The organism is Marinobacter piscis (assembly GCF_007671655.1).
Classification (GTDB): Bacteria; Pseudomonadota; Gammaproteobacteria; order Pseudomonadales; family Oleiphilaceae; genus Marinobacter; species Marinobacter piscensis.
The window spans coordinates 1-57,671 of the sequence record NZ_VCGX01000004.1; the positions used below are offsets into that span (position 1 = coordinate 1).

Consider the following 57,671-nt stretch of genomic DNA (forward strand, 5'->3'; position numbering starts at 1 on the left):
TTGTCGGTACTTCATCACTGCTTCACTTTGGTCGGTAAAGCCCGTGAGGGTACCGGCGACGGCCCTCCCGTCTCTACCTGGTTACGCCAAAGTGCTGCAGTTATTATCTGAATTCACGGTCAAAGAATGTTAAAGATTAGGGGCGAGGTTGGGCGTGCCTGTCCACGGTTTCGCCTGTCAGGTAAGAAGAGCTAGCACCTTTCTTCGTTAAATTAGTCCATTCTTTTTTGGCCGCCTCATAGATCCGCTCGCCATGCAGGTGCTTGATTAGCTCTAGTGCTTTTTCCGCTTCAGCTGGCTTTTCCTGAGCTGTTCGCAGCTGAGCTAATTTATACAGGGTAGCGGGGACCGGGTATCTTATAGCGACTTTCTCCAACAGCGCCTGCTCCTGGTCGTTCAAATCGTCAAATGTTTTCGTCCGGGAAACCCAGGTAAAGCCGCGCAGCTGATCAAAAACCCAAACATCCGGCGCTTTTTTGTCGGCTTTAATTGGCCCGATAGAGGCATTTTCAAAACGTAAAAGACGATGATCTTCTTCCAAAACACGGTAGTCTCTCCACGCGACCACTAGTGATACTGAAAATATCATAATGAGCACCACGGGAATATATTTAGGTATAACTACACTTTTGGTGAGCCACCGGTCTGTTGCAGATATCAACGCGGGTATTATAACGCGCCCCCGGCGGAAGGCTTTATGGTCGAGAGGGTCTGCTGCGGATATACCAATAAAAAAGCCCGCCAGTAACAAAAAGTAGCTGTATGCATGAGGGTACTCTAATAAAGAGTGCACCAGTAAAACGGTAAAGCAGCATAAACTGTAAAAACCTTTTACTGTATAAGCATAGGCGAAAACCCTCACCCACAGGTAACTGATCATTGCAAAAAACAACAGCCCGATGGGTATACCATTCCAGATCAGAAGATCCAGAAGCAGGTTGTGGCTATACTGGGCTAACCCAATCGCCGGGTGCATTTCAGCAGCGGCAACCTGTGCAATGGACACCTGCCCCCAGCCATAACCAAACCAGGGCTTTTGTGCAATTGCCTGAATAAAAGATAACCATAAGTCGGTGCGAACATCCGTGAATGATGCTCTAAGAGCTGCACTACCACCTTCCGCAAAAAACAGATAATCTTTTAGATCTGCCAAAACAACACTCAAATAATAAAACGACATCATGACCAGCACTGGCATTGCCAAGCGCTGCCAGCGCCATTTTCGGAGGAGGCCTTTATGTATAACAGCAACAACAATCAGTACTGCAAGCATCACCCAAGAGGTACGAGACTGGGACAGCGCGGCACCGGCGATTAGAAACAGACCGGCAATCAAAAGCCCCAGGCCACCAATACGCCTGCGTTCAAACAGATAATATAGTGAAAACACTGAGATCCAGATCAGTGATGAATAATTGTTTGTCTGAGCGAGGTTCGCAAACGGCCTGCCGCCGGCAGGCATACCGTAAACCCAATACGACTCTCCAAGCTGTAGCCATTGAACCAAAGCTATCCAGACAGAAACAGCCCCAATAGCGACCAGAGCAAATGCCACAGAATCTGTAACATGTTTTCTGGAATCCCTTGTGACATGCCGGTAAGAAACAACTAACGTTAAAGTAAATGCGCTTATATAAAATGCAGCCAAAATCGCATCTCCACGAAACAGTGTTATCCCTGCCAGGAGCTGAATAAGCGCTACCAGTACAAAGCCAATAAATAGTAAAAAAACTCTGGGTGTACGGCATTCTCCCTTCCATAGCTTTGGTTGCAGCATTGCTATGAGGAGTGTCAAAAATGCGGAAAACTCTAGATAAAAAGAGGGATAAGGATAGGAATGGACCGGAAGTAAAAACGCGATTGCAAAAGTACAAAAAAATAAAAAGGGGAATACCATACTTTGCAACTCTTAACTATGCGCACTGCCAGGTTATATTTTCTGGGGAGATTTGCTCACGTTGAACTGCAAAGGTCCAACTCCTGGCAGAGCTGGACCTTTTAAAACAGCTGACTGAAATATCGTAACAGTCAGCGAACTTAATATACCTAGCCTTATTAGTTAAAAGTCAGACTGACAAGACTCTGGAAGGTATTTTTTAGGAATACCGTCACCTTTAGAGCCGCACTCCCACTCCACCTTACCATTATCACTGACTGTGGCCTTCAACAATACCGCTTTTCCCGCAACACTGTCCGGAAGATTGGCACTTGTTGCGGTAATAGTAATAGTAGCGCTGCTCTTATCCTTATCTGTAACCTCAACCGATTCGACATAGGTAGAACTTTGATTATCAACCGAAACACTACTCAAGCTACTTCTAACCGCTGCGGCTTCAGTAACAGTCATTTTTGCAGCAGACCCTGCTAGAATTAACTCAGAAACCTTAGCCCGAGTCGTATAATCCTGATAAGCCGGAATAGCCACAGCCGCCAAAATCCCAATAATCGCCACCACAATCATCAGCTCAATCAGAGTAAAACCCTGCTGGCCTTTATTCATTTGCATGTTTTGCATTATTCAACCTCAGTTGTCGTTTCTGGTTCAAAAACAGCTCCGGGGCGGTGGAGCTTTACCCCGTATCCGCGTCGAGCCTAAGGTTCATCAAGCACTTAGCGTGCCACTTGTTAAATAATGTTAACAATCCGCCTGTTCTCAGACACCTACGCCACCTCTGTGATCTTTGTCACACTGCTTTTTTGCGCATTTTTGGCGCCGCTGCACGTCCGGATGTGACGTTTTTGGTCACATGTAGACAGTTGTGCGTCGGTACGTAAACACTCATCCCGTGAGTCCGCGCCTTCCAAAAGGCCGGTCGGGCCTCTAAACTCCTTGACCGGACACACACTTATTCAGTCACTCAGGCAGTTTGCGTTACCTCTTTTATGGCTACCAAAAACAGCAACATAAACCTCACCGGCCTGGCCCGGCGCTTTGTAGACGACGGGCTTCTGGACGAGGCCACCGCAAAGGATGCGTTTCTCAAGGCCTCCCAGAACCGTATTCCTCTGATCACTTACCTCACCCAGAACAAGCTGGCAGACAGCGCCAAACTGGCGTTTTCGGCGGCGATGGAGTTCGGGATTTCGGTACTGGATCTGTCGTCGTTTCTTCCGGAGATGATGCCCGAAGGCGTGGTGGATGAGCGGCTGATTCGCAAGCACAATGCCCTGCCCCTGTATAAGCGCGGCAACCGGCTATTTATTGCGGTGTCGGACCCCACCAATATTCAGGCGCTGGATGAGATCAAGTTCAACACCGGCCTTAGCACGGATGCGATCCTGGTGGACGACGCCAAGCTGCGGGTGGCCATTGATAAGTATCTGGAATCCCAGGACAGCACCCTGGGGGATCTGGACGACGGTGATCTGGAAGGCGTGGATACCGGGGGTGACGGCGACGAGCAGGATGACGATGCGGTAGTTCCCAGCGAGGTGGACGACGCGCCCATTGTGAAGTATGTGAACAAAATGCTGCTGGATGCCATTCGCGGCGGCGCGTCCGACGTTCACTTTGAGCCTTATGAGAAGACCTATCGGGTGCGTTACCGTACCGACGGTATTCTGAAGGAAGTCTCCCGCCCGTCCATCAAGCTGGCGCCGAAGATTTCTGCGCGGGTGAAGATTATGGCGCAGCTGGATATTTCCGAGCGGCGGGTGCCCCAGGATGGGCGCATCAAGATGAAGCTGTCGAAAACCAAGGCCATTGATTTTCGGGTCAACACCCTGCCCACCCTGTGGGGCGAGAAGATTGTGCTGCGAATTCTCGACCCCAGCCAGGCGAAGCTGGGCATTGATGTGCTGGGTTATGAAGAAGACCAGAAAAAGCTGTATATGGATGCGCTGCAGCAACCCCAGGGGATGATTCTGGTTACCGGGCCCACGGGCTCGGGTAAAACCGTGTCTCTGTATACCGGTCTGAACATTCTGAACACGGCGGACATCAACATTTCCACCGCAGAAGACCCGGCGGAGATCAACCTGGAGGGGATTAACCAGGTGAACGTGAACAACCGGGTGGGCCTGGGCTTTGCTGAGGCGCTGCGGGCGTTTCTGCGTCAGGACCCGGATGTGATCATGGTGGGTGAGATCCGGGATCTGGAAACCGCCAATATTGCCATCAAGGCGGCGCAGACCGGGCACCTGGTGCTGTCTACCCTGCACACCAACAGTGCCGCAGAAACCCTTACGCGGATGATGAACATGGGCGTGCCGGCGTTCAACATCGCCACTTCGGTAAGCCTGATTATTGCCCAGCGACTGGGCCGGCGGCTGTGTAATGCCTGTAAACAGCCCTGGGATGTGCCCGGCGATGTGCTATTGGCCGAGGGGTTCACACAGGAACAAATCGATACAGGGTTCACGTTGTACCACCCCAAGGGCTGTGATAAATGCAATGGTGGATATAAAGGCCGCGTCGGTATTTACGAGGTGGTGAAGATTACGGACGCGCTGGCCAACATGATTATGGAAGAGGCCAGCTCCATCAAAATTGCACATCAGGCTGAGGCCGAAGGCTTCCGGAACCTGCGCCAGTCGGCACTTATGAAAGTGATTGAGGGCGTAACCAGTCTTGAGGAAGCCAACCGCGTGACGAAGGATTAAGCATGGCAGAGAAAGCGCAAAAGCTGCAAACGTACATATGGGAAGGGAAGGATAAGCGAGGGCAAAAATCCAGAGGTGAACTCCACGGTTCCAGCCAGGCTCTGGTTAAGGCCCAGCTGCGTAAGCAGGGCATTGCTCCGGAAAAGGTCAAGAAAAAGCCGAAGCCTTTGTTTGGCGGCAGCAAGAAGATTACCCCGTTTGATATCGCCATGCTCACCCGCCAGCTGGCCACCATGATGAAGGCCGGCGTGCCGTTGGTGCAGAGTTTTGACATTGTGGCCGATGGCCTTGATAACAAAGGGCTGCAAGAGCTGGTGGTGGCTGTGCGTAACGACATTGCCTCGGGCACCAACTTTGCGGCGGCGCTGCGCAAGCACCCGCGGCATTTTGATGATCTGTACTGCAACCTGGTGGATTCCGGTGAGAAGGCCGGGGCACTGGAGCAGATGCTGGATCGCATCGCCACCTATCTCGAGAAAACCGAACTGCTGAAGAAGAAGGTTAAAAAGGCGATGACCTACCCGATTGCCGTGATTATTGTGGCAATCATTGTCACCGCCATTCTTCTGGTGAAAGTGGTGCCCCAGTTCGAAAGCCTGTTTCAGGGCTTTGGCGCGGAGCTGCCGGTGTTTACCCAGTTTGTGGTGAAGCTGTCTGAATGGATGCAGTCCTGGTGGTTTGTGGTGCTGCTGGGGATTGTTGGCACGGTGTTTCTGTTCCGTGAAGCCAAGCGACGTTCGCCGAAGTTCTCGGATTTTGTGGATAAATACGTGCTGAAACTGCCGATTGTCGGCGAGATCCTGGACAAGTCTGCCGTGGCCAAGTTTGGCCGGGTATTGTCGACCACGTTTGCGGCAGGTGTGCCTTTGGTTGACGCCCTGGATTCCGTGGCCGGCGCCACGGGGAACGCGGTGTACCGGGATGCGGTGGATCGCATCAAGAATGATGTCTCCAGCGGTACCCAGTTGCAGGCCTCCATGCGCCAGCAGGATATTTTCCCGGTGATGGCGGTGCAGCTGACGGCGATTGGTGAGGAGTCCGGTAATCTGGATGAAATGCTGGAGAAGGTGGCCGTGCACTATGAGGCTGTGGTGGATGACATGGTGGATAACCTCACGGCGCTGATGGAGCCGATGATTATGGCGGTTCTTGGGGTGCTGGTTGGCGGGTTGATTATTGCTATGTACCTGCCGATATTTCAGATGGGGCAGGTTGTTGGGTAGCCCCACCCGCCCCCTCTCCCCAACCCCTCCCCCGCCAGGGGGGAGGGGCTAACAATGCCTGAGACTGGGGAGTTATCTCCCCTCTCCCCTTGCGGGAGAGGGGTTGGGGGAGAGGGGTAAAATACTTACAATTAAATATTAATAACTTGAGCATTTGAATGGAAATATTAAACACCCTCTTTTCGACCCCCTGGCTACTTTACCTCTCCATAACGCTGGTCTCCCTCTGCATAGGCAGCTTTCTGAACGTAGTCATCCTCCGCCTCCCAAAGATGATGCATCAGGACTGGCGCAGTCAGTGCGAGGCGTTTCTGGAGATCCCCGAATCCCAGCACACGAAGGAAGCGCCGATTACCCTTTCCAGTCCCGCCTCTACCTGCCCTTCTTGCGGCCATAAGATCCGTGCCTGGGAGAATATCCCGGTGCTGAGTTGGTTGTTTCTCCGGGGTAAGTGCAGCGGCTGCAAGGCACCTATTTCCGCGCGCTATCCGGTTATTGAGGCCGTCACGGCACTGTTTTCGGTGCTTACGGTGGTGATTCTTGGCCCTTCGGCAACGGCTCTGTGGTCTCTGTTGCTGGTGTGGGCGCTGGTGGCTCTGGCGGTGATTGATTTTGATACGCAGTTGTTACCCGACAGCATTACCCTGCCGCTGATGTGGCTGGGGCTTATTCTGAGTTATTTCGGGTTTCTGGGGGAGTTTACTGCAGCCTTCTGGGGGGCGGTGATTGGGTATCTTGCCCTGTGGTCTGTGTACTGGTTGTTCAAGCTGGCAACCGGCAAGGAGGGTATGGGCCATGGGGATTTCAAGCTGCTGGCGGCTCTGGGGGCCTGGCTGGGCTGGGAGTTGTTGCCGGCGGTGATTCTGTTGTCTTCTTTTGTTGGCGCTGTGGTGGGCATTGCGCTGATGGTGTTCAGGCAGCACGGGCGGGAGGTGCCGATTCCTTTCGGGCCTTATCTTGCGGCTGCGGGGTTGCTGTGTTTGTGGTTTGGTGTTGAAATTCAGGCTTTCTGGTACGGGTTGCTTGGGGTTTGACGGTTTGACAGAGAACACAGTGATAATCGGGTTAACAGGCGGTATTGGTTCCGGCAAGTCGACGGTGGTTCGGCAGTTCGGCAATCTGGGCGTGCATTGGGTAGACGCAGATGATGTGGCCCGGGAGGTGGTTGAACCGGGGATGCCGGCGCTGGCTGAGGTTGCGGCGCATTTTGGTGAGGACATTCTTACCGATGAGGGCGCTCTGGACCGGGCAAAACTGCGGCAGATTGTGTTTGAGCACCCCGAGGAGCGCGCCTGGCTGGAAGGGTTGTTGCATCCGGTGATCCGTGAGGAGCTGATCCGCCAGCTGCATCCTCAGGATTATGCCCTGCCCTATGTGCTGCTGGTGTCGCCATTGCTGCTGGAAACCGATCAGCATCAGCTGGTGGAGCGGGTGCTGGTGGTGGATGTGCCCGAGTCGGTGCAGATTGAGCGCACCATGGCCCGGGATGCCAACTCCCGGGAGCAGGTGGAGCGTATTATTGCTGCGCAGATGCCCAGGGATCAGCGGCTGGCCAAGGCCGATGCGGTGATTGATAACAACCAGCCATCCGATCAGGTGGCCACTGAGGTTCGTGCCCTGCATGAAGCATTTCTGGTGGACTTTGGCTGAGCGCAGCCGCGTGCGTAAGCGAACGGGTGCTTCCTCGGCAAGCCGCCTGGCACTGGCGGGCGTGTGCTCGCTGCCTGTCGCTTTTATATGCCCGCAGGCCTGGGCGCTGGAACCTGTGTTTGAGGTGATGGAGCCATCGGCGACCGGGAATCTGACACCGGAAAACCTGCCACCGTCGTTTTATGCGTTTGAGCCGGAGGAGTACTGGGCCGAGCCCGTGGATTCCTACTGGCTGGAGTTCTCGAATTTTGTGATGATCCAGGAGCGGATTCAGGGGCCGAAGGTGCAGGCGTTTGGCGAATGGGCCGACCGCACGCTGTCCGGTGAGCCCCATAATCTGCCGAATAATGGCAGCTATCTGCGTCTGGGCTTTGCCACCAAATCGGAATACGGTCATGTAGCCCAGTTTGAGCCGGAGGCGCGTTTTCGGATCGATATTCCCACCACCCGACGCAAGCTGCGACTGGTGATTGAAAGCGAGAGCGATGAACTGATTCCCCTGGAAGAGCGCCAGCGGGACCGGCAGTTAACGGAGCCGGACCGTACCTCGAGCCAGACCACGGGTGCCTTGCGTTTTCTGTCGCAGATCGGCGATGCAGTTAATCTGTCCAACGATTTTGGTGCCCGCCTGCACCTGCCGCCGGATGCGTTCTGGCGGGCGACGGCAGAAGGGCGCTGGCAGGCGGATGAAGACTGGTCGGTGCGTGCTCAGCAACGGTTTTATTATTACCACAAGGATGGCTGGGGTGCCCGCGCCAGGCTCAGTGGCAGCCGGGATGTGGGTAAAGGCTGGCGTTTCTGGACCTCATCGGAGCTGGAGTGGGTGCACAGCGACAGCAAGTTTGAGGCGGCGCAGATTTTCAGTGTGGCCAAGCGGCTAAATAACCGCTCAACCCTCACGCCCCGGCTGGGGGTGTTGGGTGAGAGCAAGCCCAACTGGCAGACCACGTCGGCCTTTGCCGATCTTACCTGGCGTTACCGGTTGCACAGCAACTGGCTGTTTGCCGAGTTGATTCCGGCACTCACCTTTCCGCGAGAAGACAGCTTCAAGGACCGGGCGTCGGCGGTGTTTCGTATTGAGATGTTTTTCTCAGGCAGGATTAATCGGGATTTCTGATGCGACATTCTTCCATTCCCGCCGCCGAGGCGCTCACCCTTACCCCTGTTGCCATCACCCGTTCCTGTTTTGCGGATAAATTCGGGGTGCCGCGCCAGCCCGGGCTGACCCGTTATGCCCGGGCTGATCTGGTGATTCAACCGCCCTACGACCGGGAGGATGCCTTCCGGGGGCTGGAAACTGCGAGTCATCTCTGGCTGGTGTTTCAGTTTCATGAGGCGGTGCGGGCCGAGTGGCGGCCCGTGGTGCGGCCTCCGCGACTGGGTGGTAACCAGAAAATGGGGGTGTTTGCCAGCCGGTCGCCGTTTCGCCCCAACAGTCTGGGGCTGTCGGTGGTGCGCAATGAGGGCCTGATGCGGGAGAAGGGCCGGTTGATTCTGCGGATCAGCGATCACGATCTGATTGACGGCACGCCCATTCTCGACATCAAACCCTATCTGCCATTTGCGGATTCCGTGCCGGAGGCTTCCCTTGGCTGGGCGGGCGCGGCGCCGGTGGAAAAGCTGGAGGTGGTGTTTCTGCCGGAGGCTGAGGCGCAGCTTGGGGATTTATCGCCCGAGACCTATCCGGATCTGAAACTGCTGATCGAGGATGTGGTGAGTTACGACCCCCGGCCGTCGTTTCGCCGGGGGCGCGATGAGGCGCGGATTTACGGGGCACACCTTTACGATCTGAATGTGCGCTTCCGGTTTGTGAACTCGGATTCACAAACACGTGTCGAAGTGTTAACGGTCTGCTAGACTCCCGCAGACGGTTTTTATCTGACACAGGGAACTTGTGCTTTGTTTTTCTTTTTACTGCTGTTCAGTCTGGCTCTTTCGCTGATTGCCACAGGTGTGCAGGTGTACACCGGGCTTGCGGGCGGTACTCTCTCTTTTTTCCTGTTTCTGTTTGTGGTGATTTTGCTGACGTCTGTGGGGCTGGTCGCGCTGTTCCGTTTTCTGCTCTCCCGGCGTTTGTCTGCCATGGCCAGCTATGTGGCCCAGCTGAACCTGGACACCCTGGAAAACCCGCCGGAACAGGGCTCGAACGTACTGATTCCCCTGAATGGCCTGTATGAGCTTGAGCAGGCTCTGAACGGTATGCGCCGGCAGGCGCTGGAAGATGCCGGTTTGCTCCAGGAAACGGCGAGCCTGGCCCGGGCAGAACGTGATGAAGCCATTGCGGCCAACCTTGCGAAAAACCACTTCCTGGCCGGTGTCAGCCATGAGTTGCGTACGCCTCTGCAGTCGGTGCTGGGTTACGCCAGTCTGCTTGCGGATACGCCTCTGGATCATGAGCAGCGGGAGTATGTGCATACGCTGATCAGCTCATCCGAGGGTTTGTCTGCCATTCTTAATGATCTGCTGGATATTTCCAGCATGGAAGCCCACCGGCTGGAACTTGAGCACCGGGGCTTTGATCTGCGGGATACGCTCAACGATCTGGTGCATATGCTGGGCGGGCGCGCCCGGGAGAAGCATCTGGCACTGGAACTGCGTATTGACGAACACCTGCCCCAGGAGTTGCTGGGCGATCCGGCCCGGATTCGTCAGATATTGCTGAACCTGGTGTCCAACGCCATCCGTTTTACCGATTCCGGGCATGTGCTGATCAGTGTGGAGGTGCTCGGCCGCAAAGATAGCATGGCCCGTTTGCGCCTCGCGGTAGAGGATACCGGGGTTGGTATTCAGCCAAAGGATATTCCCCGGGTGTATGAGCCTTATGTGCAGCTGGGCGAGCGCTCCGAACGCCACCTGCCCGGCGCCGGGCTGGGTCTTACGGTGTGCCACCAGCTGGTGTCGCTGATGGATGGCAATCTGCAGGTAGACAGTCACCCGGGTGAAGGTTCCACCTTCTGGTTTGAGGTGTCCCTGAACACACCCCCGGGGAGTTTTTCCCGGGTGCAGCCGGATTCCCGGATGATTCAGGGCAAGCGGATTCTGGTCGCCGACTCCTACGCCCTCTCCCGCAAGATTACCCTGGAGATGCTGTCCCGCCATGAGGTGCATATAGAAGCGGTCACTTCCGCGGAGGAGACCCTGGCACTTCTGCGGCAGTCTTTTGAGAACCGGCAACCGTTTGATCTGCTGATTCTGGACGGCTTTTTGCCGGATATGGACAGTGATGTGCTCTGCGCTCAGGTGCGCGGCAACCCGATGTGGGACCATCTGCGCCTACTGGTTTTGTCCTCCAACCCCCAGCGGGGCGATGCCGAGCATTTCCGCCGGGCCGGGGCGGACGGTTTTCTCAGCAAATCGCTGCGGGAATCCTGCCTGACGCCGATTCTGAACACGCTTTTTGTAGATGCAGAACGGGATGAGCGGCAGTTTCTTACCCGGTTTTCTCTGCAGGCGGACTCAAAGGCCGACCAGCGCCGGCAAAAGCTGTCCCGCGCCATGAAGGTGTTGCTGGTGGAGGATAATCCGGTCAACCGCACCCTCACCCGCCGGATACTGGAGAAACTGGGGTGTGATGTGACCACCGCCGCCGATGGCGAGGCGGCCTCGGGCCTGTGGCAGTGGCACAGATTTGATCTGGTGTTGATGGACTGCATTATGCCCAACATGGACGGATTTGAGGCCACTCGCCGTCTGCGGGCATGGGAAGAGGCCCACCAGCGCCCCCGGGTTCCGGTGGTGGCGCTTACGGCCAGTGCCCGGGAAGAAGATGAGGAACACTGTCGGCTCGCGGGGATGGATTCATTTGTGGCCAAGCCTGTCAATATTGAAATGTTAGGGGCAGTACTGGAACAATATGCCCATTAACTCCGGATCAGGACGCTGACATGAATGTAGATTGCCCCACTTGCAGGAAATCCGTGGAATGGACAGAAGCCAATCCCTGGCGCCCTTTTTGTTCGGAACGCTGCAAGCTGATTGATTTTGGTGCCTGGGCCAATGAAGAGTACCGGGTTCCGGCGGAAGACGTCTCCCCGGACGATCTGGACCAGGGTGGCGAAACCACACAGCACTGACTTTCCCGCCCCGATAGCCGTATCGGTAGTTACCGAGGCGTTACAGGCTTGTAAGTTGTGGTCTCAGGAACGGCTCGTTACCATTCATTCCATTATTCGCACCTCAACCAAAGAAGGTAAAAGAATGAACGTATTACGTATGTCTGTACTGGCTCTCTCGGTCGCTGCTGCGCCGGTAATGGCCAGTGACCTCGACCTGAGCCTGACCAACGATTCCGTTAAAGGCCAGGTAAACTTTTTTGGTACCAACAACGATCTACAGCTGGGTGCCGGTTATACCTACCATGAAGGCAGCCGCCATATTGGTAACGTAGACTTTCACGCTCAGGGCCGTACCGCTCTGGGTAACCTGCCGACCACTGCAGGTATTGGCCTGCGTGCCATTGGCTGGGATGACGACAACGACTATGACGGCGGCGCTGTCGGCCTGGGTGGCTTTGCCACGATCAATATTCCGGATGTTCCCGGGCTGTCGTTCACGGGTGGTCTGCACTATGCCCCGACCATTCTTTCATTCGGCGACTCCGATGATATGACCAGTGTCGAGCTGCGTGGCAACTACCGTGTGATCCGCAACGCCGAGCTGTTTGCCGGTTACCGCTACCTGAATACCGACCTGGATGTCAGTGGCTATGGCCATAAGGACGACATCAACCTGGATGAGGGTGTTATGGTGGGTATGAAGATTTTCTTCTGATCCCACTCCTCTCCTGTCAGCGATAACAGGTGCCCCGTCGGGCGCCTGTTTCGTGGCCTTCCTCACACTTCCCCCTTATCTGCACTGCTAGACTGCCTTTATTGAACCGGGTTATTCCCTTCTGAACCGCGTCCACACGGGCTGGCAGCTATGCAATTCAAGTCCTCGCTTTTGTTGTTTCTTGTGCTTTCTCTCATGACCGCCTGCGGCGGCGGGGACGATGCCATTGATGAAGTGCGCAAACGTCCCAATGCCTTCGCTGGCAACAACCCGTCAGAAAACGGGTTCAGCTCTGGCAGCACCGGCGATTCCGGCAATACCAGTGGCCTGGAAGACAATGAAGTACGGGTGACTCTGGAAGTGCCTGCCGGCCTGGTGCGTGAGAGCGAAGGAGAGCCCACGCGACGCAATCTGCACATTGTCCAGGCAGACAGGGTACGCGCGTTTCACAGCAACAGAAGCCTGCAGGACCTGGGCAAGGCCAGCGCCAGTATACGCACGGACGACAACGGCTCCACGATTATCCGCTTCCCCGGCGGCCAGCCCCTGGCTCCGGATGTGATCATTGAGGCGCAATACGGCAATGCGACACTGCAGGCCCCGGCCGCGGATGCGGATCGTCATATCCGGGTAAACCCGTTTTCTGAATACCTGGTGCGCCAGCTTCAGAACTACTCCCCCACAGAATTTCAGAGCCTTCTGAATTGCGTGAATGAGGTCGATCAGTCCCTGTGCCTGAATAAATACGTGTGGTCCACCCTGGCTGATCAGGTCCACGACTTCGAGATTGATATCCCCGGCGGTGCCAGTGTGGATGCTGCGGTGAGTTATCTCGGCGAGCGGGGTGACTTTGCAAGCTATGTGGCCGCCATGGCGGACTATGCATTGCTGCAGGAGAAAGCATCAGGCGAGATTTCCGCCAGCTCCGCCGATTACAATTCGGTGTTTATGGGCCTGGAGCTGGGGCACACGTTTGCGGAATCACCCTATTCCGGCGCCGGTCAGTGGGGTGTTCGTCTGGGCCGGGAACAGGCAACCGGCACGGAAGACGCCCCGGCTTACCTGTACCCGGGGCTGACCCTGGCCAGCTTTGATATTTTCAACATTCAGGTGGCGTCTCTGGGTACACAGATTCCCTACAGCCGTACAACCCTGGCCCAGACAGACAGCAATGATTTTTTCAGCCGGGATTCGGACGACTGGCTTTTGAACACCCATTCTTCAGCGCCAGGCCCGGCTACCCGCAGTGCTTTGACTGAGGACGCTGTGACCGTGGACAGGCACACCCGTCTGTTGGCTGGCCGCGCCCTGTACCAGACCATTACCGGCCGCAACACCGACACCCCCATCGGCTGGACCCGCAATCCTTATTTTATGGACGCCTACACAGGCGCGGCGGAGAGTGCCAGTTCGGCACCCGACCGTGCGTTAACCGGATACTTCAGTGCCGGCAAGGCCATAGCTCTTGAGCCGAACGGCGACGACTTGCGCCGCCGGGACGATCTGGAAGCCCATTACCTGTCGGTTATGGAGCTTAACCTGTTGCGTCAGAAAGGCTTTGATGCAGAGGTTCTGAATGGCCACACCTACAACACGGTGTTCTTCAGCACCCGCTTTTCCGATTCCTCTACACCGGTTCAGGCTGAAGCCGGGACAGGCACATGGCAGATCAGTGCCGGCTCTGAAGGCAGTTCCGTTGCCGTAGATGAAACCTTCACCACCCTGAGCCGTGACAGCTCCGGTGCCGTGGGCGGCCTGAGCACAGGGACAGGCACAGCCCCCCGGGTACTCACTCCCAGGATGTCCCTGCTCAGCTCCGGTGAGGAAAGTAACGGCTGGCTCAATCTGGATAAGAATACCCCGGCGGAGCCGTTCAACAGGCCAGATCTGGGCGTGGGCGCCAGTACCCCCGATGGTTCGTTGCTGGCGTTTAACCTGGCCAATCAGATCAACGGCAACGGATTACTGATTGCCGGCAAGGCAGCTGTCTCAGCGAAGGCGCCCACCTCGGGGCGTTATCGGGTTCAGGGCTTTATTATGGGGATGGAACTGGGAGCGAACCGGCTGATGCACCTGGATAACGGGGTTCTGGAATTCTCTGAAACCGGGGTCGATCTCGACACCAAGGTGCTGACCGTGGCCCACGATGTGGCCAGCAGCCGGGTTTCCACCCCGGTCAGCGAGCCGTTTAGTTATGATTTTCACAACACGGATAGCGGTACTGTGTCCGATGGCCAGGTGAGCTTCAGCAGCGGCAGCGCCTCCCTGAAGGGCTTTGTAACAGAAGACCGGAAGCAGCTGTTTCTGGTGTATGAAGACAATCCAGGTACTGGTGAGAAACGCCTGGGGTTGCTGATGGCCACATTATTGCACTGAGCCTGTACGCACAACCTGTTATAATCCTGAACACATCGCCCGTTTCTATACACCGACCGGGCGCCTGATCCGATTATAACGAGAGGTTTTATGTTTGCTGCAACACGCGCGCTGATGCTGGCTGTTCCTATGGTGGCGTTCGCCATCGGGGGTGGTGTTTACTCTCCGTCCAAGCCAGGGACAGGCACAGCGGATGTGGCACTCAGCTCTCTGCCTTCACTGCCCGCCTGGGCGGATAATGACCTGCCGGAGTTTTCCGGCTACAGCGACACCACGGAAAAGAAGGCCGCCTTTTTCTCCTTCCTGTACCCGCGCATTGTGCTCGCCAACTCCCGTATTCTGCTGCAGCGGGATTATCTTGCCAGTCTGGCCACAAAAGACACTCTCTCGGACAGTGAACTTGCCTGGCTGAATAAGCAATCACAGCGGCTGCGGATAAAGTCAGAGCCGGGCAGCCAGGCGCAGCTGGCCGCTCTGAACAAACAACTGGATGTGATTCCGCCCTCGCTGATTCTGGCCCAGGCAGCCAATGAGTCGGCCTGGGGCACGTCGCGGTTTGCCCGTGCCGGGAATAACCTGTTTGGCCAGTGGTGTTTTACCCCAGGCTGCGGGCTGGTGCCACAGCACCGCCCGGATGGGGCGTCCCATGAGGTGCAAGCCTTTGCGTCACCCTACCATTCCATCCGTTCCTACATGGAGAACCTGAACCGGCACAACAGCTATCAGGCATTACGGGATATCCGCCTGGAAGCCAGAAACGCCGGCAATCCTCTGTCTGGCCTGGCACTGGCCGGAGGGCTGACGAGCTATTCTGAGCGGGGTGAAGCCTATGTGGGTGAAATCCGCTCGATGATCCGTTATAACAACCTCACGTATTACGATAAGGAATTCCGTAACATTCTGAGCGACCGCAGTCCGTCGCAGCTGAAGAACCTGGCGTCGGCCGATGCGGAACAGGTTCTGCTTCCCGGCTACAGCGCCGAAGGCTGACTTTCAACCCACTGACTATGTGATAACCAGAGACGTTTCCGAATGCTTCACTTCTTACCTGCGCCCCTGAAAGGAACCCTGGCGGTTCTGCTTATCCTGATAAGTACTCTGATTCTTTTCCCGTTTCTGATTGTGTTCGCCCTGCTCAAGCTGATACTGCCGGTCATCGCCATACGCAAGGGCTGCACGGTGGTGCTGAACACCATTGCCCGGGTCTGGATCGGCTTCAACAATCTGGTGATGAACCTTCTGCACAGGATTGAGTGGGACATTCGGGGCGCGCAGCACCTGAGCCGGGAGCACTGGTATTTTGTGACCTGCAATCACCAGAGCTGGGCTGATATCCCGGCCATTCAGTATGTGCTTAACAGCCGCATTCCGCTTCTTAAGTTTTTCCTGAAAAAGGAACTGATCTGGGTGCCGTTTCTGGGGGTGGCCTGGTGGGCTCTGGATTTTCCGTTTATGCACCGCCACACCAAGGAGCAGATCGCCAGAAACCCGGAACTCAAAGGCAAGGATATCGCCGCGACTGAGGCGGCCTGTGAAAAGTTCCGCTACACCCCGGTAACCATTTTCAACTTTATGGAAGGTACCCGGTTTACGCCGGCGAAGCACAAGCGCCAGAACTCACCCTATACTCATCTGCTCAAGCCCCGCGCCGGCGGCTCGGCGTTTGTTCTGGGTGCCATGGGGGATATGCTGCATACCATGCTGGATGTCACCATTGTGTATCCGGGTATGCAACAGGTGGGCATCTGGGATTATCTGTGCGGTCGCATTAAGACCATTGTGATTGATATCCGCACGCGGGACATTCCGGAGCAGTTTCTGGGTCTGGATTACGAAAACGACCGCGCCACCCGGGTGGAATTTCAGCGCTGGGTGAGTGAGCTCTGGGCAGAAAAAGACGCCCTGATTGAATCCATCCGAAGCGACGACCGCCAGGGCGCCTGACGCGCCCCGGTCCCTCAGAATAAACCCTTAGAGCAGCCCCAGCTCCCGTGCTTTCACCGTTGCCTGGGTGCGGGAACGCACATCCAGTTTGGCGTTAATGCGCCGGGCATGGGTTTTAACCGTGTGCAGGGAAATATGCAGTGTGTCTGCAATTCCCTGATTCGACAGCCCCTGGGCGATCAGCTCCAGCACCCCCTGTTCACGCTCGCTGATGGGCTCAGCCAGCTCTGGCATTTGCTGAGTGCTGTTTACCTCCAGAAGTTCACCCAGAGCCTCCCGAAACCGCGAATCCGGTAACTGATTCCAGGCTTTGGCGGGCAAACCTCCCAGTTCCTGCCTGAGCTCGGCAAACGGGCTGATAAAATGCTCCTGCTCCGCGTCAGCAACCACCGCCACAAATATTTTCCGGGCCGCCATCGGGTTGCCTTCGGCACTCGCCAGCAGTGCCTCCAGCAACCGCATATGCACGCCCACTCCCCAGGGAATAGCGTCACCATAGCGCTGGCAGGCAGCTTCCAGAGTTTCACGGGCCTGGACTGTTTCGCCCCGCACCAGATGCAGGCGCACGTGCAGGCAATCCAGCAGACCGGGCATCATGGGAAAGAGTTCCGGCACACAACCGGCTTCCATATAGGGTTGCAGTCTTGTCAGTGCCCGGGCCACGTTGTCCGGTTTTTTCTGGGCCAGCCAGCAACTGGCTTTGAGGGCTTCCAGCACAGGCACATACAGGGCCTCGTCTACCTTCCAGGTGTGCATGGTGCGCTCTGCCCGGCCAATCCACACAAACGCATCATCAAGACGACTCTGGGCGCGGCACATCAGTACTCGAAGGGCCATGGCCAGTAGCAACCCGATATCCCGGGCCTGCTCGGTGTGGCGGCCGCAGGTAACCAGTAAGCGATCGGCTTCGGCGTAACGCCCCTGGTGCCAGAGCACCAGGGCCAGGTTCAGTTGCAACCGGGTTTCGCCGATACGGGCGGGCCGGGTCAACTCCTGCATAACGGTATCCAGGCCGGTGCGCAGCAGTTGTTCGGAATATCTTAAAGCGCCTTTGCCCAGCTCTATCCGGGCATGGGCAAACACCGCCAGGGCTTCCGACCCGGCGTCCCCGGCTTCCCGGGCCAGACGCGAGGCTTCACGGTTGGCCTCCCGGGCCTCCTGAAACTGGCCGGCGGCACACAAGGCGCTGGCCCGTACCATGTGTGTCACCAGCTGCCCCTGGGGCGAGAGTTCCGGGCCGGACAGCGCCTGGCCGGCCATGGCCAGCGCTGGCTCCACCTGGCCTTCTGCGCGCAGGATAAAGGCTCTGAGGGCAGAGAGGCGGGCTTCGTGAGCCTGGGTACTTTGTGGGTCCAGGCTTTCAATCAGCGCCCGTGCCTGCTGAAACTGGCCGCCAATGGCGTGCACCCAGCTGTAGACAACTTTCAGTCGCGGGCTGTTTTCCAGCATCCGGGCCGGAAGGCTCTGGCGCAAGCGCAGCAGTGAGGCTGTGTCCTGCCCCAGCAACAGTGCTTCTGAGCCTTGTGTTGCAATGTCACTGACTGCTTCGGAATCCCCGGCCAGCAGGGCGTATTTCAGTGCTTCCGGAAACTGGCCGCGGCTTCTGAACCAGTGGCTGGCGGCCAGCATTCTGTCGGCGTAACCCGGCATGACAGGTGTCTGCAGCCACTCCTTCAGTAATGGATTAAACCGCTGCCAGCGTCCCCATCCGGGCAGGATACTCACCGGCAGCCCCAGAGCACTGGCTTCAGAAGGCAGCATATAGCCTTCAGGGATGACAGGCTTGAGTGTCAGCAAGAGTTCGTCGGAGTACAGGTCCAGCTCGGCAAATGCGCGCAGGGAATGCAACTGCCCCTGAGTCAGGCCGCCCAGCACCGACTCTTTCAGAAACCGTTCCACACTTGGCGTTTCGGAGACCAGGCGTCTTTCCGGGTTGTTCTGTATATCGAGACGGTAAAGCGCCAGCGGTGTGGGCCAGCCTTCGGTCAGGTTGTACAGATGATCAACCGCCACACTGGTCAGCCGTTTCGCACCCAGGGCTTCACTGAAAAACTCAAAGGTTTCATTGCGGCTGAATTCGAGGTTATCCGGACCTATGCGTACAAAGCGGTTTTCCAGCTCCAGTGCATGGGTTTCAAACGGCAGAGCCTGCCGGGATATCAGGGCCAGGGACAGCTGTGAGGGCAGATCTGCTACCAGTTGTTGCAACAGGGCGATCACCGCGGGATTGGTCAGGTGCTGCAGGCCGTCAAGTACCAATACGGAATGCGGTGCTGGCGAGGCTTTCTGCAGCGCCAGCAGCATGATGGCCAGGGTATCCGCAAAGGCCGTGCCGCCCTGCAGGCTGCTTTCACAGGTATCCGGGACATTCAGCGCGACGGAGAGAAGACTGAGGAAGCGTGTGGGCGCGTTATCCTGGGCGGTCAGGGGCAGCCAGTGCACCGTGTCTGCACTCAGGCCGGCACTCTCACTCTGCACACCCACCGCGACTGCATGAGACTTGCCATAGCCACAAGGGGCTTCCACAAACAGGACACCGCGGGGCGACAGGGCTTCTGCTATCTGTGTGGTCAGATGGGGTCTGGGCAACGCGTCTGCGGGTATTGCGGGCATTCGCAGCCGCTGACTGAGTAGCTCCCGGACCAGTTCGCCTCGCTGGAGGCCACTGTTTGCAGACTGGAATTCGTCGTTTGCTGCACTACGACCACTGAGTGACATCATGCGCCGCCCTTTTCTGTAGCTTTTGTAATCCTACAGAAAGGTTAAGCTAATTCATCGGACAGCTGCAAAGTTCTCATGCCAAAGCTGTTAACCCGCCGACAGTTTTACATCAATGTTACAAAAGTGGCGGGCCTGAGCCCGCCACTTTTGCACTCTGACACACTGTAACCGGATCAGCGGGTACCTGCCCGACGCAGAGCCGCCGGTGTGTACTCCCTGGACTGACGTTTGACACCAAACTGATACGGATTCACTTCTTCGTTGGTCAGACCCAGCACCAGATAGCGGCCGGACAGCAGATCGTACAGGGTTTCAAACGCATACCATGGCAGATCCTGATCGTAGAACTGCATGGCGTGGGCCTCTGCCACCCGCCAGAGTTCGCCGCGACCATCGTAGTGATCCACCACGGACGCCTGCCAGGTGTCTTCATCGATATAGAAATCCCGCTGGGCGTAGATGTGGCGCTCGCCTTCTTTCAGGGTCGCACGCACGTGCCACACACGGTGCAGTTCATAACGGGCGTAATCCTGATTGATATGGCCGGCCTTGATGATCTGGTCGTAGCTCAGATCCCGGTCGACCAGCTTGTAGGAGTTGTACGGAATGTACATTTCCTTTTTGCCCACCAGTTCCCAGTTGTACTTGTCCGGGGCGCCGTTGAACATATCCAGGTTGTCGGAGGTACGCATACCATCGGACGCTGTACCCGGACCATCGTAGGCCACCTGGGGCGCACGACGAACCCGGCGCTGGCCGGCGTTATATACCCAGGCCCGACGCGGGTCGGCAACCTGATCGAGGGTCTCATGAACCAGCAACACGTTACCCGCCAGACGCGCCGGAGCGGTGATGGCCTGCTTGAAATAGAACAGGACGTTGGGGTCTTTGTCCGGACTGTAGTCTTCCAGATAGGTCCTGTAAGCCAGCTCGTCCTGGAACTTCACGACCGAATAGGCTCCGTTTGCCGTCGGCGTTACCTGGCCGATATTACGCTGCACAGAGCCGCCACGGTAACGGGTAATGTGATTCCAGATCACTTCCAGGCCGTTCTGCGGAATCGGGAACGGGGTGGCGTCATTATAGTTGGCCAGCCCGTTACCTTCTTTGATCAACTCCGAACGGGTCGCGTTCTCCGCGGTTTTATCCATGATGTGCTGGGGAAAAACTGCCGTACGACGGGTTTCATACACCGGCAATACATAGTCAGGATACTGTTTGATCATGGCCACCTGTCCCGGGGACAGGTTGTCGGCGTATTCTGCCACGTTGCTCTGATCGATGGTGAACTCGGGCGTGGCGTCCGGGAACGGGTTTACATAAATGCCATCGTTTTCGTAGTTTGCAGGCGGCTCACCCATGCCTCCGCTCCAGGCGGGAATAGCGCCGCCATTCCCGGCTTTTTCGGCACCCATGGGCGTGAGCGAATCACCCAGCTTGGCGGCCTCTTCGGCTGAAACTGCGCCCCAGGCCTGACCCGCAACGAGACTCGCCGCCAGAACGCCGGTGGCCAGTAATTTCTTGTTTAGCTTCATTTAAGTTACCTCGTTATACACATGCTTGGCGGTTCAGAATGAGTAAGACACGCTGGCGTTGATGAAATCCCGGTCTGTGAGCTCGTTATAAGGCTTGCCACCGAAGAAGTTCGTATAACCGATGTTACCGGTAATTCTGTTCTGATACACCGCCTCCAGGGACAGGCCAATGGCTTTATTGCCCTCGTTAAAGGCACCCCCCGGCTGTGGGCTGTAACCCTTCACATCATGGCTCCAGGCCAGCTGCGGCGACAGGTTGATGCCGGCAATGGCGTTGGGGTAATTCCATATCAAACGGGAACGGTAACCCCAGGAGAAGGAGGTGGTGAAGCCTTCGTTGTTACAGTAGTTGGTGTTGATGTTTTCCGCTGGCTTTCCGCCGGCGCCTTTACAGGCATCTCCGGATGCCACTGGCAGAGTGCCTATGCCAAAGGTACCGGAGCGGCCGTAGCGGGCCTCACTGTGATCCGGCAGATCGTGCACATAGGTGGCGCCAAACTCGGTGATCAGCGACAGGCGGCTGGCACCCATGATCTGATCGAAGAACTTGATCAGTGTGAACTGCGCCTGGGAGACGCCAAACCGGTCATACCCTGAAGCTTCCATACCCGGCGTTACGTTTCCGCCCAGTTCTTCCCGACGCTGCTTCTCCAGCAGGCTGAGTATCTCACCATCCGGACCACGCTTTTGCGTACCGGCAAAAATCAGCTCAAAAGCGTTCCACTGAAGAGGTACGTTATCCCGGTAAGAGTACTCGGCACCCAGCGACCAGCCACCTGGGGTGTTGGTATTCACACTGATGCCGTACAAGTCGATGTTTTCGGGGTATTCCATGAAGTAGTAAGGAAACTGCTCACCGTCTTCTTTGACTGAGCCACTGACATAGGGCAGACGGCTGTTGTACTTGATGTAGTAAAAGCCGAATTCGGAATCGTTCAGGGCCGGCACATACCAGCGCATGGCCACACCGAACTGGTCTTTGGCATCGGCTTCTCTGTCACCATGGCGCTCAATAACAAAGCCTTGCTGTAACGCCTGGGAATCTGACAACTGGCCCGCGGCCAGAATGGGCCCACAGCCGTCTGAGGCGAAGTCGTTGGTCGAGAAGAAGGTGCCGCAATCGTCAGGACGCACCGGCTCCCAGTCTGTCTGCACAAAGGTTTCCAGGGTGATGTTTTCCGTTACCCCGGCGGACATGTAGAACATTTCTACCGGCAGCAGCGCATCTTTGAGTTCGGAACCCGGAGCGCGGAAGGCAGGCACATCAATCGGGTTGATGGTGTTGATCCCCCCTTGAATGAAGGTGCTCTCACCCCAGCTGACCACCTGTTTACCATAGCGCACACTCAGGGGGACATTGCCCAGGTACCAGTCGGAAAACACATAAGCATCCAGGAACTCACCGCCGGAGGCGTTATCCCTGGCCTCGCTGTTCAGGCTGCGTGTCTGACCTACATAGTCGGTGGCCCGGCCTTCGTCTTTGAGTTCAAAGTCGTACCAGTAGCGGCCCCGGACCAGCGCCCCCACCCGATCTAGCCTATCGCCATACACATCGTAGTTCAGGAACAGCTCACTGTTGCCCTTTACAATTTTGGAGTAGGTGTCGCCTTTTTCGAAGTTAAGGTTGCCATCATCATAATTGTTGGTAGAGGCGCCGATGTTTTCATTAACCTCGCCCGGAGCGTAACTGGGCCCCAGGTTACCCTGGCCAATCAACCGCTTATCAGGATTTTGCGTACGCCAGCCAACCCCCGCAGACAGCGTGGTGTTGAACTGGGCTTCCACATCCCCGACGTAAAAGGAATAGGCAGAGGCCTGACCGGCAAACCCGGCGGTAATCGCCACGGCGAGCGGTAATTTTGCCCAACGCTGCCACTGGTGTGTTTTTCTTGTCATTGGAAGGCTACTCCATTGTTGTTCTGAGTCGCTGCTCTGATTATTGGTATTCACGATCTATTGGAGGCTTCGTGCACAGTGCTCGTGATGTAAGCACTATAGCTAAGGGGGTCCAGTGGTTTGATCAGTCAAAAGTATGATTTTGTTATCAGCCGCTCTCAGGGCTTATGGGGCGCCTCCAGGTATTCCTGGGACTGCATTTCCAGAAGGCGGGATTCGGTGCGTTCAAATTCGAAGCTCAGGCGCCCGCCGGGGTAGAGTTCGGTGATGGGCGCAGCGGCGGATATAATAACTTTGACGTTGCGGTCGTAGAACTCGTCAATCATGTTCACAAAACGTCGGGACTGGTCGTCTTTGTCACCGCCCAGCACAGGTACGTTGCTGATGATGATGGCGTGGAACTGACGGGCAATTTCAATGTAGTCGTTCTGGCTGCGCGGGCCGTCGCACACGTCTTTGAAATCAAACCACACCACATCGTCGGCATGGGCCTGGGCGGGTATTTTACGGCCGTTTATTTCCATGGATTTGCTGTGCTTTGCCGCTTCCACCGACAGAGCATCAAAGCTCCGGCGCAGGCTGGCTTCGGCTTCTGCGTCCAGCGGCGAGTGATACAGTTCGGCCTGCTCCAGGGTGCGCAGACGGTAATCCACGCCGCCGTCGACGTTTACTACGTCGGTGTATTTTTTCACCAGCTCGATGGCGGGCAGGAAGCGGGCCCGCTGCAGGCCGTCTTTATACAGGCCATCGGGCACGATGTTGGAAGTGCACACCAGGGTAACGCCACGCTTGAACAGGCCGTCCATGAGGGTGGCCAGAATCATGGCGTCGCCTATGTCGGAGACAAAAAATTCGTCAAAGCAGATCACCCGGGCTTCGTCGGCGAATTTTTTTGCCACCAGGTCGAGGGGGTTTTTCTCGCCTTCGAGGCGGCCGAGCTCGTCGTGTACCCGCTGCATAAACCGGTGAAAATGCACGCGCATTTTGCGTTTGAACGGCAGGGATTCAAAGAAGGTGTCCATGAGGTAGGTTTTGCCACGGCCTACCCCGCCCCAGAAGTACAGGCCTTTTACCGGTTCTTCCCGGCCTTTTTTCAGCCGGCGGCGCAGTTTGGTCATGGCTTTGGCGCGTTCGCTTTCCGCTTCTACGAGTTTGTCGTAAAGTGTCTGCAGGCGCTGAACGGCATCAGCCTGGGCCGGGTCCTTATGAAAATCGGGGTTCTCGAGGTCCTTTTGGTAGCGCTGCCAGGGTGTTTGCTGGGCAGTTATTTCAGAAGGCATAGTAACAGTCATCAGGTTTTCCCGGGGTCTGTCGTTGATTTGGGGCGGCGTATTATCGCGTATTTACAGTTTTTTCGCCATGCTGCAGGTCGGGGCGACAATAAGACGATTGGCGCAGCATTCGGGCATAGGCTGAACCGGCTGCGGGCGTTATACTGATGGTATGGATTGGTTTATTCTTCAGGCAACAGGACGATACAGCATATGACAAACCTGATTCTGGCAGCGATTGCCGCACTGATTGTTGGCATTATAATCGGGGCCTTGATTGGCCGTTCGGGGCAGGGTTCTTCGCTCCGGCAGCGCCGTGCGGAGCAGCAGGCTGAGGAGGTTCGTAATGAGTTTTTGCGCTACCAGGCTCAGGTGAATGAACATTTCATGGAATCAGCACATTTGCTGCGCCGGTTTAATGATGCTTACCGGGATGTGAATCAGCATATGGCCCGGGGGGCGAATCGTTTGTGTAACGATGAGGAGTGTATGGCTGAGCTGGCTGAGGAGACGTCGCGTAAGCGTCTTGAGGAGGTCGGTGAGGATGGTGTTGAGCCGCCGCGGGATTATGCGCCTAAGACTTCGGGGACTTTATCTGAGGATTTTGGGCTTAAGAAGGGGGATAAGGCGGCTGAGGCCTGATGCTCCTTGGCTGCGACTAGAGGACTGCCGAGTTTGGAGCATGAGTGATGTGGGGCCTTCTTTTCCAAAACACGCTCCTTGCGGCACATCCGTGTGACGCTTGGGCTCCGCCATCCATGGCTCCGCACAGTTTTGGAAAAGAAGGCCCCACACCACTCAACCTGGCTATGGCGTTATTCGCCCATAGGCCTCGGCCACTGATTTAAATTCTAAAACTGGTTTGCTGATTGTTGCTCATCACGACTTTGTTGATTAGCCGGAGCACCCTTCCCCCTTCCATTTTTTAAACCGGGTTATCACAGTCGATAAAACGGTGTTTGATTCCGAATTCTTTCTCCAGTGCTTTCCCTAATGCTTGTACGCCATACCGTTCGGTGGCGTGGTGGCCGGCGGCGTAGTAGTGGATGCCGCTTTCTCTGGCTGTGTGGGTGGTGGGTTCTGAGATTTCGCCGCTGATGTAGGCGTCCAAACCGGCTTCTATCGCGGTGTTGATGAAGCCTTGTGCGGCGCCTGTGCACCACCCTACCCGTTTGATTTCCGCTTTGCCGTTGCCGACGATCAGGGGTTCGCGGTGTAGTGCGCGGGCGATCTGGAGGCCGAATTTTTCCGGGCTCAGGGGGGCCGGCAGTTCGCCTTCCCAGACCAGGCCGTTTAACGGTCTTGCGTTTTCGATGCCCAGTACGTCAGCCAGTTGGCGGTTGTTGCCGTATTCCGGGTGGTCGTCGAGTGGGAGGTGGTGGGCGACGAGGTTGATGTCGTTGTCCAGCAGGCGTTTAATGCGGTCGCGTTTCATGCCGCGGATGCGCTGGTCTTCGCCTTTCCAGAAGTAACCGTGGTGTACCAGAATCATGTCGGCGCCGGCGGCTATGGCGGCTTCGATGAGTTCCATGGAAGCGGTTACGCCGGTGACGATGGTGTTAACGTCGTTTTTGCCTTCTACCTGTAACCCATTCGGACAATAATCCTGGAAGTTTTCGGGCTCGAGCCACTGGTTTACTTTCACGAGGATGGCATCTCGGTTTGTCATAACTACCCTCTTTCGTTTCGACTTGGGAGCTTTCGGCTGGCGGGCAGGGCCGTCTGGGAACCGCTACAAGCACATCCATGTGCGCTTGTTTCGGGCCATCCCTGGCCCTCTACATTCCCAGACGGCCCTGCCCACCAGCCTTTATCAACTTTGTGCGTTCATCCAAAAAATAGCGAAGCTGGGTGTGAAGGGGGCCTCCGGGAATGTCTGTGGCCAAGGACGGCCACAGCCAAGCGCACATGGATGTGCTCGTAGCGTTTCCCGGAGGCCCCCTTCGCACCCAGCTCACCTCCGTATTATCAGGCTAAAGCGACTGAAACCCCCGAATCAATGCATCATTCTGCTCAGCCGTACCGATGGTTATGCGCAGAAACTCGCTGATTCGGGGTTTGTTGAAGTGGCGGACGATGATGCCCTGCTCTCTCAGGCCTTGCGCCAGGTTTTCGCCGGATTTTTCGGTGTGGCGGGCGAATACGAAGTTGGCTTTTGATGGCAGAACTTCAAAGCCGAGGCCTTCCAGGCTTTGGGTGACTCGCTCGCGTTCGGAGATTACGCCTTCGCAGGACTTCCGGAACCATTCCTCGTCTTCGTAGGCGGCTTTGGCGCCGGCCAGGGCTAATCTGTCCAGCGGGTAGCTGTTGAAGCTGTTTTTTACGCGGTTAAGCGCTTCGATCAGGTCCGGGTGGCCGATGGCGAAGCCTACTCGTAAGCCGGCCAGGGAGCGGGCTTTGGAGAGGGTTTGGGTGACCAGCAGGTTCGGGTACTGGTCTACGAGTTTTATGGCGGTTTCGCCGCCGAAGTCTATGTAGGCTTCGTCGACTACAACCACGCGCTCTGGGTTGGCCTGGAGGATGGTTTCTATGTGTTCCAGGCCCATGTAACGGCCCGTGGGGGCGTTGGGGTTGGGGAAGATGATGCCGCCGTTGGGTTGCGTGTAGTCTTCAGGGTTGATTTCAAAGCTGTCTGTGAGGGGCACGGCTTTGCCTTCTACGTTGTAGAGGCCGCAGTACACCGGGTAGAAGCTGTAGGTTATGTCCGGGTAGAGGATGGGCTGGTCGTGCTGGAACAGGGCGTAGAACAGATGCGCCAGGACTTCGTCGGAGCCGTTGCCGAGGAAGACTTGTTCGGGTTGTACGCTGTGGTATTCGGCCAGGGTCTGGCGCAGGGTGTCGCCTTCGGGGTCCGGGTAGAGGCGGAGGCTGTCGTTGAGTTCGGCCTGGATGGCGGCGATGACTTTTGGTGAGGGGCCGAAGGGGTTTTCGTTGGTGTTCAGTTTTACCAGATTGGGGATTTTGGGCTGTTCGCCGGGTACATAAGGGACCAGGTTTTTTACCTTTGGGCTCCAGAATTTACTCATTTTTTTGGCTCCGGGGGACACGGCAGCTGGCGCGGGGGTGACTTCCGGAAAACGCTACGGGCACGTCCGTGTGCGCTTGGCTGTGGCCTTCCTTGGCCACAGACATTTCCGGAAGTCACCCCCGCACCATCTGCCTGCATACTTTGGATGCATTATTCATGCAGTTCAGGTCACGTGGTTATATGACCCGTTTAATCATTTTTTATCCGGTACTCCGCCGAACGCGCGTGGGCCGTCAGTCCCTCGCCTCTTGCCAGGACCGATGCCACTCGTCCCATGCGGTCGGCGCCTTTGGCGCTGAAGCCGATGATGGAGGAACGTTTCTGGAAGTCGTATACGCCCAGCGGCGATGAGAATCTGGCTGTGCCGCTGGTGGGCAGCACGTGGTTGGGGCCGGCGCAGTAGTCGCCGAGGGCTTCGGCGGTGTGGCGGCCGAGGAAGATGGCGCCGGCGTGGCGGATTTCTTTCAGTAGGGTTTCCGGGTTTTCTACCGACAGTTCCAGGTGTTCCGGGGCTATGCGGTTGGCGATGGTGGCGGCTTCGCTCAGGTCGGTTACCTGGATTAAGGCGGCGCGATCGGTCATGGAGGTGCGGATGATGTCGGCGCGTTCCATGGTGGGCAGCAGTTTGTTGATGCTGGCTTCGACGGCGTTGAGGAATTCTGCATCCGGGCTGATCAGTATGGACTGGGCCTGTTCGTCGTGTTCGGCCTGGGAGAAGAGGTCCATGGCGATCCAGTCGGGGTCGGTCTGGCCGTCGCAGATCACGAGTATTTCGGAAGGGCCGGCGATCATGTCGATGCCAACGGTGCCGAAGACTTCCCGTTTGGCGGTGGCGACGAAGATGTTGCCGGGGCCGACGATTTTATCAACCGCAGGGATAGTCTCGGTTCCGTAGGCCAGTGCGGCAACGGCTTGGGCTCCGCCAATGGTGAATACGCGATCGACGCCGGCGGTGGCGGCAGCGGCCAGTACTAAGTCGTTAACGGTGCCGTCCGGGGTGGGGACAACCATGACAACCTCGCGGACTCCGGCCACTTTAGCGGGTATGGCGTTCATCAGTACCGACGATGGATACGCCGCTTTGCCACCGGGCACGTAGAGGCCGGCCCGATCCAGGGGGGTGACTTTCTGGCCCAGTAAGGTGCCGTCGTCGTCCTGGTATTGCCAGGATTCCTGGTTCTGTCTCTGGTGATAGTCGCGCACCCGTTCTGCGGCCTGTTCCAGTGCGTCGCGCTGGTCCTGAGGGATAGCGTTCAGCGCCTGTTGTAGGCGACCCTGGTCCATTTCCAGTTCGCTGACGCTGGCTACATCGAGGCGGTCGAACGTTTTGGTGTATTCCAGTACCGCCTGGTCACCCCGGGTTTTCACCTGATGCAGGATATGGCGCACCGTTTCGTTAACCTGATGATCAACACTGTCGTCCCAGGCCAGCAGTGCGGTCAGTGAGCTGTCGAAGTCGCTCTGAGATGCGTTGAGTCGTTTGATGTTAACGGTCATGGTCTGATCCTGCTCAGTTTTGAGGGTTATCGGCGTTTGTCCACGGCTGCGGCCAGTTTCTCAATAATGGCATTAACCGGTTTGTGCTTCATCTTCATGGAGGCACGGTTCACCACCAGGCGGCTGCTGATGTTTTCGATCAGTTCCCGCTCTTCCAGGCCGTTGGCGCGCATGGTGTTGCCTGTGTCAACGATATCAACAATTTCATCGGCCAGGCCCAGAATGGGGGCCAGCTCCATGGCGCCGTAGAGTTTGATGATATCGGCCTGGCGGCCCTGAGTTGCGTAGTAGCGACGGGCGATGTCGACAAATTTGGTGGCCACGCGGATGCGTCCGGCAGGTGTGGCTTCACCTTTCGGGCCGGCGGTCATCAGGCGGCAGCGGGAGATGTTGAGATCCAGTGGCTCGTAGAGTCCGTCGCCGCCATGTTCCATCAGTACATCCTTGCCGGTTACGCCAAGGTCGGCGCCACCGTATTCCACATACGTAGGCACGTCGGTGGCCCGGATGATCAGTACCCGTACGTTCGGGTCTGTGGTGGGGAACACCAGTTTGCGGGTTTTCTTGATGTCGTCGACCAGTTCAATCCCGGCATCCGCCAGCAGTGGCAGGGTTTCTTCAAGGATTCGCCCCTTCGACAAAGCGATGGTAATGGAATCTGTCATGCGTTCTTCCGGTTTCCCGTGTGTGTCTGTTATGCGGGCAGGCGGCGGATGCTGGCGCCGAGCTGCTGCAGTTTTTCCTCGATGCACTCATACCCGCGGTCGATGTGGTAGATACGATCCACAATGGTGTCGCCTTCAGCCATGAGGCCGGCGATGACCAGACTGGCTGAGGCCCGCAGGTCGGTGGCCATAACCGGAGCGCCGGTGAGGTGGCTGACGCCTTTGATGATGGCGGCGTTGCCTTCCAGTGTAATATCAGCGCCCATGCGGATCAGTTCCTGCAGGTGCATGAAGCGGTTTTCGAACACGGTTTCCACAATGGTGCCTGTGCCCTCGGCCACGGCGTTCATGGCGGCAAACTGGGCCTGCATGTCGGTGGGAAACGCCGGGTAAGGTGCGGTGCGGATGTTGACCGCTTTCGGGCGCTGCCCTTTCATGTCCAGCTCAATCCAGTCGGAACCGCTGGTGATGTGGGCACCTGCCTCTTCAAGCTTGAGCAGTACCGCATCCAGAAGATCGGCGCGGGTGTCTTTCAGCTTTACCCGGCCACCGGTTGCTGCAGCCGCCACCAGGTAGGTGCCGGTTTCGATCCGGTCCGGCAGTACGTCGTAATGGCAGCCGTGGAGGCGTTCCACTCCTTCCACTTCGATGGTGGCTGTGCCGTGGCCGGTGATTTTCGCACCCATGGCAATCAGGCATTCCGCCAGGTCGACCACTTCCGGCTCCCGGGCGGCGTTTTCCAGGATGGTGGTGCCATCCGCCAGCGCGGCGGCCATCAGCAGGTTTTCGGTACCGGTTACTGTAACCGTATCCATGAAGATATGGGCGCCGTGCAGACGGCCGTTGGTTCTGGCCTTGATGTAGCCGTTTTCCACGGTGATCTCGGCGCCCATCTGTTCCAGCCCCTGGATGTGCAGGTTTACCGGTCGGCTGCCAATGGCGCAGCCGCCGGGCAGGGAGACTTCGGCCTGGCCAAAGTGTGCCACCAGCGGGCCCAGCACCAGGATTGAGGCGCGCATGGTTTTCACCAGCTCGTAGGGCGCGTGGGAGTGCTCAATGGTGTTGGCGTGGATTTCCACGCTCATTTTTTCATCAATCAACAGGTCGACGCCCATGCGGCCGAGCAGCTCGATCATGGTGGTTACGTCGTGCAGGTGCGGCAGGTTGCCAATGGAAACCGGCTCATCCGCCAGCAGGGTGGCCGCAAGAATCGGCAGAGCCGCGTTCTTGGCACCGGAAATACGGATTTCGCCGTCCAGAGGCTTACGACCCCGGATTAAAAGTTTGTCCACAATAAAAATCCTGTTGTGTGCGCGGGGTTCAGCCCTGGCGTGCCGCCCATTCAGCGGGGGTAAAGGCTCTCGGGTGAAGTGCGTGAATCGTGCCGTCCATCAGTTGCTGGAACAGCGCTTTGTTGATCAGCTGCTGCCGCTTGATGGTCGACAGGCCTTCAAAAACATCGCCTATAACCACTACCAGGTAATGTGTGCCGTCGATCTGTACCTGCACCTCACACTCGGGCAGTGCCTCTTTGACCAACTGGGTAACTTCGGCGGTGTCCATAGTAAATCCTCGGGTATTTAGGTGTCAGGGGCGGGATTGTAACCAATCCGCAAGGCTGCTCAAAGCGGCAAGGGAGACGAGGCGCTCAGGCGCTCCGGTAAATGTCAGGGAAACGCCCTGCTTTTCCGCCTGCCGGCTCCAGCAAAGCAGCATGGAGAGTATCACGCTGTGGGTGGTGACCAGCCCGGAAAGGTCCACTTCAAGATCTTTGTCGGCGGCTGCAATCAGCCGTTCGCCTTCGGTACGCACGGGCATGACATTACGGGCGTCAATGGCGCCGGCAACCGACAGTACGCCGGCTTCCCGCTGGACCTTCGGGGCCTGATCGCTCATGAGTTGTTCACTTCCTCTTCCAGGTTCAGCGACTCCACGGCATCGCTCCAGTCGTCGATCACCTTCTGCACCTGGCCACCACTGGCTTCCATTTCCTGGGCAAAACGGTCCCGGAATGACAGGCCTATGTTCACCCCTTCTACAATCACGTTTTCCATCATCCAGTCACTGCCCTCCTTGCGGTACATGGAGTAGGTTACAGAGTGGCGGTCGCCTGAGCCGGTTACAACTTCCATGGCGACGGAAGCACGGTTGTCATCCCGGGGGTTAATCGTGGCGTCGGTTACCCGGATCTGGAAATCGTCAGCGCTGACCAGTGCCTGGGCGTAGCTGTCGAAGAGGCTGCGCTTGAAGCGGACAACAAACTCATCGCGCTGTTCACGGGTTGTCTGGCGGGCATAGCGGCCCATCACCCGGGCGGCAATGCGGCGGAAATCCACAAACCCTTCCAGGGCGTCATTCATGTTCTGGTAGAAGGCTTCCGGATCACGCTCATAAAGGCCGCGCTCGGCACTGAGTTTTTCCACCAGACGCTGGGTGTTCTCGTCCACGTATTGGCGCAGGTCTTCTTCCGGGTTGGCCTGTGCCTGTGTCACAAACACCGCCATCAGTGTGAGGATGAGGCATAGTTGCCGGGTTAATGCAGTCATCTCGCTTCTCCTGTGTGATTGCCCGGCGGCTTATTTGCCAGAGGCAAAATTGCTGATCAGCCGCTCGATGTTCATCGCAGACTGGGTGGAATAGAACGTATCACCCGGGGCGAGGGATTCCATATCGCCCCCTATGGATATATCAATGTACTGCTCGCCCAGCAGGCCGGATGTACGTATTACTGCAGCACTGTCGGCGGGTATGTTGTCTATATTGGCATTAATCGACATGGCCACCCTGGCCTGAAAGGTTTCCGTATCGAGGGTGATGGCGTCGATACTGCCGATGGTCACTCCCGCCATGGAAACCTTACCCCGGGGTGTGAGGCCGCCGGTGTCGTTAAAATCGGCGTAAATGGTGTACGTGCTCTCGGCGGATTTCGGCGACAGCCCGCTTACCTGCAGCGCCAGAAACAGCAGCGCCGCCAGCCCGGCGAGCATAAACAGCCCTACTGCAATATCCGTTGTTCTTTGCTTCATTACCGGCTCCCGGTGTTATCTCATCTATTATCGTGAATCAGAAATTGCCGAACATTACGGCGGTCAGTACAAAATCCAGCCCCAGCACCGCCAGCGAGGAATACACCACGGTTTTGGTGGTGGCCGAGCTGATGCCTGCGGAGGTGGGCACGCAGTCATAGCCCTGATACACCGCAATCCAGGCACAGACAAAGCCGAACACAACACTTTTGATGACGCCGTTGACAACGTCGTCCCAAAAGTCGACCGAGGCCTGCATATTGCCCCAGTAAGACCCTTCAAAGACGCCGAGCCACTCCACGCCCACCAGCATGCCGCCCCAGATGCCAACCATGGAAAAGATAATAGCCAGTACCGGCATGGCAATAAACCCGGCCCAGAGCCTGGGAGCAATCACCCGGCGCAGCGGGTCTACGCCCATCATTTCCATACTGGAAAGCTGTTCCGTGGCTTTCATCAGGCCGATTTCGGCGGTCAACGCTGAACCGGCTCGCCCGGCGAACAGCAGCGCTGTGACCACTGGCCCCAGCTCGCGCACCAGGGTAAGCGCAATCATCTGGCCGATGGCGGCTTCGGAGCCGAAGTCGCTGAGTATAGTGTACCCCTGAAGCCCCAGCACCATGCCGATAAACAGGCCGGACACCACAATGATGGCCAGCGACAGGACGCCCACCGAGTACAGCTGCTTTAACAGCAGCGGAAAACCGGTGGCCGGACGAGGCACACCCCAGAGAACACCTGCCAGAAAACGACTGGCGCGGCCCAGGGAAACCACCAGTTCGGTTCCGCTGCGCCCGAAAGAAGCGATTCTGTCGATCACGAGGCACCTCCGGCCAGACCGAAATCCGCAGCCGCGGCCGGCGACGGATAATGGAACGGCACCGGCCCGTCCGGCTGGCCCTGCAGGAACTGCTGTACCTGTTCAGACGGGTGCTCCTGTAACTCGGCCGGGGTGCCGGCACCAATCACCTTGCCGTCGGCAATAATGCAGGCGTAATGGCAGATGCTCAGGGATTCCTTGACATCATGGGACACCAGAACGCTGGTGAGTCCCATGGAGCTGTTCAGATCATGAATCAGCTTGACCAGCACCCCCATGCCGATGGGGTCCTGCCCGGCAAAGGGCTCGTCGTACATGATCAGCTCCGGGTCCAGCGCAATACTGCGGGCCAGAGCCACGCGCCGGTTCATGCCACCGGACAGCTCCGACGGCATCAGCTCGCGGGCGCCGCGCAGGCCTACCGCTTCGAGCTTCATCAATACGATATCGCGAATCATGTCTTCCGGCAGGCTGGTGTGCACCCGCATGGGAAAAGCCACGTTTTCGTACACGCTCAGATCGGTAAACAGTGCCCCGCTCTGGAACAGCATGCCCATTTTCCGGCGAAATGCGTAAAGCTCCGTGCGCCCAAGTTTCGAGATTGGCTGGTTGTCTACCATTATCTGACCGGAATCCGGCTGCAACTGGCCGCCGATCAGCCGCAGCAGCGTGGTTTTCCCGCTGCCACTGGGGCCCATAATGGCCGTGACTTTGCCGCGAGGTATCTCCACGGACACGCCGTTGAATATCCGGCGGCCAGAGCGTGAAAACACGACGTCTTTCAGTGAAATATACGAGTGCAAACTTATCGTCCTTACTTTTTCGGCCAGATGCCCTTAGCCTTCACAGGGGCGCTACATTATGCCAAGCGGGCCACAAGCTCAATCCATAGTGGCGGAAATAACGGCACTGCAATGATCTGCTGGCACCCCGGCTGGTGTGAGATGTTATACTGCGATCCGGCATTTGCAATTCCACTTTCCAGACAGAAGACAGGCCACAAGCCAGATGAGCGAACACACAGCAGACAGCTTCCGGACTTCCGCACTTCAGGCGATACGTATTGAGCGTGATGCCATCAGCGCCCTGGAAAACCGTATTGACGAACACTTCATACGGGCGTGTGAGGTCATCATGGCATGCAAAGGCCGGGTTGTGGTAACCGGCATGGGCAAATCCGGCCATATCGGCCATAAAATTGCCGCCACCCTGGCCAGTACCGGCACCCCGGCGTTTTTTGTGCACCCGGGCGAAGCCAGTCACGGCGATATGGGTATGATCACCAGCCAGGATGTGGTGATCGCTATTTCCAACAGTGGCAATACCAGCGAAGTGGTCACTATACTGCCGTTGATCAAGCGCATGGGCGCGCCCCTGATCAGCATGACCGGCAACCCGGATTCCACTCTGGCAAAAGAGGCGGCAGCAAATCTGGATGTCAGTGTAGAAACCGAGGCCTGCCCTCTGGGGCTCGCCCCCACATCCAGCACCACCGCCACTCTGGTTATGGGCGATGCCCTGGCGGTTGCCCTGCTGGAGGCCCGCGGCTTCAGTGCCGAGGACTTTGCCTTTTCACATCCGGGTGGCAGCCTCGGGCGCCGGCTTCTGCTGCACGTTTCCGACATTATGCATACAGGTGATCGCATCCCCAGCGTCAGCGAGGATACGACTCTCAGTGGCGCCCTGCTGGAGATTTCCCGTAAAGGCCTGGGCATGACCACGGTTGTGGATGCGAACGGCCGGATGACGGGCATTTTCACCGACGGCGACCTGCGCCGGACCCTGGACAAGTCTCTGGATGTACACACCACTCCGATGCGGGATGTGATGACCCGTAACGGGCGCACCATCCAGCCGGAGCAGCTGGCCGCCGAAGCCCTGAACATCATGGAGGGCCTGAAAATCAGCGCCCTGCCGGTCACAGACAGCAGCGGCACCGTGGTGGGCGCTATCAACATGCACGATCTGCTCCGCGCCGGCGTTATTTAAGCAGTTCTCTGAGAGACTCTATGACAAACATACTGACAAGCCCGCTGCACGATCTCTGGCCGGCGGCCCTTCTGGAAAAAGCCGCCCGTATCCGCCTTGTAGCTCTGGACGTGGATGGCGTGATGAGCGATGGCCGCATCTATTTCACCGCCAGCGGTGACGAGCTGAAAGGGTTCAACATTCTCGATGGTCTGGGGCTGAAGCAGCTGATGGCCGCGGGTATTACCGTGGCCGTGATTACCGGCCGCACCTCGCCGTTAACCGAAAAGCGCATGCAGGATCTGAACATCCCGCACCTGATGCAGGGGCGTGAAGACAAGAAAGTGGCACTGCAGGAGCTGGTAAACACCCTGGATATTCCGGCAGAAGCCATTGCCTATATGGGAGACGATTTACCTGATCTGCCGGCGATTCGCTACGCTGGCCTGGGCATCACCGTGCCCAACGGCTACTGGCTGGTACAGCAGCACGCGGATTACTGCACTCAGGCCGCCGGAGGCAGTGGCGCTGTGCGGGAACTGTGCGATCTGCTGCTCAGTGCCGGAGGCCACCTGAATACAACCCTTGCGCCCTATCTGGACACCTGACCATGGCCGAGAGCACACAAGACAGCCTGCTTTCCCGGCTGGCTCTGGCGGAACGGCCCGGGCTGCGCATGCTGGCTCTGGCCGTGACCATTGCCGCCGCTGCGTTTTTGCTCTGGCGTGGTAACGAACCGCCTCCCCCCAGTAGCAGCAGCGACGCCCGGCAATTGCGGGGCGATGCCGAGCCCGATGGTTTTGTGGTCAACGGCCGCTATACCTCTTACGATGAAAACGGTCAGCGCAAGGTTGTGTTCAGCAGCCCACGCATTGAACAGTTTGAAGAAGGCGGGCTGGCCATTATGACGTCTCCCAGTGCAAAGCTCTCCGGCCAGACTGAAGACGAACCCTGGATCGTGAATGCCGATATAGGCCATCTGCGTCAGAGTGACGACCTGCTTTATCTCATGGGGAATGTACGCGTGGAACGCATGATCGGTGAACGCGAGGCGACTCTGACAACCGAGAGCCTGACCCTGGATAACCAGCAGGGTACTGCCTTCACTGACGACCCGGTCACCATCACCGATAATCTGGGGGTCACCCGGGCCATTGGTATGAAGGCATGGATAGATGAACGTATTCTGGAACTCAACTCCCAGGTGGAAGGACGCTATGAAACCGTCAACTAACCCCCTCCGCAGGCTGCTGGCCATGGCCCTGGCTGCAAGTCTTACCGGCCCGGCGCTGGCATTTGACCTGGATTCCGACACTCCGATTACCGTCAGTGCCGACAGAGCCCGACTGGATGATGGCAAAGGAGTGGCCACCTATACCGGGTCGGTTGAGCTGATTCAGGGCCAGACCCGGCTGACGGCAGACCGGGTAATGCTCTACCGGAGTGTGGAAGGTCTGAACCGCATTGAAGCCAATGGCACGCCGGCCCGCTATCAGCAACCGGTGACCAACGGCGAGGGTGAAACCGATGCCCGGGCGCTTCACATTACCTGGTCGGCCGCTGACAAGCAGCTCACCTTTGAGCGGGAAGCCGAGATTGAACAAAATGGCAACCTGTTTCGCGGTGATGTTATTCATTACGACACAGAACAACGCGTGGTGACCGCGCAGGGCAGCGAGGACACAGGTTCCGGCCCGGGCCGGGTGGAGATGGTGATCCAGCCCCGCAGCGGCACCGACAGCACTCAATAATCGCAGGCACAGACCCAATGGCAGTTCTCAGAGCGAGTAATCTGGCGAAAAGCTATAAACAGAAAAAAGTTGTGATAGATGTGTCGCTGGAAATCCGCAGCGGCGAAATTGTTGGCCTGCTGGGGCCCAACGGCGCTGGGAAAACCACCTGTTTCTACATGATTGTGGGGCTGGTCAATGCTGACAATGGCCGTATTACCATCGACAGTGAAGACATCACCCCGCTACCAATGCACGGGCGCGCGCGCAAAGGCATTGGCTACCTGCCACAGGAAGCCTCCGTGTTCCGCAAACTGTCGGTGCGGGACAACATCATGGCGATTCTGGAAACCCGCAAAAACCTCAGCCGAGCCGAGCGCCACAAAAAGGTTGAGCAGTTACTGGAAGAGTTCCATGTAACCCACATTCGCGACAGCCTGGGCATGGCCCTCTCCGGGGGCGAGCGGCGCCGGGTGGAAATAGCCCGGGCCCTGGCCATGGAGCCCGCCTTTATTCTGCTGGATGAACCGTTTGCGGGGGTAGACCCGATTTCCGTCAGTGATATCAAACAGATTATCCGCCATCTCAGGGACAAGGGGATCGGTGTCTTGATCACCGACCATAACGTGCGCGAAACTCTCGATATCTGTGAAAACGCGTACATAGTTTCCGGAGGGCACATCATCGCCTCCGGTAACTCCGAAGCCATTCTTGCCAACCAGCAGGTCAAGGAAGTATACCTTGGGGATGAGTTCCGCCTGTGAGCCAGATTGTGTTGCAGGCATAGAGCAAGTAAACTCGGCAGAGAACTTGCAAGGAGGCTCACGTGTGGCGGCAAGTCGCCGGCACACAAGAACTTTTTGCCTGTGTGACAAACACCGCACAGGTATAAATAACGGACCCTGAGCGATGGTTATGAAAGCCTCATTACAATTAAAGCTGGGCCAGAGCCTGACAATGACGCCCCAGCTGCAACAGGCAATCAGGCTTCTGCAGCTATCGACACTCGATCTTCAGCAGGAAATCCAGCAGGCACTTGAATCCAACCCGCTGCTGGAAAACCAGGAAGACGAAGAACAGGCTGCGGCAACGGAAACCGATTCCGGCCAGCAGGAGCAAAGCGCTTCCGAAGAAGCACCCTATGAGACTCTGCCGGAAAACGCCCCTGACAATATTCCCGATGATCTGCCCGTCGATACCGCCTGGGATGATATTTACCAGTCCGGCCCTGCCCCGGCGCCCCGCAATGACGACGACAGTGATCACGATTTTGAAACCCGCAACTCGCCCACTGAAACCCTGCGGGACCATCTGGAGTGGCAGCTGAACCTGACGCCGCTGAGCGAGCGTGACCAGGCTATTGCTCATGCTCTGATGGATGCAGTAGACGACCAGGGTTACCTCACCAGCTCTGTGGAAGAGATACACAGCGGCCTGACGGAAACCGACGATGATGACCCGCTGGAGCTGGATGAAGTAGAGGCCGTGCTGACCCGCCTGCAGTTTTTTGATCCGCCGGGGGTGTTTGCCCGGGACCTGCAGGACTGCCTGCTGATCCAGCTGAATCAATTACCACCGGAGACACCCTGGCTTGCCCAGGCACGGCTGGTTATAACGCACTATATAAGCCTGCTGGGCAACCGGGATTACGCCCAGCTGCTGCGCCGCAGCCGGCTCCGGGAAGACCAGCTGCGGGATGTGCTGGCACTGATTACCAGTCTCAACCCGCGCCCGGGGGATATCATTGATCGCACAGAGCCGGATTATGTTATTCCGGATGTTATTGTCAGCAAAGACAAAGGTCGCTGGCGGGTTGAACTGAATCCGGACATAGCGCCGCGACTTGGCGTGAATGCCAGCTACGCTTCATTGATAAAGCGGGGCGACAACAGTGCCGACAATACCTACCTGCGTGACCAGTTGCAGGAGGCTCGGTGGTTTATCAAGAGTTTGCAAAGCCGTAACGAAACCCTGCTGAAGGTGGCCACCCGCATTGTTGAGTACCAGCAGGATTTTCTGGAACACGGCGAAGAGTCCATGAAGCCGCTGATTCTTTCTGACATTGCGGAACTGGTGGAAATGCACGAGTCGACGATTTCCCGTGTGACCACGCAAAAGTACATGCATACCCCCAGGGGCGTGTTTGAACTGAAGTATTTTTTCTCCAGTCATGTCAGTACCAGCGAAGGCGGAGAGTGCTCATCAACAGCGATCCGGGCTATGATAAGGAAACTGGTGGCGGCAGAAACACCAAAAAAACCATTGAGCGACAGCAAAATAGCGACCATGCTTGGAGATGAAGGAATTAAAGTAGCGCGACGGACGGTTGCAAAATACCGCGAGGCCATGCACATTCCGCCCTCAAACGAGCGCAAGCGCCTGGTCTGACCCTGATCACAGACCGGTTTGCCGGAAATTCCGCCGGGGCTCTCTGGCCCCGGCACACAGGCCGACGCCAGGCGTCGGCGCAGATGACAACAGGAGACGTCTATGCAACTCAACATTTCAGGCCATCACGTAGAACTGACTCCCGCACTGAAAGACTATGTTACTGAAAAGTTTCAGAAGCTTGAGCGGCACTTCGACCACATCAGTAACTGCCAGGTAACACTGGGGGTGGACAAGGTTCGCCAGATAGCGGATGCCACGATGCACGTGGTGGGTGGTGAGATTAACGCAAAGGCGGAAAATGAGGATATGTACGCGGCGATCGACAGCCTCGTGGACAAGCTGGACCGGCAGATCCTCAAGCACAAAGAAAAGAACCTGGACAGGATGCAGGGAAATATCGCCCGCTAGGCGCCTGTTTTCTCTGCATGTTATCTACTCAGGCTGCGACGCGGGTACCGTGTCGCAGCTTTTTTAACAAAAGCGCGGTCAATTAATGAGCGACACATACCTGACAATCGACAATATTCTTGTGCCGGAGCTGACCCTGTGTAATGTACAGGCCGCCAGTAAAAAACGGGTACTGGAGTTTATTGCTGAGCAGATTGGGGAACACTATGATGGTGTCAAAGAGGGCCAGATTTTCACTAACCTGATTGCCCGGGAACGCCTGGGCAGCACCGGGATTGGCCAGGGGATTGCGATTCCCCACTGTCGTCTGGAAGGACTGGACAGGGTTCTTGGCCTGCTGATGACTCTGCAGGAGCCGGTGGAATTTGATGCCATTGATAACCAGCCAGTGGACCTGGTGTTTGCTCTGGTTGTACCCAAGGATGCCACCAGTGTGCATCTGGAGCTCCTGAGTCAGCTGGCTGAAAAGTTCAACGAGCGCAGTTTTTGTGACAGTCTCCGGCACAGCGAAGATGCAGCAACGCTTTATGAGCGTATGACCGCCTCCAGCGGCTGATCGTCACCCTTAATCACTCTGGCAACAGGTTTTTCATCATGAAACTGATCATCGTCAGCGGCCGCTCAGGCTCCGGCAAAAGTACCGCCCTGCACGTACTGGAAGACCTGGGTTACTATTGCATTGATAACCTGCCCATCGGGTTGCTGTTCCCCCTGACCCGGGAAGCGGCCGCCAAACAGAACGCACCCGGCAGACTCGACAAAATGGCCGTCAGCATTGATGCCCGCAACCTGTCGGATGAGCTGGCCAATTTTGAAGAGATTTACCGCAAGCTCCACGCAGACAACATTCAGGTGGAGATTATTTACCTGGACGCGGATGAGCAGTCCCTGCTTCAGCGCTTTCACGCCACCCGGCGCAAGCACCCGCTGAGCGACGACCAGACCTCGCTGAGGGAAGCCATAAGCAGCGAGAAAACCCTTCTGGAACCCCTCTCCAGGCTGTCAGACCTGTATATCAACACCAAGGGTCTGTCGATGTACGAGCTGCGGGATATGGTCAAGCAACGGGTCGCCGGCCGGAAGGATCAGGAACTGGCGCTGCTGTTCCAGTCGTTCGGTTTCAAGCACGGCGTGCCCCTGGATTCTGACTTTGTGTTTGATGTGCGCTGCCTGCCCAATCCCTACTGGGACACCCGGCTACGCAAGTTTACCGGTACCGACCAGCCGGTGATTGAGTTTCTTGAGAACGAACCTGCAAGCCGGAAAATGATCAGCGACCTGACCGGCTTTCTGGAAACCTGGATTCCTTCCTTTGCTGACAGCAACCGCAGCTATATGACGATTTCCATCGGCTGCACCGGCGGCCAGCATCGCTCGGTTTATATCTGTGAACAGCTGGGGCGGCATTTTCGCGAACACCGCACCAATGTACAGGTAAGGCACACAGAGCTGCCCCACCTGCAGGCACGGAAAGAGGTCTGACCCACTGTGATCTGTCAGCCCATTGTTATTATCAACAAGCTTGGCCTTCACGCCCGGGCCACTGCAAAACTGGTGGCGACGGCTTCCGGGTTCGAGAGCTCGATTACACTGCGCAATAACGGCCGCGAAGCCAACGCCAAAAACATCATGCAAGTGATGATGCTTGCGGCCAGCCAGGGCACTCACATGAAGCTGGTGGCAGACGGACCGGATGAAGAGCAGGCTGTGGATGCTCTGGCAGAGCTGATTAACGATTACTTTGGTGAAGGCGAATAAGCCAGCCACCCCAGGAGACTCATGTCTGACATTCCGGAAAACAGCCAGGCGCGCCAGCGCTTACGGTTACTGAATGAAGCCCTGGACACTGGCGCCCTGAAGCAGGTTGCCCGGATTCTTAACAGCGGCCTGAGCCCCAGTGACATTGCCCACCTGCTTGAATCGTCGCCGCCACGCCAGCGTGCCCTGCTCTGGAATCTGGTGGACAAGGAGCTGGAAGGCGATGTTCTTCAGTATCTGAATGAAGATATCCAGAGCGAATACCTGAGCCGCCTGAACGCCCGGGAACTGGCGTATATTCTGGAAGACCTGGAGTCGGACGATCTCGCCGACCTGTTGCAGCAGTTGCCGGAGAAGGTGATTGCGGAAGTGCTCGAAACCATGGACGAGCAGGACCGGCAGCGGGTTGAAAAGGTGCTGGCCTACCCCGAAGACACGGCCGGCGGGCTGATGAACACGGACACTATTACCGTGCGCCCGGACATCAGCATAGACGTTGTCCTGCGCTACCTGCGCCAGCACCGGGCACTGCCCCCCATGACCGACAGTCTGATTGTGGTCAACCGTCGGGATGAGTTTATCGGCATGCTGCCGATCACCAAAATGCTGGTGTCCAACTCTACGGCTACAGTCCGGGAAGTCATGGATACAGACGTTGAGCCGATTCCGGTCACGCTTGCGGATACCCGGGTGGCCACCCTGTTTGCCCGCTATGATCTGATTTCCGCACCCGTGGTCAGTGAGGACGGGCACCTGCTCGGCCGTATCACCATTGATGACGTGGTGGATGTTATCCGGGAGGATGCCGACCAGTCGCTGATGAGTATGGCGGGCCTTGATAACGATGAAGACACCTTCGCCTCTGTGTGGATCACGACCCGGCGCCGGGCCGTGTGGCTGGGGGTCAACCTGCTTACCGCGTTCACTGCCTCGGCGGTGATTGGCCTGTTTGAGGACACCATTGCCAAAGTAGTGGCCCTGGCTGTGCTCATGCCGATTGTGGCAAGCATGGGTGGTATTGCCGGCAGTCAGACCCTGACACTGGTTATCCGCGGCATGGCCATCGGGCAGATCAGCGGCGCCAATGTGCGCTGGCTGCTGAACCGGGAGTTTTTTTCCGGTATCCTGAACGGCGTGCTCTGGGCTGCCGTTGTTGCACTGGCGGCTATGGCCTGGTTTCAGGATGTACTTATAGGCGCAATTATCGCCGCTGCCCTGGTGATCAATCTGGTGGTAGCTGCCCTGGTGGGCACGGTGCTGCCGCTTTTCCTGAAATCCCGTAACATTGACCCGGCGCTGGCGGGCAGCGTAATACTGACCACCGTGACGGACGTGGTGGGCTTTATGTCGTTCCTTGGCCTTGCCACGCTTTTCTACGCCTGATCCGGCAACTATGGATACCTACCATGATTGATCAGCAACACGACGATACCCCTGAATACTCCGGCCCGAGCAAGTCACAGCTCAAGCGGGAAATGCATGCACTCCAGGAACTGGGCAAGCGCATGCTGGATCTGAGTAACGATCAGCTGAGCACGCTTCCCATCAGCGATACCCTGCGACATGCGATTGAGGAATCCCGCCGGATACGGCAGAACGAAGCCAGGCGGCGGCACCTGCAGTATATCGGCAAGATTATTCGTCAGGAGGACGACCCGGACGCAGTGCAGCGGGCGATTGATGCCTTTGATTCCGGCAGTGAAGAACACACCCGGCGCCACCATCTGGCCGAGCGCTGGCGCGACCGGATGATCGCCGAAGGCGATTCGGCGGCAGGGGAGTTTCTCGGCTACTGCCCGAGTGCAGATATGCAGCACTTGCGTAATCTGGTGCGCAACGCCCGCAAGGATGCTGAGAAGCAGAAGAATACCGGCCAGGCCCGCAAACTGTTCCGTTACCTGCGTGAGTGCGTGGACGAAGCCGAGTCCTGACCGGCTCTCCCCTGCCCCCCCCTCAGTCGCCTGTATCAAACACCCCTTTCAGATCCACTTTGGGGTCTGCCCAGGTGCCGGTGACATTGTAGGTGGCGCTGGTGAGCTTGCTGAGCGGGTCACCCAGTACCTTGTCGAGCACAAACAGGGCGCCGCCAATGGGCGCTCCTGCCCCCATCAGCAGTGCCGCCAGCGGCAGATTCTGGGTGAGGGGCAGCACCACCACCAGGCGCATATCCAGATCTTCCCGGGCCAGACTGGTCTGACCACTGAGCTTGAACGCACCGGAGGGTCCGACAACCTGTAGCTCCGGGTCCAGGGTAAGCAATCCGTCTTCCAGGTTCGCCTTGCCAGAGATAGCATCGAAGGCCACGCCCCGCTCATAGAGGTCGGAAAAGTCCAGCTTCAGCCTGCGCCAGAGCGTATCCGCGTTCAGCAGGTTGAAGACCCGGAACAGCTGGGCGCTGTTGTTGCTTTTCAGGATAACGCCGTCGTCCAGCCGGACACTGACAGAGCCGCTCAGGTCATTCAGGGCAAACTCATCCGGCCGCCCCGGCCAGTCCAGATCCAGCTCAACGTGACTTTGCTTGTTGGACAGAGGAATCTCGGTGCCGAAAAGGCCGTCCAGGTCTGAGAGGCCACCCCCGGAGAGTGTACCGGAGAACTGGCTGGTCTCACGATTATTGACCACACTCCAGGTCATGTCGCCAAGCAGGGTCAGTGAATCGACCCGCCCCTGAATATCGGTCACATTCAGCTGCTGATGCTGCGGGCGCAGCCGGAAGGACCAGCGCCCGAGGTTGTCACCGTTAAGCAGAAGTTCCGATATGGATACGTCCACATCCGGCCAGTTCACCATATCCAGCGCCCGGAACGCATCCAGCTGCTGTTCGATCGTCAGCAGTTCCGGTGTGTCTTCGGCCGGGTCACTGCTGCGCAGCAACCGCAAGACTTCAAAATCAGCCGTTATGGTGCCGTTATCATCGGGAATCATGACCCGGCCGGCAGCACGTTCGGACTGAGTCCGGATCACCCAGCGGTCGCCCAGATCCAGTGCCTCCAGATGCAGGTTTTGCAGGGTCTGCTGCCCCAGATGCAGCTCACTGAAGGTGAGCTCGGCGCCCGAGGGCTTAAACTGCAGATCAAAGATGGCGCGATCGTCCCAGCGGCCGGCAATGCCCAGCCCCGCTTCGGCTTCCGGGTCGACCCGGGCAACCAGAGGCGCTGACTCCGCCGCTTTTTTAGAAAACGGGCCTGGCCAGTCAATGCTCAGCCCTTCCAGCCCGGACCTGACGGTGAGCCGGGGTTTGCTGTCTGCCGGAACGTCCAGCACCGCCGAATAATCAATACGACCCTCAAGTCCGTACAGACTGTCGTCGCTGCTGGCAGAGCTGTCTGCGCCGGCACCTGCCAGCCCGCTCTGGCGAAGTGCACGCGGTACCGACAGCGAGCCGGTCTGGCGGAGGGTCAGCAGGTCTGCCCCGTCTGCTCCTTCCGAAACCTGGCTGAAGCTCACTTCAACCGGCTCTTGCAGAAACCTCGCCTGCAGGGGGCCGCCGCTGAATCCGTTTTCGGTATGGTAGGTCTGGGATCCGTTAATACCCTCCCAGCGCAGGTCTGTCTCCGGGTAGCCGAGCACGCCGTTTTCCGTGGCGACGCTCGCCTGCACCACAACCTCGTCGCTGGTATTCAGGGGCAGGTCGATATCCAGATCCAGTGTGTAATCACCGCCGTAATCCAGGGCCGCAACCCGGGGCCCGGCCATACTGCCCAGGGGGCTGTTGGCCATCCACCAGCCAATGGCACTGCCGGGCACGGGCGCGGATACGTCTACCTCAACAAGTGCGCCCTCATTCCCGGGTGTCACGGTCACCGTGCCCGGGTCCAGTGTCAGACCGCCGGTTTCACCGGATTCCAGAGACACCTGAGTATCGCCATTCTGGATGGCCACCCGGCCACGGGCGTTGGTGACCTCGGGCCATTCCGGATCGTAACGGACGGTGCCATTGCTGAACTCATACCACATGGACGAAACAAACGAGCCGGACGGTGCGTCCCGGCCAATCTGGCCATGGCCATAATAAACACCGGCCGGTACCTCTCCGTCTGTGACTGCGGTTGTCAGCCAGTCGTACAGCCCGGCATCCACCACCTTCCCGGGCACAAAATCCGCAATCATGGAGGCGCTGCCGTTTTCTACACCCACCCGCAGGCTGAGATTGTCTTCCCCCTCCTGCTCCAGTCGCAGATCAAACGCCCCGTTCAGACGGGTGTCGTCGCCATAGCGCAGGCGTATATCGTCGGCGTAGACGCGGGTCACCGGGCCGTTCAGCTGCCAGGCAACCCGGGCCGATAACTCCGGAAGCGTCCACTCGCTACTGAACAGTTCCGGGAAAGCCAGTGTGACCGGTTCCTCGCCGGCACTGGCCTGAACATAGCCGGCGTTCTGGTCCGTGTAGATAAAACCGTTGACGCTGCTGGCCGCAGGAGCGCCATTGTAGGCTGCTGCGCCGACATTACGCAGGTGTGCGGAAAACTCGAAACTGCGGTCGCCACGGCCAGGTACCTGCACGTTCACATCGTCCAGAAACCCGACCGGGCGATAGTTTTCCAGGGCATCGCCGGCCGCCGGCGGCAGCAGCCCCAGACGACTGACCAGCTGTCGCAGTGGTCGCAGAGAGACGGCATCGGCACTGACAGACACCCGCTCCGGCCCGGGCAGGAGCTTCAGGTTGAAGGCGGGCATCCGCTGGCCGTTCCAGTTCCAGGTAAGGTCGTTGAGGTGCCACTCACCAATGGTTGCTGGCTGATCGCCCTGTGTCTCTTCCTCCATGACCGCCCGGTGACGACGCCAGCCAAACCTGGCGCGGATGTCTTCCAGCGGCGCCAGTGATTCGCTCTCAACGCCCAGTTGCAGATAAGGTGTGGTCACTGTGCCGCTGACCTGCTGCATAATCCCGTCACGGAAGGTAAGCCAGGCTTCGCCGCCCAGATCAAACCCCTGTACGCGGACATCCCGCCACTGGTACTCATCGATCAGGCCATCGAAGAGGCGCCCGGAATCCACATCCAGGTACGCCTGGCCACTGAACTCACCCCGGAAGATGTGTTTTCCCACCAGGGCAAAGCTGGCAAGCTGGCGGGTGGTGCCGGACTCCATGGCGCGGCCGGAGGCCCGGAGCAGGCCTTGATGGTAAAGCAGGTCAAGCTGAGGAATTTCGAGGTGGCGCAGATGCCCCTCATTGTCCCGCAGCCCCAGATTGATGCGGGTGACTTTTATATAGGGTTCTGACAGCCACTTGCCGGCAACCTCCAGCCAGTACCGGAAGCGGTTGCTGACCGGTTCCGGGAATTCGGCGCCGCGGATGCCCAGTTCACCGCTGTTTTCCTGGTTCAGGGTCAGGTCCAGCCCGTCGGCCTGAAAGTCTTCGAACACAAGCCGCAAGCGCAACAAGGAGGCCAGCGCATCCAGGCGAATGGTGAGGTGCTGCAGGTTCAGTATCTGCACCCCTGAATCAGAGTTGGTGATCTCTATGTTCTCAGCGGTAAAGGAAGGGTCCAGCCAGTACCAGCGCGAGGACAGACGGCCGATGCGGACGTCATGGCCCAGGCGCTCGGACAATTCGCTGGCCAGGTCGTCCCGGAAGGCATCCACGTTCTGGGTCAGCTGCCGGCCGATGCCGGCGTACAGAGCCAGCAGTACCAGGATGACCAGCAGCAGCCACCATATACCACTGGTCAGCCGTGCCAGCACCCGCACAGGCCGGCTTTCCGGCCTGTTCTCAGGCAGTGGTGGCAGGCGTTCGGAGGCGGACATCCGGCGGGTTACTCCCTGTGCCGGCTGCGGGTTCCGGGATCAGAGCAGGACAACATCGTACTGCTCCTGGCTGTAGAACGGCTCGACCTGGAACCGGATGGTCTTGGCGATGAAGGTTTCAAGATCTGCTACATTGTCAGACTCTTCATCCAGAAGCCGGTCGACAACACTCTGGGAGGCCATCACCAGATAGCTTCCGGCCTCGTACACCCGGTTCACCCGCATAATTTCCCGAAAAATCTCGAAGCACACGGTTTCTGCGGTTTTCAGAAAACCGCGGCCGTCGCAGATGGGGCAAGGGGCGCACAGAACCTGCCCCAGGCTCTCGGTGGTGCGCTTGCGGGTCATCTCCACCAGACCCAGTTCGGAGACGCCGGTGATCTTGGTTTTGGCGTGGTCGCGTTCGAGCATTTTTTCCAGCATGCGGTGCACCTGGCGTTTATGCTCGGCATCGTCCATGTCGATAAAGTCGATGATGATAATGCCGCCCAGATTACGCAGGCGCAGCTGCCGGCTGATGGCCCGGGCCGCCTCCAGGTTGGTCTTGAAAATGGTTTCTTCAAGATTGCGGTGCCCCACAAAGGCGCCGGTATTGATATCAATGGTGGTCATGGCTTCGGTCTGATCAATGATCACGTAGCCACCGGATTTAAGTTGTACTTTGCGGCTCAGGGCTTTCTGGATTTCGTCCTCAACGGAGTAAAGGTCAAAGATTGGCCGCTCACCCGGATAATACTCCACCTTGCCGGTAAATTCCGTGACAAACTCTTCAACAAACTCCATGACCCGCTGATAGCTCTCGCGGCTATCGATGCGCACCTTTTCGGTCTGGGGCCGGATAAGGTCGCGTATAGTGCGCACAAACAGGGGCAGATCCTTGTACACCGCACTCTGCACCGGTGCTTTCTCAATCTGCTCATACAGGGAGTTGCTGAGGTGGTGCAGGTAGGTCATGTCGGCCTTCAGTTCTTCCGCCGTCGCACCCTCAGCCGCTGTGCGGATAATATAGCCGCCATTCACTTCCGGGTACTCTGCGGCCGCTTCTTCTACCAGATCTTTCAGGCGAGCGCGTTCGCCTTCGTCTTCAATTCTCTGGGAGATGCCCACATGGTTCACTTCCGGCATGAAGACCAGGTAGCGTGAGGGTATGGATAGCTGGGTGGTCAGCCGGGCGCCCTTGGTGCCGATAGGGTCTTTGGTGACCTGTACCACCAGTGACTGACCTTCCCGCAACAGGGTGCGGATATCGGGCACCGCCCGGGAGGTGTCCTCCGGCTCCGCCACGCTGATGCGACTGGAAATGACATCGGAGGCGTGAATAAAGGCCGCTCTTTCCAGGCCGATATCAATAAATGCAGCTTCCATGCCGGGAAGTACCCGCACCACTTTGCCTTTATAGATGTTTCCTACTATGCCTTTACGGCTGGCACGCTCAATATAGGCTTCCTGCAGCATGCCATTCTCAACCAGCGCAACCCGGGTTTCCACCGGTGTTACGTTGATCAGAATTTCTTCGCTCATGATTGGCTCTCCGGACGACTCGGCCAGTGCTTCCATACAATACAGCCGGCATCGGCCAGCAAGGCGGCTGTTTCCTGCAAGGGCAGGCCTACTACAGCACTGTAACTCCCTTTGAGTTGCTTCACAAAGATACCACCCAGTCCCTGAATACCGTAACCACCGGCTTTGTCCATGGGTTCCCCTGTGGCCACATAGGCGGCAATCTCTTCTTCCGACAGGGAACGGAAGGTGACCTCGGTAAGCACCTGCATGGACTGGCAGCCCCCTTCTGCAGCCACCGCAATGGCGGTGATCACCTGGTGGGTCCGGCCTGACAGGCGGGCCAGCATGTCCCGGGCTTCAGCGGCATCGCCGGGCTTGCCCAGGATGGTCTGGTCCAGTATCACAGAGGTATCAGAGCCCAGCACCAGTTGTTGCGAATGCTCTGCGAAGACGGCCAGGGCCTTTTCCCGGGCCAGCCGTTCCACGTAGGCACCCGGCGGTTCGGATTCGCGGGGTGTTTCATCAATATGGGCCGGCTGTACGGTGAACGGGAGGCCCATACCGGCAAGCAGCTCCGAGCGCCGCGGTGAGGCCGAGGCGAGAATAATGGCGGTCATGGCTACCCCAGTTTCCGGTTAATATTGTCCAGTAGTGTGCAGAATACCGGCCAGATCAGGGCACTGGTGAGTGCGGGCCAGAGATAGCTGAACCCCGGGTCCTGGCCGCCAAGCATCTGTTTGATAAAGTTTACCAGCATCTGGTTGATGCCCAGCAACAGAAACACCATCAGACACTGCTGGGCCAGAGGGTGCATGCGTAAGCGTTGGTGAACACTGAGTACCAGAAAGGCAATCAGCGCCATGGCCATGGCATTCACGCCCAGCGGCGTGGCCTCCAGTACGTCAAGCAGCAAGCCCAGGCACCAGGCAGAAATAATGCCGAACCTTATCGGTGCCCGCAGTGTCCAGTAAAACACCACCAGCCCGACCCACTCGGGGCGGAACTCATACCAGCCCTGGGGAAACAGGGAAATACTCAGTACCAGTGCCGTAATGGCTGAGAGGATGAACCCGGGGTATATCAGTACAGATAGCATCAGTCCTGCTCCTCGGGGTTATCAGAGGAATTTTGCGGAAAAACAACCAGCAGCAGACGGCTCTGGTTAAGCTGAGCCTTTGGCCGGGCATGGATGGTTACAAACGGCTCACCCTGATCTTTGCTGACCTGGCTGACTTCGGCCACCGGATACCCTCTTGGAAAGCGTCCGGCAAGGCCGGAACTGACCAGCAAATCGCCTTCACGGATATCGGCGGTATCCGGTACGTGCATCAGGTCCAGGGTATCGGAACTGCCTGTTCCCAGCAGTACGGCCCGAAGTCCGTTGCGCACAACTTCCACCGGCACCCCGTGGCTGCTGTCGGACACCAGAAGCACGCGGGAGGTCAGCTGGCTGGTGCGCACCACCTGCCCCATCAGGCCGTGGGCATCCAGAACCGCCTGCCCCACTTCCAGGCCGTCACTGCTGCCTTTATTGATAATGACTTCGTGGGAATAAGGGTCCGGCGATACGCCCACCACCTCACTGACGATCACGCGGTCATCCAGTAACTCGGAGGAGTTCATGAGTCGGCGGAGTTCGTTATTCTCGGAGGCCAGGGAGGCGTATTTGAGCGCCCGGCGTTCGAGGATGAGCAGGCGGGCTTTGAGGTCTTCGTTCTCCTGCTTCAGATCGTCCTTTGTGGTGAAAAAGCCGGATGTCCAGTCGCGGAGCTGATAGGGCGCATTGCCCAGCCAGTAAACCGGCGTAAGGCCGGTAGCCAGAGCACTGCGCACGGGGGTTGCGCGATCAAACTGGTGATCGGCCACAATCAGTGCGACCGATACAAGAAAGACAATAAAAAGCTTGAGACCGGGCAATGGTCCCTGAGCAAAAATGGTTTTAATGGCGATCCCTCCCCAAAAGGATTACCCCTCCGGGGAGAACATTCCAATGCCACCCCGATCGATTACGTCCAGCGCTTTGCCGCCGCCACGGGCCACGCAGGTGAGCGGGTCTTCGGCCACGATCACCGGCAGACCTGTTTCTTCACTGAGCAGATTGTCCAGCCCCCGCATCAGGGCGCCACCGCCGGTAAGCACAATACCGCGCTCGGCAATGTCTGAGGCGAGTTCGGGAGGCGACTGTTCCAGCGCACTTTTTACCGTCTGAACAATCTGGGCCAGGGATTCCTGCAGGGCATCCAGGATTTCTTCACTGTTCAGGGTAAAGGCCCGGGGTACGCCTTCGGCCAGGTTGCGGCCGCGCACGTCAATCTCGAGAATTTCCATGCCTTCGCAGGCGCAGGCGATTTCATGTTTGATACGCTCTGCCGTGGTATCACCAATCAGGCTGCCGTAGTTGCGACGCACATAGGTAACGATGGCTTCGTCAAACTTGTCGCCTCCGACCCTTACGGAGTCGGCGTAGACAATACCGTTGAGAGATATAATGGCAATTTCGGTGGTGCCACCGCCGATATCCACGATCATGGACCCGTGGGCTTCTTCCACCGGCAGACCTGCACCAATGGCAGCCGCCATGGGTTCTTCAACCAGCAGGACTTCCCGGGCGCCGGCTCCGAGAGCGGATTCGCGGATGGCTTTGCGCTCTACCTGTGTGGACTTACTGGGCACACACACCAGAACCCTGGGGCTGGGCGTAATGAAGCTGTTTTCGTGCACTTTGTGTATAAAGTGCTGGAGCATTTTTTCGGTGACGACAAAATCTGCGATCACGCCGTCTTTCATCGGGCGTATGGCGGTGATGTTGCCCGGTGTACGGCCCAGCATGCGCTTGGCTTCGGCGCCGACAGCGGCTACAGTTTTCTGGGAGTTGCTGGTACGAATGGCTACAACGGAAGGCTCGTTCAGCACGATTCCGCGGTCACGCACGAAAATAAGGGTGTTGGCGGTGCCCAGGTCGATGGACAGGTCGCTGGAGAATAAGCCTCGGAGTTTTTTAATCAACATTCGTGTAGTTTCAACCTGAGAGTTGCGGTTGCAGAAAGATGCGGCAACTTTAGCAGTGAGCACCCTGGCAGGCAAGGCGCCATAGGGCCCGAACCCGTGGTATTTTCGCATTTCTGCAGCATTCTGGCCTCTGCCGCCTTTGCTCGAATCTGTTATTATATCTGGCCTATTTTTCAGCTTGGGTGAAGGGCCGTTCGGGAATGGCTTTCCAAAACACGCTACAAGCACATCCCTGTGCGCTTGTTTCGGGCCATCCTTGGCCCTCTACAGTTTTGAAAAGCCATTCCCGAACAGCCCTGTAACTCGGTGACACACTCTATAAAACTTTTTATTACCGACATTTCATTTATCTGGGAGGCAATGCGTGTCTATTTCCCGTGAAGACATAGAAAAAGTCGCTGTGCTTGCCCGTATCCGCGTAGACGATGCGCAGATATCGGCACTGGAGAGCGATCTGGGCAATATCCTGAACCTTGTTGACGAGCTCAGCGCCGCCGATACAGAAAATATTGAGCCTCTGTCTCATCCTCTGGATGCCGTTCAGCGTTTACGTGCAGACGAGGTTACCGAGACCAACCGCAGGGAGGCCTTTCAGGCCATCGCTCCGGCCACAGAAGATGGCCTTTATCTCGTGCCTCGCGTTATTGAGTGATCTGTCGAACCCCACCATCAGGATTGAACATGCATAACAAATCCGTAGCAGAGCTTTCCCGCGATCTGGAAAGCGGCAATGTCTCCAGCGTGGAGCTGACCCGCGATTTTCTTGACCGCATCAAGTCTGAAGACACTAAATACAACAGTTTTATTACCGTTTCTGAAGAGCAGGCGCTGGCCGATGCCAAGGCGGCAGATGAGCAGCGCGCCGCAGGCAATGCCACAGTGTGGACCGGTGTGCCCTTTGCCCATAAGGATCTTTTTTGCACCGAGGGCGTGGCCACAACTGCCGGTTCGAAAATGCTGGCGAATTTTGTGCCGCCTTACGATGGCACGGTAACCGCAAACTTCCGGCAGGCGGGCGCTGTGTGTCTGGGCAAGACCAACATGGATGAGTTCGCCATGGGCTCGTCTAACGAGTCCAGTTTTTTTGGTGCGGTCACCAACCCCTGGGGTCTGAGTAACGAGCAGAAGCGGGTGCCGGGTGGTTCATCGGGCGGCTCGGCGGCTGCGGTTGCCGCACGTCTGGTGCCGGCCGCGACCGCGACGGATACCGGCGGTTCTATCCGCCAGCCGGCAGCACTGTGTGGTATTACCGGGCTGAAGCCCACGTACGGGCGCGTATCCCGTTACGGGATCATTTCGTTTGCATCCAGCCTGGAGCAAGGCGGCACGATGGCGCGCACGGCCGAAGACAATGCGCTGATGCTGAATATTATGGCGGGTTTTGATCCCAAGGATTCCACCTGCGTTGACCGGGCGGTGCCGGATTATACCGCAACGCTGAATGAGCCATTGAAGGGGCTGAAAATCGGTCTGCCGAAGGAGTATTTTTCGGATCAGCTGAGCCCTGCCATGGAAGAGCAGGTCCGCAACGCGGTGAAGGAGTACGAGGCACTCGGTGCTACGGTTAAAGAGGTGTCTCTGCCCAATGCCCGGCTGGCGGTTGCGGCTTATTATGTGATTGCACCGGCTGAGGCTTCAGCCAACCTGGCCAGGTACGACGGTGTGCGTTTCGGCTATCGCTGTGAAAACCCGAAAGACCTCGACGATCTGTATACCCGAACCCGGGCGGAAGGGTTTGGTCCGGAGGTGAAGCGCCGCATCCTGGTAGGGACCTACGCGCTGTCCGCAGGCTATTACGACGCTTACTTCCTAAAGGCACAAAAGGTACGCCGCCTGATCCAGCAGGATTTCATCAACGCATTCAAGGATGTGGATGTGCTGATGAGTCCGGTGTCACCCTCCCCGGCCTTTGTGCAGGGCGAAAAGTCCAGTGATCCGGTGAACATGTACCTGGAGGATATTTTCACCATCGCCGCAAACCTGGCCGGCGTACCCGCCATGTCGGTGCCCGCAGGTTTTGTCGACGGCTTGCCCGTGGGCCTGCAGATTATCGGTGATTATTTTGACGAAGCCCGCCTGCTGAATGCTGCGCATCAGTTCCAGCAGGTGACCGACTGGCACCAGGCGCTTCCCCGGTAAGCCCGAATCAGGAGAACAGTTATGCAGTGGGATATTGTGATCGGGCTGGAAATTCATGTTCAGCTTGCCACCAAAACCAAGATTTTTTCCGGCTCCAGCACCGCTTTTGGTGCCGGGCCCAACACTCAGGCCAGCGCCATTGATCTGGCTATGCCCGGCACTCTGCCGGTGCCCAATGAGCAAGCGTTCCGCTACGCGGTGATGTTCGGTCTGGCGGTGGACGCTGAGATTGGCCGGCGCTCTGTGTTCGACCATAAAAACTATTTTTACCCGGATCTGCCCAGGGGCTCTCAGATCACTCAGATGGATCACCCCATCGTAGGCCCGGGTTTTGTGGATGTGGATCTGGCGGATGGCCGTCGCAAGCGGGTGCGTATTCACCACGCGCACCTGGAAGAAGATGCCGGTAAGTCTTTGCATGAAGACTACCACGGCATGACCGGTATCGATCTGAACCGCGCCGGCACGCCACTGATTGAGGTGGTTACCGAGCCGGATATGACCAGCGCTGAAGAGGCGGTGGGCTTTGCCAGAAAACTGCACAGTCTGGTGACGTCTCTGGGTATCTGTGACGGCGACATGAGCCAGGGCTCGCTTCGCTTTGATGTGAACATTTCCCTCAAACCCAAGGGTTCGGACACGCTGGGCACCCGTACAGAAACCAAGAACCTGAACTCGTTCCGTTATATGGAGCAGGCCATCGCCCACGAGGTGGAGCGCCAGATGGACATTCTGGAAGATGGCGGCCAGGTGGTTCAGGAAACCCGTCTTTACAATGGTGAACGGGATGAGTCGCGTTCGATGCGCACCAAAGAGGAAGCCAACGATTACCGCTACTTCCCCTGCCCGGATCTGTTGCCGGTGGTGATCGATGACGCCTTTATTCAAAGCGCCCGGGATCTGTTGCCTGAGCTGCCGGATGACCGTAAGGCACGATTTAAGGAGCAATACGGCCTTAACGATTACGATGCCGGTCTGCTGAGCGCAGACGCCCGGCTTGCGGCGTTCTTTGAGGAGACGGCAAAGCACGGTCAGGATGCCAAGCTTGCGGCTAACTGGGTGCTGGGCGAGTTTTCTGCCTGGCTGAATGCCGAAGACAAAACGGTCTCTGAGGCGCCGATAACCGGTTTGCAGCTGGGGCAGTTGGTTGCTCGCATTGCGGATAATACTGTGTCGTCTTCCGGGGCCAAGAAGGTGTTTGAGGCGCTGTGGAATGGCGACAGTGATAATGCGGATGCGGTTATTGAGTCCCAGGGTCTGAAGCAGGTGTCGGATACGGGCGCGCTGGAGAAGATGGTGGATGATGTTCTGGCGGAGATGCCGGATCAGGTGGCTCAGTATCAGCAGGAGCAGGATCCCAAGAAGCAGAAGAAGATGTTGGGTGGCTTTATGGGGCCGTTGATGAAGGCCTCGAAGGGTCAGGGTAACCCGAAGCTGTTCAATGAGATTCTTGTTCGCAAGCTTGGGGGTTAATTAGCCTGGGCCCTGGCCTGCTGGCTTTGGAGTTCGGTGAGGCTGCCACCCCCTTCCCAAAAACCGCTACGAGCACATCCATGTGCGCTTGGCTGCGGCCTTCCCTGGCCGCAGACATTTTTGGGAAGGGGGTGGCAGCCTCACTCGATTTAACTTTGGCAAGAGCTCGCTCTGCCCCCTCTCCATGCTCGCTCTCCATGCCCCTCTCCAAACACTGTATTTTCTTAAAAACCGTATCAATCCTTATTTCCCGCCAACTCCTGAAACAACTGCTCAAACTGGGCAATGTTTTGCTGAACGTGGTTGATGAACGCTTTCATGGCGGGTGTGGGGTAACGGGCCTGGGGGTAGACAACACACCAGCTTCTGCGCAGTGGGAATCCAGGCATTTCGAGAGCCGTCAGGGTACCCAGTGCCAGTTCTGAGAGCACGCTCAGTTTGGGTACGACCGCGACACCCAATCCTGCCAATACCGCATGTTTAACAGCATCGTTAGACCCCAGCTCCATTACCGGTTCCATTTTCAGGCGGTGTTGCTGGCAGTAGACTTCCAGTGCCAGGCGGCTGCCGGAGCCGGTTTCGCGGGTCAGCAGGTTGCTGTTGAGAAAGTCGTTTGGGCTGACGGTGGTTTGGTTCAGCAATGGGTGGCCGGCGGGGACGATGGGGATGAGTTCGTTATCCAGGAATGGCAGGGAGGTTAATGGCCGGCCCTGGGGGACCATGCCCATGATGACGAGGTCGTCGCTGTTGTTGTTCAGGCGTTCTACGGCGGTGGCCCGGTTAACGACGGCGACGGAGATGTTGACCTGTGGGTTCTGCTTCAGGAAGGGGCCCAGCAGGTAGGGTACGACGTACTGGGCTGTGCTCACGGCCAGTAGTTTCAGGTCACCCGCTACCCTCCCCTCCAAGGCAGCCATGCGATTCTGCATATCAGCCAGTTCATGAAACACGGAGCGTACGCAGGCGGCCATTTCTTCTCCGGCTGCGGTGCAGTAGAGTTTGCGTCCCACGTATTCAAACATGGGCATGTCCAGTGCCTGTTCCAGGTGTCGTACCTGGCTGCTGACGGCCGGTTGGGTCAGGCCCAGCAGTTCTCCTGCCTTGCTGTAGCTTTTCAGGTCGTAAACAGCTTTAAACACTTGCAACTGACGGAAGGTCAGCCGGTTGGCCAGTTTCTGGATGCTCAGCGGCATAACGCCTCCTGTCCGTCTATCTATAAGATATCAGTTATATACAAACGAAATAATATCAATTTTTACTGATCAGGGATTCCCTTTATGCTTTTTTCAGCTTCATTCGGGACGACAACATGAGGATTTCTCCCATGCTGAAGAAAGTGTTAATTGCCAACCGCGGCGAGATTGCCGTGCGGATTGTGCGGGCCTGTGCTGAGCTGGGTATCCGTTCGGTGGCTATTTATACCGAGCCGGACAGGTACGGGCTTCATGTGAAACGGGCCGACGAAGCTTACAGTCTGGGCGAGGATCCTTTGGCCGGGTATCTGGATCCGGCGCGGATTGTGAGTCTGGCGTTGGAAACCGGGTGTGATGCGATTCACCCGGGGTATGGTTTTTTGTCGGAAAATGACCGTATCGCGCAGCTTTGCGAGCAGCGGGGGCTGGCGTTTGTGGGGCCAAAATCCAGTGTGATTCTCAAGATGGGGGACAAAACCCAGGCCAGGGACAGTATGCGCGCGGCCGGCGTCCCCGTTACCCCGGGCTCGGAAGGCAACCTGGAGAACCAGGACGAGGCTTTGCAACTGGCCGATGAGATTGGCTATCCGGTGATGCTTAAAGCGACGTCTGGTGGCGGTGGCCGGGGTATTCGCCGGTGCGATACGCCGGAGGAGTTGAAGAATCAGTATCCACGGGTGATTTCCGAGGCAACCAAGGCGTTTGGTTCGGCCGAGGTGTTTCTGGAGAAGTGCATTGTGAACCCGCGCCACATTGAGGTGCAGGTTCTGGCGGACAGCCAGGGCAATGCCATTCATCTATTCGAGCGGGACTGTTCTATTCAGCGCCGCAACCAGAAGCTGATCGAGATAGCTCCCAGCCCTCAGCTCACGCCGGAGCAACGGCAGTACATTGGCGGTCTGGCCGTCAAAGCTGCGGAAGCTGTGGGCTATGAGAATGCCGGTACCGTGGAGTTTCTGCTGTCCGGAAACGAGGTGTATTTCATGGAGATGAACACCCGGGTGCAGGTGGAGCATACGATCACCGAAGCCATTACCGGAATCGATATTGTGCAGGAGCAGCTGCGCATTGCCTCCGGCCTGCCCCTGAGCTACCGGCAGGAGGATGTGTCGTTCCGGGGTTACGCTCTGCAGTTCCGGATTAACGCGGAAGACCCGAAAAACGATTTTCTCCCCAGCTTTGGCCGTATCACCCATTACTACGCACCGGGCGGGCCGGGCGTGCGGGTGGATACCGCCATTTATACCGGTTATGAGATTCCGCCCTACTACGACTCCATGTGTCTGAAGCTGGTGGTCTGGGCGCTGACCTGGGATGAAGTAATTGC

At 57.5% G+C, this 57,671-nt stretch carries 53 protein-coding genes (1 of these 53 running past the window's edge); 29 read left to right on the top strand and 24 right to left on the bottom strand.

Annotated features, from left to right (window positions below):
- Positions 1-136: 136 nt before the first annotated feature.
- Together FFI95_RS13165 and FFI95_RS15550 are read right to left on the bottom strand one after the other, a co-directional pair.
- Entirely contained in the window at positions 137-1,897 is a 1,761-nt protein-coding gene (locus tag FFI95_RS13165) for a PglL family O-oligosaccharyltransferase (protein WP_144823278.1), read from the bottom strand.
- Between the two features lie 162 nt (positions 1,898-2,059).
- Positions 2,060-2,515 (bottom strand): pilin, encoded by a 456-nt coding sequence (locus FFI95_RS15550; RefSeq protein WP_281288528.1) that lies wholly within the window; start codon positions 2,513-2,515, stop codon positions 2,060-2,062.
- Positions 2,516-2,883: 368 nt separating this feature from the next.
- Between FFI95_RS15550 and pilB the strand changes: the two genes are divergently transcribed.
- The 12 genes from pilB (at position 2,884) to FFI95_RS13230 (ending at position 16,565) form a co-directional block, all read left to right on the top strand.
- Positions 2,884-4,602, top strand: a complete 1,719-nt coding sequence (gene pilB, locus FFI95_RS13175; RefSeq protein ID WP_144823280.1) for a type IV-A pilus assembly ATPase PilB — start codon at positions 2,884-2,886, stop codon at positions 4,600-4,602.
- 2 nt (positions 4,603-4,604) lie between these two features.
- The gene (locus tag FFI95_RS13180; protein ID WP_144823281.1) at positions 4,605-5,825 is read left to right on the top strand and encodes a type II secretion system F family protein; all 1,221 of its coding nucleotides are present in this window, start codon (positions 4,605-4,607) and stop codon (positions 5,823-5,825) included.
- Between the two features lie 158 nt (positions 5,826-5,983).
- Positions 5,984-6,859 (top strand): prepilin peptidase, encoded by an 876-nt coding sequence (locus tag FFI95_RS13185; protein ID WP_144823283.1) that lies wholly within the window; start codon positions 5,984-5,986, stop codon positions 6,857-6,859.
- Positions 6,860-6,863: 4 nt separating this feature from the next.
- Positions 6,864-7,475, top strand: coding sequence for a dephospho-CoA kinase (gene coaE, locus FFI95_RS13190; RefSeq protein ID WP_222120406.1), 612 nt, complete (start codon positions 6,864-6,866; stop codon positions 7,473-7,475).
- The gene (locus tag FFI95_RS13195) at positions 7,447-8,592 is read left to right on the top strand and encodes a hypothetical protein (protein WP_342778865.1); all 1,146 of its coding nucleotides are present in this window, start codon (positions 7,447-7,449) and stop codon (positions 8,590-8,592) included. Before coaE ends, FFI95_RS13195 begins: the two co-directional genes overlap by 29 nt.
- On the top strand, positions 8,589-9,332 hold the full coding sequence (tsaA, locus tag FFI95_RS13200) for a tRNA (N6-threonylcarbamoyladenosine(37)-N6)-methyltransferase TrmO (RefSeq protein ID WP_144823285.1): 744 nt from the start codon (positions 8,589-8,591) through the stop codon (positions 9,330-9,332). The genes FFI95_RS13195 and tsaA overlap by 4 nt, the downstream gene beginning before the upstream one ends.
- A 42-nt stretch (positions 9,333-9,374) precedes the next feature.
- A complete protein-coding gene (locus tag FFI95_RS13205) occupies positions 9,375-11,339 on the top strand; it encodes a response regulator (protein ID WP_246069516.1) in 1,965 nt (654 codons plus the stop codon).
- 20 nt (positions 11,340-11,359) lie between these two features.
- A complete protein-coding gene (gene yacG, locus FFI95_RS13210) occupies positions 11,360-11,548 on the top strand; it encodes a DNA gyrase inhibitor YacG (protein WP_144823287.1) in 189 nt (62 codons plus the stop codon).
- 124 nt (positions 11,549-11,672) lie between these two features.
- Entirely contained in the window at positions 11,673-12,245 is a 573-nt protein-coding gene (locus FFI95_RS13215) for a YfaZ family outer membrane protein (RefSeq protein ID WP_144823288.1), read from the top strand.
- Positions 12,246-12,395: 150 nt separating this feature from the next.
- Positions 12,396-14,621, top strand: a complete 2,226-nt coding sequence (locus FFI95_RS13220; protein ID WP_144823290.1) for a hypothetical protein — start codon at positions 12,396-12,398, stop codon at positions 14,619-14,621.
- Between the two features lie 90 nt (positions 14,622-14,711).
- Positions 14,712-15,611 carry a glucosaminidase domain-containing protein gene (locus FFI95_RS13225; RefSeq protein WP_144823292.1) on the top strand — a complete coding sequence of 300 codons (900 nt, stop codon included), beginning with the start codon at positions 14,712-14,714 and terminating at the stop codon, positions 15,609-15,611.
- A 42-nt stretch (positions 15,612-15,653) separates the two neighbouring features.
- Complete coding sequence (locus FFI95_RS13230) at positions 15,654-16,565, top strand: acyltransferase (protein WP_144823293.1); 912 nt, start codon at positions 15,654-15,656, stop codon at positions 16,563-16,565.
- A gap of 27 nt (positions 16,566-16,592) precedes the next feature.
- Here FFI95_RS13230 and FFI95_RS13235 read toward each other — a convergent pair whose 3' ends face one another.
- The 4 genes from FFI95_RS13235 to zapE all read right to left on the bottom strand — a co-directional run bounded on the left by FFI95_RS13235 (position 16,593) and on the right by zapE (position 24,009).
- On the bottom strand, positions 16,593-19,286 hold the full coding sequence (locus FFI95_RS13235) for a LuxR C-terminal-related transcriptional regulator (protein WP_144823295.1): 2,694 nt from the start codon (positions 19,284-19,286) through the stop codon (positions 16,593-16,595).
- Positions 19,287-19,459: 173 nt separating this feature from the next.
- The gene (locus FFI95_RS13240) at positions 19,460-20,821 is read right to left on the bottom strand and encodes a DUF1329 domain-containing protein (RefSeq protein WP_144823296.1); all 1,362 of its coding nucleotides are present in this window, start codon (positions 20,819-20,821) and stop codon (positions 19,460-19,462) included.
- Between the two features lie 33 nt (positions 20,822-20,854).
- Positions 20,855-22,717, bottom strand: a complete 1,863-nt coding sequence (locus FFI95_RS13245) for a DUF1302 domain-containing protein (protein WP_144823298.1) — start codon at positions 22,715-22,717, stop codon at positions 20,855-20,857.
- Between the two features lie 158 nt (positions 22,718-22,875).
- Entirely contained in the window at positions 22,876-24,009 is a 1,134-nt protein-coding gene (gene zapE, locus FFI95_RS13250; RefSeq protein ID WP_144823300.1) for a cell division protein ZapE, read from the bottom strand.
- 192 nt (positions 24,010-24,201) lie between these two features.
- On the opposite strand from zapE, the gene FFI95_RS13255 reads away from it, so the two are divergent.
- The gene (locus tag FFI95_RS13255; protein WP_144823301.1) at positions 24,202-24,630 is read left to right on the top strand and encodes a Z-ring associated ZapG family protein; all 429 of its coding nucleotides are present in this window, start codon (positions 24,202-24,204) and stop codon (positions 24,628-24,630) included.
- 283 nt (positions 24,631-24,913) lie between these two features.
- Here FFI95_RS13255 and FFI95_RS13260 read toward each other — a convergent pair whose 3' ends face one another.
- From FFI95_RS13260 to FFI95_RS13310, 11 genes are all read right to left on the bottom strand, one after another.
- On the bottom strand, positions 24,914-25,657 hold the full coding sequence (locus tag FFI95_RS13260; RefSeq protein ID WP_144823303.1) for a Nif3-like dinuclear metal center hexameric protein: 744 nt from the start codon (positions 25,655-25,657) through the stop codon (positions 24,914-24,916).
- A 304-nt stretch (positions 25,658-25,961) separates the two neighbouring features.
- Positions 25,962-27,014: a histidinol-phosphate transaminase gene (hisC, locus tag FFI95_RS13265; RefSeq protein WP_144823305.1), complete on the bottom strand. Its 1,053-nt coding sequence runs from the start codon at positions 27,012-27,014 to the stop codon at positions 25,962-25,964.
- A 191-nt stretch (positions 27,015-27,205) separates the two neighbouring features.
- Entirely contained in the window at positions 27,206-28,513 is a 1,308-nt protein-coding gene (gene hisD, locus FFI95_RS13270) for a histidinol dehydrogenase (RefSeq protein WP_144823306.1), read from the bottom strand.
- A 26-nt stretch (positions 28,514-28,539) separates the two neighbouring features.
- Positions 28,540-29,178: an ATP phosphoribosyltransferase gene (gene hisG, locus FFI95_RS13275; protein WP_144823308.1), complete on the bottom strand. Its 639-nt coding sequence runs from the start codon at positions 29,176-29,178 to the stop codon at positions 28,540-28,542.
- A gap of 29 nt (positions 29,179-29,207) precedes the next feature.
- Complete coding sequence (murA, locus tag FFI95_RS13280) at positions 29,208-30,470, bottom strand: UDP-N-acetylglucosamine 1-carboxyvinyltransferase (RefSeq protein ID WP_144823310.1); 1,263 nt, start codon at positions 30,468-30,470, stop codon at positions 29,208-29,210.
- A gap of 28 nt (positions 30,471-30,498) precedes the next feature.
- Positions 30,499-30,741, bottom strand: a complete 243-nt coding sequence (locus FFI95_RS13285) for a BolA family protein (protein WP_144823311.1) — start codon at positions 30,739-30,741, stop codon at positions 30,499-30,501.
- A 24-nt stretch (positions 30,742-30,765) separates the two neighbouring features.
- Positions 30,766-31,074, bottom strand: coding sequence for an STAS domain-containing protein (locus FFI95_RS13290; RefSeq protein WP_144823313.1), 309 nt, complete (start codon positions 31,072-31,074; stop codon positions 30,766-30,768).
- Entirely contained in the window at positions 31,071-31,724 is a 654-nt protein-coding gene (locus FFI95_RS13295; RefSeq protein ID WP_144823314.1) for an MlaC/ttg2D family ABC transporter substrate-binding protein, read from the bottom strand. Before FFI95_RS13295 ends, FFI95_RS13290 begins: the two co-directional genes overlap by 4 nt.
- A gap of 30 nt (positions 31,725-31,754) precedes the next feature.
- Positions 31,755-32,204, bottom strand: coding sequence for an outer membrane lipid asymmetry maintenance protein MlaD (gene mlaD, locus FFI95_RS13300; RefSeq protein WP_144823316.1), 450 nt, complete (start codon positions 32,202-32,204; stop codon positions 31,755-31,757).
- 37 nt (positions 32,205-32,241) lie between these two features.
- Complete coding sequence (mlaE, locus tag FFI95_RS13305; protein ID WP_144823318.1) at positions 32,242-33,024, bottom strand: lipid asymmetry maintenance ABC transporter permease subunit MlaE; 783 nt, start codon at positions 33,022-33,024, stop codon at positions 32,242-32,244.
- Positions 33,021-33,827: an ABC transporter ATP-binding protein gene (locus FFI95_RS13310; protein WP_425463064.1), complete on the bottom strand. Its 807-nt coding sequence runs from the start codon at positions 33,825-33,827 to the stop codon at positions 33,021-33,023. Before FFI95_RS13310 ends, mlaE begins: the two co-directional genes overlap by 4 nt.
- 205 nt (positions 33,828-34,032) lie before the next feature.
- Here FFI95_RS13310 and FFI95_RS13315 point away from each other — a divergent pair, with 205 nt between their 5' ends.
- From FFI95_RS13315 to yjgA, 12 genes are all read left to right on the top strand, one after another.
- Complete coding sequence (locus FFI95_RS13315) at positions 34,033-35,013, top strand: KpsF/GutQ family sugar-phosphate isomerase (protein WP_144823321.1); 981 nt, start codon at positions 34,033-34,035, stop codon at positions 35,011-35,013.
- 20 nt (positions 35,014-35,033) lie between these two features.
- The gene (locus tag FFI95_RS13320) at positions 35,034-35,600 is read left to right on the top strand and encodes a KdsC family phosphatase (protein WP_144823322.1); all 567 of its coding nucleotides are present in this window, start codon (positions 35,034-35,036) and stop codon (positions 35,598-35,600) included.
- A gap of 2 nt (positions 35,601-35,602) precedes the next feature.
- Positions 35,603-36,226 (top strand): LPS export ABC transporter periplasmic protein LptC, encoded by a 624-nt coding sequence (gene lptC, locus FFI95_RS13325; RefSeq protein WP_144823324.1) that lies wholly within the window; start codon positions 35,603-35,605, stop codon positions 36,224-36,226.
- On the top strand, positions 36,210-36,743 hold the full coding sequence (gene lptA, locus FFI95_RS13330) for a lipopolysaccharide transport periplasmic protein LptA (protein WP_144823326.1): 534 nt from the start codon (positions 36,210-36,212) through the stop codon (positions 36,741-36,743). Before lptC ends, lptA begins: the two co-directional genes overlap by 17 nt.
- Before the next feature lie 17 nt (positions 36,744-36,760).
- Positions 36,761-37,486 (top strand): LPS export ABC transporter ATP-binding protein, encoded by a 726-nt coding sequence (gene lptB / locus FFI95_RS13335; RefSeq protein WP_144823327.1) that lies wholly within the window; start codon positions 36,761-36,763, stop codon positions 37,484-37,486.
- 151 nt (positions 37,487-37,637) lie between these two features.
- A complete protein-coding gene (locus FFI95_RS13340) occupies positions 37,638-39,110 on the top strand; it encodes an RNA polymerase factor sigma-54 (RefSeq protein ID WP_144823329.1) in 1,473 nt (490 codons plus the stop codon).
- Positions 39,111-39,212: 102 nt separating this feature from the next.
- Positions 39,213-39,521, top strand: coding sequence for a ribosome hibernation promoting factor (gene hpf, locus FFI95_RS13345; protein ID WP_144823331.1), 309 nt, complete (start codon positions 39,213-39,215; stop codon positions 39,519-39,521).
- An 85-nt stretch (positions 39,522-39,606) separates the two neighbouring features.
- The gene (gene ptsN, locus FFI95_RS13350) at positions 39,607-40,077 is read left to right on the top strand and encodes a PTS IIA-like nitrogen regulatory protein PtsN (RefSeq protein WP_144823332.1); all 471 of its coding nucleotides are present in this window, start codon (positions 39,607-39,609) and stop codon (positions 40,075-40,077) included.
- 38 nt (positions 40,078-40,115) lie between these two features.
- Positions 40,116-41,003, top strand: a complete 888-nt coding sequence (gene rapZ / locus FFI95_RS13355; RefSeq protein ID WP_144823334.1) for an RNase adapter RapZ — start codon at positions 40,116-40,118, stop codon at positions 41,001-41,003.
- A gap of 6 nt (positions 41,004-41,009) precedes the next feature.
- Positions 41,010-41,279 carry an HPr family phosphocarrier protein gene (locus FFI95_RS13360; protein ID WP_144823336.1) on the top strand — a complete coding sequence of 90 codons (270 nt, stop codon included), beginning with the start codon at positions 41,010-41,012 and terminating at the stop codon, positions 41,277-41,279.
- Between the two features lie 21 nt (positions 41,280-41,300).
- Positions 41,301-42,662 (top strand): magnesium transporter, encoded by a 1,362-nt coding sequence (gene mgtE, locus FFI95_RS13365; protein WP_144823338.1) that lies wholly within the window; start codon positions 41,301-41,303, stop codon positions 42,660-42,662.
- Between the two features lie 23 nt (positions 42,663-42,685).
- Positions 42,686-43,210, top strand: coding sequence for a ribosome biogenesis factor YjgA (gene yjgA, locus FFI95_RS13370; RefSeq protein ID WP_144823339.1), 525 nt, complete (start codon positions 42,686-42,688; stop codon positions 43,208-43,210).
- A gap of 22 nt (positions 43,211-43,232) precedes the next feature.
- Here yjgA and FFI95_RS13375 read toward each other — a convergent pair whose 3' ends face one another.
- Genes FFI95_RS13375 through FFI95_RS13400 form a run of 6 tightly spaced genes read right to left on the bottom strand, consistent with a single transcriptional unit; the run spans position 43,233 to position 51,536 of the window.
- Positions 43,233-47,027, bottom strand: coding sequence for a YhdP family phospholipid transporter (locus FFI95_RS13375; protein WP_144823341.1), 3,795 nt, complete (start codon positions 47,025-47,027; stop codon positions 43,233-43,235).
- A 39-nt stretch (positions 47,028-47,066) separates the two neighbouring features.
- A complete protein-coding gene (gene rng / locus FFI95_RS13380) occupies positions 47,067-48,548 on the bottom strand; it encodes a ribonuclease G (protein ID WP_144823343.1) in 1,482 nt (493 codons plus the stop codon).
- A complete protein-coding gene (locus FFI95_RS13385; protein ID WP_144823344.1) occupies positions 48,545-49,147 on the bottom strand; it encodes a Maf family protein in 603 nt (200 codons plus the stop codon). Before FFI95_RS13385 ends, rng begins: the two co-directional genes overlap by 4 nt.
- A 2-nt stretch (positions 49,148-49,149) precedes the next feature.
- Complete coding sequence (gene mreD / locus FFI95_RS13390; RefSeq protein WP_144823346.1) at positions 49,150-49,626, bottom strand: rod shape-determining protein MreD; 477 nt, start codon at positions 49,624-49,626, stop codon at positions 49,150-49,152.
- A complete protein-coding gene (gene mreC, locus FFI95_RS13395) occupies positions 49,626-50,465 on the bottom strand; it encodes a rod shape-determining protein MreC (RefSeq protein WP_144823348.1) in 840 nt (279 codons plus the stop codon). The genes mreD and mreC overlap by 1 nt, the downstream gene beginning before the upstream one ends.
- A 30-nt stretch (positions 50,466-50,495) precedes the next feature.
- The gene (locus tag FFI95_RS13400) at positions 50,496-51,536 is read right to left on the bottom strand and encodes a rod shape-determining protein (protein WP_144823698.1); all 1,041 of its coding nucleotides are present in this window, start codon (positions 51,534-51,536) and stop codon (positions 50,496-50,498) included.
- A 367-nt stretch (positions 51,537-51,903) separates the two neighbouring features.
- Between FFI95_RS13400 and gatC the strand changes: the two genes are divergently transcribed.
- From gatC to gatB, 3 genes are read left to right on the top strand one after another with little or no spacing between them, the layout of a single operon-like run.
- Positions 51,904-52,191, top strand: a complete 288-nt coding sequence (gatC, locus tag FFI95_RS13405; RefSeq protein ID WP_144823350.1) for an Asp-tRNA(Asn)/Glu-tRNA(Gln) amidotransferase subunit GatC — start codon at positions 51,904-51,906, stop codon at positions 52,189-52,191.
- A gap of 29 nt (positions 52,192-52,220) precedes the next feature.
- Positions 52,221-53,678, top strand: coding sequence for an Asp-tRNA(Asn)/Glu-tRNA(Gln) amidotransferase subunit GatA (gene gatA / locus FFI95_RS13410; protein ID WP_144823352.1), 1,458 nt, complete (start codon positions 52,221-52,223; stop codon positions 53,676-53,678).
- A 21-nt stretch (positions 53,679-53,699) separates the two neighbouring features.
- On the top strand, positions 53,700-55,151 hold the full coding sequence (gene gatB / locus FFI95_RS13415) for an Asp-tRNA(Asn)/Glu-tRNA(Gln) amidotransferase subunit GatB (protein WP_144823354.1): 1,452 nt from the start codon (positions 53,700-53,702) through the stop codon (positions 55,149-55,151).
- A gap of 236 nt (positions 55,152-55,387) precedes the next feature.
- On the opposite strand, the gene FFI95_RS13420 is transcribed toward gatB, so the two are convergent.
- Entirely contained in the window at positions 55,388-56,344 is a 957-nt protein-coding gene (locus FFI95_RS13420) for a LysR family transcriptional regulator (protein WP_144823356.1), read from the bottom strand.
- Positions 56,345-56,475: 131 nt separating this feature from the next.
- Between FFI95_RS13420 and FFI95_RS13425 the strand changes: the two genes are divergently transcribed.
- Positions 56,476-57,671, top strand: partial view of an acetyl-CoA carboxylase biotin carboxylase subunit gene (locus FFI95_RS13425; protein ID WP_144823700.1) — the 5' portion only. Its footprint extends 220 nt past the window's final position; the window shows 1,196 of its 1,416 coding nt (coding positions 1-1,196); it begins with the start codon at positions 56,476-56,478; its stop codon lies beyond the right edge, outside the window.

Coding starts and splice junctions, on each gene's coding strand:
- FFI95_RS13165 (WP_144823278.1), bottom strand. CDS start 1,897: ATGGTATTCCCCTTTTTATTTTTTTGTACTTTTGCAATCGCGTTTTTA.
- FFI95_RS15550 (WP_281288528.1), bottom strand. CDS start 2,515: ATGCAAAACATGCAAATGAATAAAGGCCAGCAGGGTTTTACTCTGATT.
- pilB (WP_144823280.1), top strand. CDS start 2,884: ATGGCTACCAAAAACAGCAACATAAACCTCACCGGCCTGGCCCGGCGC.
- FFI95_RS13180 (WP_144823281.1), top strand. CDS start 4,605: ATGGCAGAGAAAGCGCAAAAGCTGCAAACGTACATATGGGAAGGGAAG.
- FFI95_RS13185 (WP_144823283.1), top strand. CDS start 5,984: ATGGAAATATTAAACACCCTCTTTTCGACCCCCTGGCTACTTTACCTC.
- FFI95_RS13195 (WP_342778865.1), top strand. CDS start 7,447: ATGAAGCATTTCTGGTGGACTTTGGCTGAGCGCAGCCGCGTGCGTAAG.
- yacG (WP_144823287.1), top strand. CDS start 11,360: ATGAATGTAGATTGCCCCACTTGCAGGAAATCCGTGGAATGGACAGAA.
- FFI95_RS13215 (WP_144823288.1), top strand. CDS start 11,673: ATGAACGTATTACGTATGTCTGTACTGGCTCTCTCGGTCGCTGCTGCG.
- FFI95_RS13220 (WP_144823290.1), top strand. CDS start 12,396: ATGCAATTCAAGTCCTCGCTTTTGTTGTTTCTTGTGCTTTCTCTCATG.
- FFI95_RS13225 (WP_144823292.1), top strand. CDS start 14,712: ATGTTTGCTGCAACACGCGCGCTGATGCTGGCTGTTCCTATGGTGGCG.
- FFI95_RS13230 (WP_144823293.1), top strand. CDS start 15,654: ATGCTTCACTTCTTACCTGCGCCCCTGAAAGGAACCCTGGCGGTTCTG.
- FFI95_RS13235 (WP_144823295.1), bottom strand. CDS start 19,286: ATGATGTCACTCAGTGGTCGTAGTGCAGCAAACGACGAATTCCAGTCT.
- FFI95_RS13240 (WP_144823296.1), bottom strand. CDS start 20,821: ATGAAGCTAAACAAGAAATTACTGGCCACCGGCGTTCTGGCGGCGAGT.
- FFI95_RS13245 (WP_144823298.1), bottom strand. CDS start 22,717: ATGACAAGAAAAACACACCAGTGGCAGCGTTGGGCAAAATTACCGCTC.
- zapE (WP_144823300.1), bottom strand. CDS start 24,009: ATGACTGTTACTATGCCTTCTGAAATAACTGCCCAGCAAACACCCTGG.
- FFI95_RS13255 (WP_144823301.1), top strand. CDS start 24,202: ATGACAAACCTGATTCTGGCAGCGATTGCCGCACTGATTGTTGGCATT.
- FFI95_RS13260 (WP_144823303.1), bottom strand. CDS start 25,657: ATGACAAACCGAGATGCCATCCTCGTGAAAGTAAACCAGTGGCTCGAG.
- hisC (WP_144823305.1), bottom strand. CDS start 27,014: ATGAGTAAATTCTGGAGCCCAAAGGTAAAAAACCTGGTCCCTTATGTA.
- hisD (WP_144823306.1), bottom strand. CDS start 28,513: ATGACCGTTAACATCAAACGACTCAACGCATCTCAGAGCGACTTCGAC.
- hisG (WP_144823308.1), bottom strand. CDS start 29,178: ATGACAGATTCCATTACCATCGCTTTGTCGAAGGGGCGAATCCTTGAA.
- FFI95_RS13285 (WP_144823311.1), bottom strand. CDS start 30,741: ATGGACACCGCCGAAGTTACCCAGTTGGTCAAAGAGGCACTGCCCGAG.
- FFI95_RS13290 (WP_144823313.1), bottom strand. CDS start 31,074: ATGAGCGATCAGGCCCCGAAGGTCCAGCGGGAAGCCGGCGTACTGTCG.
- FFI95_RS13295 (WP_144823314.1), bottom strand. CDS start 31,724: ATGACTGCATTAACCCGGCAACTATGCCTCATCCTCACACTGATGGCG.
- mlaD (WP_144823316.1), bottom strand. CDS start 32,204: ATGAAGCAAAGAACAACGGATATTGCAGTAGGGCTGTTTATGCTCGCC.
- FFI95_RS13315 (WP_144823321.1), top strand. CDS start 34,033: ATGAGCGAACACACAGCAGACAGCTTCCGGACTTCCGCACTTCAGGCG.
- FFI95_RS13320 (WP_144823322.1), top strand. CDS start 35,034: ATGACAAACATACTGACAAGCCCGCTGCACGATCTCTGGCCGGCGGCC.
- lptC (WP_144823324.1), top strand. CDS start 35,603: ATGGCCGAGAGCACACAAGACAGCCTGCTTTCCCGGCTGGCTCTGGCG.
- lptA (WP_144823326.1), top strand. CDS start 36,210: ATGAAACCGTCAACTAACCCCCTCCGCAGGCTGCTGGCCATGGCCCTG.
- lptB (WP_144823327.1), top strand. CDS start 36,761: ATGGCAGTTCTCAGAGCGAGTAATCTGGCGAAAAGCTATAAACAGAAA.
- FFI95_RS13340 (WP_144823329.1), top strand. CDS start 37,638: ATGAAAGCCTCATTACAATTAAAGCTGGGCCAGAGCCTGACAATGACG.
- hpf (WP_144823331.1), top strand. CDS start 39,213: ATGCAACTCAACATTTCAGGCCATCACGTAGAACTGACTCCCGCACTG.
- ptsN (WP_144823332.1), top strand. CDS start 39,607: ATGAGCGACACATACCTGACAATCGACAATATTCTTGTGCCGGAGCTG.
- rapZ (WP_144823334.1), top strand. CDS start 40,116: ATGAAACTGATCATCGTCAGCGGCCGCTCAGGCTCCGGCAAAAGTACC.
- mgtE (WP_144823338.1), top strand. CDS start 41,301: ATGTCTGACATTCCGGAAAACAGCCAGGCGCGCCAGCGCTTACGGTTA.
- yjgA (WP_144823339.1), top strand. CDS start 42,686: ATGATTGATCAGCAACACGACGATACCCCTGAATACTCCGGCCCGAGC.
- FFI95_RS13375 (WP_144823341.1), bottom strand. CDS start 47,027: ATGTCCGCCTCCGAACGCCTGCCACCACTGCCTGAGAACAGGCCGGAA.
- rng (WP_144823343.1), bottom strand. CDS start 48,548: ATGAGCGAAGAAATTCTGATCAACGTAACACCGGTGGAAACCCGGGTT.
- FFI95_RS13385 (WP_144823344.1), bottom strand. CDS start 49,147: ATGACCGCCATTATTCTCGCCTCGGCCTCACCGCGGCGCTCGGAGCTG.
- mreD (WP_144823346.1), bottom strand. CDS start 49,626: ATGCTATCTGTACTGATATACCCCGGGTTCATCCTCTCAGCCATTACG.
- gatA (WP_144823352.1), top strand. CDS start 52,221: ATGCATAACAAATCCGTAGCAGAGCTTTCCCGCGATCTGGAAAGCGGC.
- gatB (WP_144823354.1), top strand. CDS start 53,700: ATGCAGTGGGATATTGTGATCGGGCTGGAAATTCATGTTCAGCTTGCC.
- FFI95_RS13420 (WP_144823356.1), bottom strand. CDS start 56,344: ATGCCGCTGAGCATCCAGAAACTGGCCAACCGGCTGACCTTCCGTCAG.